This window comes from Paenibacillus allorhizoplanae (assembly GCF_927798215.1).
GTDB lineage: Bacteria > Bacillota > Bacilli > Paenibacillales > NBRC-103111 > Paenibacillus_E > Paenibacillus_E allorhizoplanae.
The window spans coordinates 57,672-115,342 of sequence record NZ_CAKMMW010000006.1 but is presented as its reverse complement, the minus strand read 5'-3'; the positions used below and the strand labels follow the sequence as shown (position 1 = coordinate 115,342).

At 43.8% G+C, this 57,671-nt stretch carries 57 protein-coding genes (2 of these 57 cut by a window edge); 7 read left to right on the top strand and 50 right to left on the bottom strand.

The window, feature by feature from the left end; all coding sequences use genetic code 11:
• From L6I86_RS12690 to L6I86_RS12575, 24 genes are all read right to left on the bottom strand, one after another.
• On the bottom strand, positions 1 to 73 hold the 5' portion of the coding sequence (locus tag L6I86_RS12690; protein ID WP_056612633.1) for a cell division protein SepF. 350 nt of this gene lie to the left of the window's left edge; the window shows 73 of its 423 coding nt (coding positions 1-73); its start codon is at positions 71 to 73; its stop codon lies off the left edge, out of view.
• A 54-nt stretch (positions 74 to 127) separates the two neighbouring features.
• Positions 128 to 814 carry a YggS family pyridoxal phosphate-dependent enzyme gene (locus L6I86_RS12685; protein WP_236287563.1) on the bottom strand — a complete coding sequence of 229 codons (687 nt, stop codon included), beginning with the start codon at positions 812 to 814 and terminating at the stop codon, positions 128 to 130.
• Between the two features lie 37 nt (positions 815 to 851).
• On the bottom strand, positions 852 to 1,637 hold the full coding sequence (gene pgeF, locus L6I86_RS12680) for a peptidoglycan editing factor PgeF (protein ID WP_236287561.1): 786 nt from the start codon (positions 1,635 to 1,637) through the stop codon (positions 852 to 854).
• 187 nt (positions 1,638 to 1,824) lie between these two features.
• Positions 1,825 to 2,124, bottom strand: a complete 300-nt coding sequence (locus L6I86_RS12675; protein WP_056612638.1) for a YlmC/YmxH family sporulation protein — start codon at positions 2,122 to 2,124, stop codon at positions 1,825 to 1,827.
• A gap of 142 nt (positions 2,125 to 2,266) precedes the next feature.
• Positions 2,267 to 3,049 carry an RNA polymerase sporulation sigma factor SigG gene (gene sigG / locus L6I86_RS12670; protein WP_056612640.1) on the bottom strand — a complete coding sequence of 261 codons (783 nt, stop codon included), beginning with the start codon at positions 3,047 to 3,049 and terminating at the stop codon, positions 2,267 to 2,269.
• 160 nt (positions 3,050 to 3,209) lie between these two features.
• A complete protein-coding gene (gene sigE, locus L6I86_RS12665; protein ID WP_056612642.1) occupies positions 3,210 to 3,932 on the bottom strand; it encodes an RNA polymerase sporulation sigma factor SigE in 723 nt (240 codons plus the stop codon).
• A 148-nt stretch (positions 3,933 to 4,080) separates the two neighbouring features.
• Positions 4,081 to 5,007, bottom strand: coding sequence for a sigma-E processing peptidase SpoIIGA (gene spoIIGA / locus L6I86_RS12660; RefSeq protein ID WP_236287559.1), 927 nt, complete (start codon positions 5,005 to 5,007; stop codon positions 4,081 to 4,083).
• Between the two features lie 233 nt (positions 5,008 to 5,240).
• Positions 5,241 to 6,365, bottom strand: a complete 1,125-nt coding sequence (ftsZ, locus tag L6I86_RS12655; protein ID WP_056612645.1) for a cell division protein FtsZ — start codon at positions 6,363 to 6,365, stop codon at positions 5,241 to 5,243.
• Between the two features lie 30 nt (positions 6,366 to 6,395).
• Entirely contained in the window at positions 6,396 to 7,640 is a 1,245-nt protein-coding gene (ftsA, locus tag L6I86_RS12650; protein ID WP_056612647.1) for a cell division protein FtsA, read from the bottom strand.
• A gap of 299 nt (positions 7,641 to 7,939) precedes the next feature.
• Positions 7,940 to 8,776, bottom strand: coding sequence for a cell division protein FtsQ/DivIB (locus L6I86_RS12645; protein WP_236287557.1), 837 nt, complete (start codon positions 8,774 to 8,776; stop codon positions 7,940 to 7,942).
• 97 nt (positions 8,777 to 8,873) lie between these two features.
• Entirely contained in the window at positions 8,874 to 10,142 is a 1,269-nt protein-coding gene (gene murA, locus L6I86_RS12640; RefSeq protein ID WP_236287555.1) for a UDP-N-acetylglucosamine 1-carboxyvinyltransferase, read from the bottom strand.
• A gap of 15 nt (positions 10,143 to 10,157) precedes the next feature.
• Entirely contained in the window at positions 10,158 to 11,063 is a 906-nt protein-coding gene (murB, locus tag L6I86_RS12635) for a UDP-N-acetylmuramate dehydrogenase (RefSeq protein WP_056612654.1), read from the bottom strand.
• Positions 11,064 to 11,275: 212 nt separating this feature from the next.
• Positions 11,276 to 12,346, bottom strand: a complete 1,071-nt coding sequence (locus L6I86_RS12630) for an undecaprenyldiphospho-muramoylpentapeptide beta-N-acetylglucosaminyltransferase (protein ID WP_236287553.1) — start codon at positions 12,344 to 12,346, stop codon at positions 11,276 to 11,278.
• A gap of 7 nt (positions 12,347 to 12,353) precedes the next feature.
• Positions 12,354 to 13,451 (bottom strand): stage V sporulation protein E, encoded by a 1,098-nt coding sequence (spoVE, locus tag L6I86_RS12625; protein WP_236287551.1) that lies wholly within the window; start codon positions 13,449 to 13,451, stop codon positions 12,354 to 12,356.
• Positions 13,452 to 13,506: 55 nt separating this feature from the next.
• Complete coding sequence (gene murD, locus L6I86_RS12620) at positions 13,507 to 14,901, bottom strand: UDP-N-acetylmuramoyl-L-alanine--D-glutamate ligase (protein WP_236287549.1); 1,395 nt, start codon at positions 14,899 to 14,901, stop codon at positions 13,507 to 13,509.
• Positions 14,902 to 14,904: 3 nt separating this feature from the next.
• Positions 14,905 to 15,840: a phospho-N-acetylmuramoyl-pentapeptide-transferase gene (mraY, locus tag L6I86_RS12615; RefSeq protein ID WP_236287802.1), complete on the bottom strand. Its 936-nt coding sequence runs from the start codon at positions 15,838 to 15,840 to the stop codon at positions 14,905 to 14,907.
• An 83-nt stretch (positions 15,841 to 15,923) separates the two neighbouring features.
• Positions 15,924 to 17,306, bottom strand: a complete 1,383-nt coding sequence (locus L6I86_RS12610; RefSeq protein WP_236287547.1) for a UDP-N-acetylmuramoyl-tripeptide--D-alanyl-D-alanine ligase — start codon at positions 17,304 to 17,306, stop codon at positions 15,924 to 15,926.
• Positions 17,303 to 18,793, bottom strand: coding sequence for a UDP-N-acetylmuramoyl-L-alanyl-D-glutamate--2,6-diaminopimelate ligase (locus L6I86_RS12605; protein WP_236287545.1), 1,491 nt, complete (start codon positions 18,791 to 18,793; stop codon positions 17,303 to 17,305). Before L6I86_RS12605 ends, L6I86_RS12610 begins: the two co-directional genes overlap by 4 nt.
• A gap of 111 nt (positions 18,794 to 18,904) precedes the next feature.
• Positions 18,905 to 20,833 carry a stage V sporulation protein D gene (locus tag L6I86_RS12600; protein WP_236287543.1) on the bottom strand — a complete coding sequence of 643 codons (1,929 nt, stop codon included), beginning with the start codon at positions 20,831 to 20,833 and terminating at the stop codon, positions 18,905 to 18,907.
• Positions 20,834 to 20,919: 86 nt separating this feature from the next.
• Positions 20,920 to 23,151 (bottom strand): penicillin-binding transpeptidase domain-containing protein, encoded by a 2,232-nt coding sequence (locus L6I86_RS12595; RefSeq protein ID WP_236287541.1) that lies wholly within the window; start codon positions 23,149 to 23,151, stop codon positions 20,920 to 20,922.
• 84 nt (positions 23,152 to 23,235) lie between these two features.
• Positions 23,236 to 23,688 carry a cell division protein FtsL gene (gene ftsL2, locus L6I86_RS12590; protein ID WP_236287540.1) on the bottom strand — a complete coding sequence of 151 codons (453 nt, stop codon included), beginning with the start codon at positions 23,686 to 23,688 and terminating at the stop codon, positions 23,236 to 23,238.
• An 18-nt stretch (positions 23,689 to 23,706) separates the two neighbouring features.
• Positions 23,707 to 24,657 carry a 16S rRNA (cytosine(1402)-N(4))-methyltransferase RsmH gene (rsmH, locus tag L6I86_RS12585; protein WP_236287538.1) on the bottom strand — a complete coding sequence of 317 codons (951 nt, stop codon included), beginning with the start codon at positions 24,655 to 24,657 and terminating at the stop codon, positions 23,707 to 23,709.
• Positions 24,658 to 24,741: 84 nt separating this feature from the next.
• Positions 24,742 to 25,179 (bottom strand): division/cell wall cluster transcriptional repressor MraZ, encoded by a 438-nt coding sequence (gene mraZ / locus L6I86_RS12580; RefSeq protein WP_056612672.1) that lies wholly within the window; start codon positions 25,177 to 25,179, stop codon positions 24,742 to 24,744.
• Positions 25,180 to 25,305: 126 nt separating this feature from the next.
• The gene (locus L6I86_RS12575; RefSeq protein ID WP_236287536.1) at positions 25,306 to 26,382 is read right to left on the bottom strand and encodes a DUF4349 domain-containing protein; all 1,077 of its coding nucleotides are present in this window, start codon (positions 26,380 to 26,382) and stop codon (positions 25,306 to 25,308) included.
• A 160-nt stretch (positions 26,383 to 26,542) separates the two neighbouring features.
• Here L6I86_RS12575 and L6I86_RS12570 point away from each other — a divergent pair, with 160 nt between their 5' ends.
• A complete protein-coding gene (locus L6I86_RS12570) occupies positions 26,543 to 26,749 on the top strand; it encodes a hypothetical protein (RefSeq protein WP_236287534.1) in 207 nt (68 codons plus the stop codon).
• Between the two features lie 363 nt (positions 26,750 to 27,112).
• Here L6I86_RS12570 and L6I86_RS12565 read toward each other — a convergent pair whose 3' ends face one another.
• The 10 genes from L6I86_RS12565 to L6I86_RS12520 form a co-directional block, all read right to left on the bottom strand.
• Positions 27,113 to 28,375, bottom strand: a complete 1,263-nt coding sequence (locus tag L6I86_RS12565; protein ID WP_236287532.1) for an adenosylhomocysteinase — start codon at positions 28,373 to 28,375, stop codon at positions 27,113 to 27,115.
• An 11-nt stretch (positions 28,376 to 28,386) separates the two neighbouring features.
• A complete protein-coding gene (gene bshC, locus L6I86_RS12560; RefSeq protein ID WP_236287531.1) occupies positions 28,387 to 30,021 on the bottom strand; it encodes a bacillithiol biosynthesis cysteine-adding enzyme BshC in 1,635 nt (544 codons plus the stop codon).
• 157 nt (positions 30,022 to 30,178) lie between these two features.
• Positions 30,179 to 31,153 (bottom strand): ABC transporter ATP-binding protein, encoded by a 975-nt coding sequence (locus L6I86_RS12555; protein WP_056609662.1) that lies wholly within the window; start codon positions 31,151 to 31,153, stop codon positions 30,179 to 30,181.
• Entirely contained in the window at positions 31,146 to 32,180 is a 1,035-nt protein-coding gene (locus L6I86_RS12550) for an ABC transporter ATP-binding protein (protein ID WP_236287528.1), read from the bottom strand. The genes L6I86_RS12555 and L6I86_RS12550 overlap by 8 nt, the downstream gene beginning before the upstream one ends.
• 16 nt (positions 32,181 to 32,196) lie before the next feature.
• Positions 32,197 to 33,129, bottom strand: coding sequence for an ABC transporter permease (locus L6I86_RS12545; protein ID WP_056609666.1), 933 nt, complete (start codon positions 33,127 to 33,129; stop codon positions 32,197 to 32,199).
• A 3-nt stretch (positions 33,130 to 33,132) separates the two neighbouring features.
• Entirely contained in the window at positions 33,133 to 34,065 is a 933-nt protein-coding gene (locus L6I86_RS12540) for an ABC transporter permease (protein ID WP_236287527.1), read from the bottom strand.
• 98 nt (positions 34,066 to 34,163) lie between these two features.
• Positions 34,164 to 35,846 (bottom strand): peptide ABC transporter substrate-binding protein, encoded by a 1,683-nt coding sequence (locus L6I86_RS12535; protein ID WP_236287525.1) that lies wholly within the window; start codon positions 35,844 to 35,846, stop codon positions 34,164 to 34,166.
• A gap of 389 nt (positions 35,847 to 36,235) precedes the next feature.
• On the bottom strand, positions 36,236 to 36,595 hold the full coding sequence (locus L6I86_RS12530) for a DUF3397 domain-containing protein (protein ID WP_056610116.1): 360 nt from the start codon (positions 36,593 to 36,595) through the stop codon (positions 36,236 to 36,238).
• 55 nt (positions 36,596 to 36,650) lie between these two features.
• Entirely contained in the window at positions 36,651 to 37,604 is a 954-nt protein-coding gene (locus L6I86_RS12525; protein WP_236287523.1) for a ketopantoate reductase family protein, read from the bottom strand.
• Positions 37,605 to 37,706: 102 nt separating this feature from the next.
• Positions 37,707 to 38,360, bottom strand: coding sequence for an RsfA family transcriptional regulator (locus L6I86_RS12520; RefSeq protein WP_236287521.1), 654 nt, complete (start codon positions 38,358 to 38,360; stop codon positions 37,707 to 37,709).
• A gap of 389 nt (positions 38,361 to 38,749) precedes the next feature.
• Between L6I86_RS12520 and L6I86_RS12515 the strand changes: the two genes are divergently transcribed.
• The gene (locus L6I86_RS12515; RefSeq protein ID WP_029196536.1) at positions 38,750 to 38,980 is read left to right on the top strand and encodes a DUF2626 domain-containing protein; all 231 of its coding nucleotides are present in this window, start codon (positions 38,750 to 38,752) and stop codon (positions 38,978 to 38,980) included.
• A gap of 32 nt (positions 38,981 to 39,012) precedes the next feature.
• On the opposite strand, the gene L6I86_RS12510 is transcribed toward L6I86_RS12515, so the two are convergent.
• Positions 39,013 to 40,143 carry a class I SAM-dependent methyltransferase gene (locus L6I86_RS12510; protein WP_236287519.1) on the bottom strand — a complete coding sequence of 377 codons (1,131 nt, stop codon included), beginning with the start codon at positions 40,141 to 40,143 and terminating at the stop codon, positions 39,013 to 39,015.
• Between the two features lie 90 nt (positions 40,144 to 40,233).
• On the opposite strand from L6I86_RS12510, the gene L6I86_RS12505 reads away from it, so the two are divergent.
• From L6I86_RS12505 to L6I86_RS12495, 3 genes are all read left to right on the top strand, one after another.
• Positions 40,234 to 41,202, top strand: coding sequence for a hypothetical protein (locus L6I86_RS12505; protein ID WP_236287518.1), 969 nt, complete (start codon positions 40,234 to 40,236; stop codon positions 41,200 to 41,202).
• Positions 41,203 to 41,302: 100 nt separating this feature from the next.
• Positions 41,303 to 42,400, top strand: a complete 1,098-nt coding sequence (locus L6I86_RS12500) for a hypothetical protein (RefSeq protein ID WP_236287517.1) — start codon at positions 41,303 to 41,305, stop codon at positions 42,398 to 42,400.
• Between the two features lie 41 nt (positions 42,401 to 42,441).
• On the top strand, positions 42,442 to 42,930 hold the full coding sequence (locus L6I86_RS12495; protein ID WP_236287515.1) for a hypothetical protein: 489 nt from the start codon (positions 42,442 to 42,444) through the stop codon (positions 42,928 to 42,930).
• 45 nt (positions 42,931 to 42,975) lie between these two features.
• On the opposite strand, the gene L6I86_RS12490 is transcribed toward L6I86_RS12495, so the two are convergent.
• A complete protein-coding gene (locus tag L6I86_RS12490) occupies positions 42,976 to 44,307 on the bottom strand; it encodes a PhoH family protein (RefSeq protein WP_056609685.1) in 1,332 nt (443 codons plus the stop codon).
• 113 nt (positions 44,308 to 44,420) lie between these two features.
• On the opposite strand from L6I86_RS12490, the gene L6I86_RS12485 reads away from it, so the two are divergent.
• Complete coding sequence (locus L6I86_RS12485) at positions 44,421 to 44,969, top strand: YhcN/YlaJ family sporulation lipoprotein (RefSeq protein WP_236287513.1); 549 nt, start codon at positions 44,421 to 44,423, stop codon at positions 44,967 to 44,969.
• Between the two features lie 40 nt (positions 44,970 to 45,009).
• On the opposite strand, the gene L6I86_RS12480 is transcribed toward L6I86_RS12485, so the two are convergent.
• The 6 genes from L6I86_RS12480 to L6I86_RS12455 all read right to left on the bottom strand — a co-directional run bounded on the left by L6I86_RS12480 (position 45,010) and on the right by L6I86_RS12455 (position 49,030).
• Positions 45,010 to 45,153 (bottom strand): hypothetical protein, encoded by a 144-nt coding sequence (locus L6I86_RS12480; protein WP_171635279.1) that lies wholly within the window; start codon positions 45,151 to 45,153, stop codon positions 45,010 to 45,012.
• Positions 45,154 to 45,338: 185 nt separating this feature from the next.
• A complete protein-coding gene (locus L6I86_RS12475; protein WP_236287511.1) occupies positions 45,339 to 45,620 on the bottom strand; it encodes a hypothetical protein in 282 nt (93 codons plus the stop codon).
• Between the two features lies 1 nt (position 45,621).
• Positions 45,622 to 46,059, bottom strand: coding sequence for a hypothetical protein (locus tag L6I86_RS12470; protein ID WP_236287510.1), 438 nt, complete (start codon positions 46,057 to 46,059; stop codon positions 45,622 to 45,624).
• A gap of 26 nt (positions 46,060 to 46,085) precedes the next feature.
• Positions 46,086 to 46,361, bottom strand: coding sequence for a YlaH-like family protein (locus L6I86_RS12465; RefSeq protein ID WP_056610118.1), 276 nt, complete (start codon positions 46,359 to 46,361; stop codon positions 46,086 to 46,088).
• 264 nt (positions 46,362 to 46,625) lie between these two features.
• Positions 46,626 to 48,467 carry a translational GTPase TypA gene (gene typA, locus L6I86_RS12460; RefSeq protein ID WP_056609692.1) on the bottom strand — a complete coding sequence of 614 codons (1,842 nt, stop codon included), beginning with the start codon at positions 48,465 to 48,467 and terminating at the stop codon, positions 46,626 to 46,628.
• 164 nt (positions 48,468 to 48,631) lie between these two features.
• On the bottom strand, positions 48,632 to 49,030 hold the full coding sequence (locus tag L6I86_RS12455) for a hypothetical protein (RefSeq protein WP_236287508.1): 399 nt from the start codon (positions 49,028 to 49,030) through the stop codon (positions 48,632 to 48,634).
• Positions 49,031 to 49,331: 301 nt separating this feature from the next.
• Between L6I86_RS12455 and L6I86_RS12450 the strand changes: the two genes are divergently transcribed.
• The gene (locus tag L6I86_RS12450; protein WP_236287506.1) at positions 49,332 to 50,537 is read left to right on the top strand and encodes an MFS transporter; all 1,206 of its coding nucleotides are present in this window, start codon (positions 49,332 to 49,334) and stop codon (positions 50,535 to 50,537) included.
• A 23-nt stretch (positions 50,538 to 50,560) separates the two neighbouring features.
• On the opposite strand, the gene L6I86_RS12445 is transcribed toward L6I86_RS12450, so the two are convergent.
• From L6I86_RS12445 to L6I86_RS12410, 8 genes are all read right to left on the bottom strand, one after another.
• Positions 50,561 to 51,241, bottom strand: coding sequence for a TerC family protein (locus L6I86_RS12445; protein WP_056609698.1), 681 nt, complete (start codon positions 51,239 to 51,241; stop codon positions 50,561 to 50,563).
• A 72-nt stretch (positions 51,242 to 51,313) separates the two neighbouring features.
• Entirely contained in the window at positions 51,314 to 52,522 is a 1,209-nt protein-coding gene (gene thiI / locus L6I86_RS12440) for a tRNA uracil 4-sulfurtransferase ThiI (protein ID WP_236287505.1), read from the bottom strand.
• Positions 52,519 to 53,697, bottom strand: a complete 1,179-nt coding sequence (locus tag L6I86_RS12435; protein WP_236287800.1) for a cysteine desulfurase family protein — start codon at positions 53,695 to 53,697, stop codon at positions 52,519 to 52,521. The genes thiI and L6I86_RS12435 overlap by 4 nt, the downstream gene beginning before the upstream one ends.
• Positions 53,698 to 53,861: 164 nt before the next feature.
• Entirely contained in the window at positions 53,862 to 54,572 is a 711-nt protein-coding gene (locus L6I86_RS12430; protein ID WP_236287503.1) for a lytic transglycosylase domain-containing protein, read from the bottom strand.
• Between the two features lie 118 nt (positions 54,573 to 54,690).
• Positions 54,691 to 55,983 (bottom strand): hemolysin family protein, encoded by a 1,293-nt coding sequence (locus L6I86_RS12425; RefSeq protein ID WP_236287798.1) that lies wholly within the window; start codon positions 55,981 to 55,983, stop codon positions 54,691 to 54,693.
• A 339-nt stretch (positions 55,984 to 56,322) separates the two neighbouring features.
• The gene (locus L6I86_RS12420) at positions 56,323 to 56,730 is read right to left on the bottom strand and encodes a hypothetical protein (protein WP_056609704.1); all 408 of its coding nucleotides are present in this window, start codon (positions 56,728 to 56,730) and stop codon (positions 56,323 to 56,325) included.
• A gap of 22 nt (positions 56,731 to 56,752) precedes the next feature.
• Positions 56,753 to 56,971: a DUF1540 domain-containing protein gene (locus tag L6I86_RS12415; protein ID WP_056609706.1), complete on the bottom strand. Its 219-nt coding sequence runs from the start codon at positions 56,969 to 56,971 to the stop codon at positions 56,753 to 56,755.
• Between the two features lie 47 nt (positions 56,972 to 57,018).
• Positions 57,019 to 57,671, bottom strand: the 3' portion of a protein-coding gene (locus tag L6I86_RS12410) for a glycoside hydrolase family 15 protein (RefSeq protein WP_236287501.1). 442 nt of this gene lie beyond the right edge of the window; 653 of the gene's 1,095 nt are visible here — the last part of the coding sequence; its start codon lies beyond the right edge, outside the window; it ends in the stop codon at positions 57,019 to 57,021.

Genomic DNA, 57,671 nt, shown 5'->3' with positions numbered 1-57,671 from the left:
TCCGTTCACGCTCTACAATTTCTTCCTCTTCCTGAAGTCCCAGAAAGTTCATAAATCGGTTATATACACCCATAGCGCTTCCCTCCTATCGAAATCATACCAATCGGAATCAAATTCCTAATGCCCTTTAGCCCTCTTTGCCTACTAATACAGTACCCAAACGAACCCAAGTTGCACCTTCTTGAATGGCCACGTCGAAGTCACCTGACATCCCCATAGAGAGCTCTTTCACTTCATAAGGGAACAACCTACGTTCATTCAATTGATCCCGAAGTTCACGTAATCCTCGAAAAACAGGTCTCGTTTCTTCAGATTCTAACTCATAAGGAGCCATCGTCATCAATCCGCATACGCGAATATGAGCAAGCTTGCTTACTTCCTCAGCAAATTGGAAGAATTCATGAGGCGATACGCCATATTTCGTTGCTTCACCTGAAATGTTCACTTGCAAGAAACAATTGACTTCTATTCCCAAACCAGCTGCTTGCTTGTCCAATTCTTTCGCAAGCGACATCCGATCTAGTGAGTGAATATAAGTAAATTTGCCGATGACATCCTTCACCTTATTCGTCTGCAAATGCCCTAAAAAATGCCATGTACCACGCTCATGCAGAGCTTCCCACTTCGGTTTTACATCTTGCCAACGATTTTCTCCAATATGTTGTAGACCGATGTTCAATACTTGTTCTGTCGTTTCTAAAGATACATATTTGGTTACTGCGATGATCTTAATGTCATTTTCTTGACGACCTGACTCCCGACATACAGTTGCTATCCGAGCTTCAACCTCTAGTTTGCGTTCCAATACGCTCATTCTCTCTACACCTCAATTCAAACACGTTGCCCGTTCCTTAAGGGCGAAGACCGATCCAAGCGATCATTCGTCCTGTGGAACCCCCTTCCTTTCGATGCGAAAAGAAGAGATCAGTTCGACAACTCGTACATAACTGAGTTACTTCGATATGGGACGACAAAATTCCTGCTTGCTCGATCAATTTTTGATTTAATAATTGCAAATTCAACATGTACTTCCCATTGCCTTTATCGGTGATAATTGCTTCTTGTTCCTCAGGCAATATCTGTGTTTCCTCAAAAACCAACCTAACGCGAGATGCTACCGTCTGATCAACCTCATAACAACAGGCGCCAATTGAGGGTCCTATTGCTGCTCGAATATCAGATGGCTGACTACCAAAAGTATGTGTCATTAAGGATATTGTAGCCATGGAAATGTTTAACACAGTACCTTTCCAACCTGCATGAGCAAGACCTACTACACGCTGAACGGGATCATAGAAAAATAGCGGTACACAATCCGCAAATTGCGCACAGAGTACGATGCCTTTGTCCTTTGATATAAAACCATCCTTCGCTTGAAGAGCTGTTTCTCTGCTATCACGCCCCATGCCCTGCTCGTTCAGACTGACGATAGCAATGTCTTTCCCATGTACCTGCTCCGCATATGTATACGATGTAAATGGCTGCCCAATTGCGTCTGCAACGCGCTCTCGATTACGCACAACATCGTGCTGGTTATCATTCACGTGTAAGCCGAGATTTAATGTTGAAAAGGGGGCCTGACTCACTCCACCTAAACGAGAGCTGAAGCCAGCAGTAATCTCAGGGAATAATGACATCCAAGGAGCTATAGGTAAAAGGACCGGATGATCCTCTTTTGAATGTAAGGATGGTAGTATGACAAATGGTTCCAATGTTAATCCCTCCAGCCCTTTTTGTTTATCTCTACTTTAGCACAAAATAAAAAGACACACGATGTCTGATCAGCTGCTATAGTGCTGATACAGCGTCCCCGTGTGTCCAACGTCAATTTTTAAATTGACGATTAAACTCATATACCACTTCTGTGTCGTCCGTTTGTCGATATGGCCGTACGTCTTCTAGCTTCACGAGCACAACGTCAGCACCAATTTTTACGATATGCTTCCAAGGAATGATAACATCGGTTCCTGTTCCAAACAATCCAAAAAAACGACTCTGATTCGGAACAACAATGGATTCGATTCGTCCTTGGCGCAGGTCAAGCTCCAAATCACTGATTTGACCAAGCTTTTTGCCGTCCACAATATTAATTACGTCCTTCGTCTGGAAATCAGATATTTTCATGAGGCCTATCACCACATATCTCATTAGAATTTGTACTGATTTTTTATTAGTATATGTGTCTTATGGGCAAAATGTCCTGTCAAACAAAAAAAGACCTTCACGGCTTGTCTACCAAGGCCGTTCCAGTCTTTGTTAATTGCACTTAGGATTTTACATGTTTCTGCATCTGACAAATAGCCGATTTCTCTAACCTTGAAACTTGTGCTTGAGATATGCCAATCTCATCTGCCACTTCCATCTGGGTCTTCCCTTCAAAGAAGCGCATAGATAGGATCATCTTCTCTCTAGCATTCAACTTATGCATCGCTTCGCGCAATGCGATACCCTCGATCCATGACATGTCTTTATTGCGCTCATCGCTTATTTGATCCATCACATAGATCGGATCGCCTCCATCATGATAAATGGGCTCAAATAAGGATACTGGATCTTGAATAGCATCAAGCGCGAACACGACATCTTCTTTGGGTACATTCAAGGCTTCAGAAATTTCATAAATAGATGGCTCGCGTGAGTTTTGATTCGTTAGACTGTCTCTAACTTGCAATGCTTTGTAAGCAATATCTCTCAAGGAACGAGAAACGCGAATCGGGTTATTATCTCGTAAGTAGCGGCGTATCTCACCTATAATCATCGGTACAGCATAGGTCGAGAATTTGACATTTTGACTTAAATCAAAGTTATCAATGGCTTTCATCAAACCAATACAGCCAACTTGGAAGAGATCGTCCACATACTCTCCACGATTGTTGAACCGTTGAATCACACTCAGTACCAACCTTAAATTGCCATTGACCAATTTCTCTCTTGCAGTTCGTTCTTGTTTTGTTTGCAGGTCAGTGAACAACTCACGCATCTCTGCATTGGTTAGCACAGGCAGTTTAGCGGTGTCAACTCCACATATCTCAACTTTATTTCGGGTCACCGTGATTACCTCCCAAGGAGAAACATTACTGTTAATTATCCCCGTGAGCGGTCGATTTATTCCTGCCATATCCCTTGCTCAGCGACTTGACAAAAGGGTACTGACTCGCTCCCTCCCGTGACACCTGAACAATTTCGACATTTACTGCCAAAAAAAAATTTCAGACCATCTTGTTAAACTCTTTGCGAAGCCGCTTAATAATCCGTTTTTCCAATCTGGAGATATATGATTGCGAAATGCCTAACAGATCTGCAACGTCTTTCTGTGTCTTTTCTTCCCCATCCTGTAACCCGAACCGCAGCTCCATGATAATACGCTCACGTTCACTAAGCTTATCAAGCGCCTTATGCAAAAGCTTCCGATCAACTTGTTCTTCGATATTGCGGTAAATGGTATCATTCTCTGTGCCTAGTACATCGGACAATAGAAGCTCATTACCATCCCAATCAATATTCAACGGTTCATCGAACGATACTTCTGTTCGAATTTTACTATTTCTGCGCAAATACATCAGAATTTCATTCTCGATACAGCGTGATGCGTAGGTTGCCAGTTTAATTTTCTTCTCGGGGTCGAATGTATTTACGGCTTTGATAAGACCAATCGCTCCAATCGAAACTAAATCCTCAATGTTAATGCCCGTGTTTTCAAATTTTCTCGCTATATAGACAACCAATCTCAGGTTGCGTTCAATCAACATAGCTCGAATAGCTGCATCCCCGGATGGTAATTTTTCCAATAAGTATTCTTCTTCTTCACGAGTTAGCGGTGGTGGCAATGCTTCACTACCACCTATGTAATAGATTTCCTCACCTTTAAGTCCTAGCAGCATCAAAATACGATAATACGTTAGTTGAACAAGCAGTTTCCACTTCAAGAACATGTTAGTTTCCTCCTAAGAGTTTTGCCATAGCAAAACTTTCATCGTAAGCTAAGCTGCGTTTTCCAATGGAAAACTGACTTTGTAAGAATGAACTGTGAACTGCCGTTAAACCTCTCATGAAACTGGACTAGCCACTCTTCTCGAATCATTAACCAGCCTGAATCAATGCAGGATGGATAATGGCTTGGTAGGAACCATCGCTGCACAGCTTTCCTCCGTCGAGCCCTATAAGCACCTTCGTTGCCTCCAATTGCGATTCATTATGAATAATCACCACCTTATCGGGTTTAATCGCTAGCATGAATTGCGTATTCCGGTTGACCCCACGGTAAGGTACGAGTCGCAAACGGTCCTGCCAAATAAACTCTTCCTCTACCCCTAAGCCGCTGATGATTTGATCCACATCGGATGAGCGTATCCTTTGCAGCCATAGCTCGGGTAGAACATCTCCCCATTCCGATACTTCCATTACCATAACTGGGGTTCGGGTCAATGGATCATATAGTTGGTTACCCGTATCGATCAAACCTTTGCAGGTAGCACTAAAATCCCCAACGTGAATCGTGACCTCTGCCAAATAGGTCGTCATAACCTCACGCTGCTTACTACTTTGAAACACGGTTCTAAACCACCAGAGAAGTGGAAGCAGCAATAGGACCACAAACAAGATACTGCCGATTTGAAATTGGAATACTGCGACACCAGATTGCGTAAATACGATACCCTTCATAACATCCGAGGAAGAGGCAAGCACATAATGGATGCCGAACATCCCACCAGCAACAGCAAAATTGATGAGTAAAAAAGTTCCCATATTCCGTAATAAATTTTGTAAGGAACCGTAACCAAAAGCGGTCATAATCATACCTGTACAAAACATACATTTCACAGAAAATGTAAAAAGCAAGGTTGGAACTGGTAAAAACATCATAACGACATACGATGCCCCTAATGCTGCAGAAAGTGCAATTCTCCACCATTTGAACGCTATTTTCCGCGTTTTTGCAGTGACTAATAGTAAGGCTGCATCCACCAGAAAGTTCAACAGGAAAATGAGATCCGCATAGACGACCATGCCATGCCTCACCTCCAAGAAGGGCACTATCTAGCAATTTCGTGACGAAACTTTAAGGTTCTAAATCAGTATATTGGATTCCAAGTTCAAAGTCTGTCTAAACATGCTAGTAGGAAGCTACTTTTTTTGTCAGTTAGCGCGGTCTCGTCCACAGGAGAAAAGCTTACAGAACAACAAAAAACCGAAGCTTCTACATCAAGTAGGGCTTCGGTCTCTAGACAATTATTATGTAATTATTTGTCAGTATTGCGTCCGCGATTTCGTAAGAAAGTCGGAATATCTAATTGATCATTAGAAGGCTGTGCGCCAAATGGTTTAAGATTATTTAAGCGGTTGTCAGGTGCAGCCGTCTCTGGTTGTCCTGGTGAAACCGGACGTTTGATAGACTGATGAATCGGAGCCGCTTTATGCTCGAAACCAGTTGCAATAACCGTAACTAAGATCTCATCTTTTAACTTCTCATCGATAACAGCACCGAAAATCATATTTACCTCAATGTCAGAAGCAGATGCCACGATATCAGCAGCTTCATTTACTTCGTACAAGCTAAGGTTCATACCGCCAGTGATATTCATCAAAACACCACGTGCGCCTTCGATGGATGTTTCCAACAAAGGACTAGAGATCGCTTTTTTCGCCGCTTCTGCCGCACGATTCTCACCGGTAGCTACTCCGATCCCCATAAGGGCGGAACCGCGTTCAGTCATAATCGTTTTGACATCTGCAAAGTCCAAATTGATAAGTCCAGGTACTGCGATCAAATCAGAGATCCCTTGAACACCTTGGCGAAGAACATTATCCGCTTCGCGGAATGCTTCAAGCATCGGAGTCTTCTTGTCAACAATCTCAAGTAGACGATCGTTCGGGATAATAATAAGCGTATCTACTTTCTCCTTCAGAGCAGCAATCCCTTGCTCTGCTTGTAAGGAACGCTTACGTCCCTCGAAAGTAAACGGTCGCGTCACTACACCAACCGTAAGTGCACCAACTTCTTTTGCGATTTCCGCAATGACTGGAGCAGCTCCTGTACCTGTACCGCCGCCCATACCTGCCGTTACGAACACCATATCTGCGCCGCGAAGCGTATTCAGAATCGTCTCCCTTGACTCTTCTGCTGCTTTCTTCCCGACTTCAGGATTTGCACCTGCACCAAGACCGCGGGTCAATTTATCGCCAATTTGCAATTTATGAACGGACTTGGCCAAATGAAGCGCCTGTGCATCCGTATTTACGGTAATAAATTCTACACCTTTAACACCGTTTTCAATCATGCGATTAACTGCATTGCTACCGCCGCCACCAACACCAATGACTTTAATTTGAGCCAATTGGTCTAAATCCATATCAAATTCAAACATATGAGCCATATCCCCCTAACTTAACGTTCACTAAATAAATTCACTGAAGAAATTTTTAACTCGATCAACCCATCCTGGCTTTTGACTATCGGAGGATTTTTTGGTAGTCTTAACAGCCAGTTTTTTGGTGATGCCTGAATTACGATTCTTCATGTATTTGGAGACGAATTGAATAATACCAACACCACTTGTGTAGGAAGGATCACGTACCCCAATGAAATCAGGCACTGCAATACGTACAGATGTAGCCAGTTCAGATTGTGCAATCGCCAGAATACCTGGGATACAAACTGTTCCACCAGTTAGTACATAACCACCTGCAAGATTTCCAAATCCCAAACGATGAACTTCGGCACGAATTAATTGAAAAATCTCTTCGACACGAGGCTCAATGATATTTGCAAGATCAACCTGAGAGAACTCTTTTTCAACATTGCTGCCCATTCTCGTCACTTTAAACACTTGATCAGGCGCGGAATCTTCTACGGATGCACAGCCATATTTCAATTTGATCTTCTCAGCAATTTCCAGCTGCGTATGTAAGCCAATAGAAATATCATTGCTGATAAATTCTCCGCCAATCTGAATCGTTGACGTTGCAACTAAATTACCTTCGTCGAAGACAGCAATAGTCGTTGCGCCAGCTCCGATATCAACTAATACGGTCCCTACAGCCTTCTCATCTTTGGAAAGTGCCAAATTACCGGATGCGAGCGACATTAAAATAAGTCCTGCAACCTTCAATTCGGATTTTTCCACAACACGCATTAAATTATGTATGCCCGTTTTCGCTCCAGTAATAATCGTCGCTTCTACTTCCAAACGAACACCGATCATACCGCGTGGATCATTAATACCTTCTTGCCCATCAACCAAATATTGCTTAGGTACAACTCCAACTATTTCACGTTCGGGAGGTAATGCGATGACCCTTGCCGCTTGAATGACGCGATCAATATCTTCTTCTCCGATTTCTCGGTCCTCATTTGAAACAGCAACTACGCCGTGACTTGATTGAAGAGAAATATGATTTCCTGAAATTCCAACGTAAACCTCGGAAATTTGTATACCGACCATTCGTTCAGCATGATCAATGGCACTTCGAATTGAATGCACAGTTTGATCAATGTCAACGATTGCGCCTTTACGAATACCCTCTGACTCGGCAGATCCCACTCCTATTATATTAATGGTTCCGTTAACAACTTCCCCAATAATAGCTCGAACTTTGGATGTACCGATGTCTAAACTAACAATGATATCATTGTTGCTCAAGCCCCTGGCACCTCCTGTAACTTAGGTAAAATTGCAAAATCTTCACAAATACTTTTATACGTATTCCACACAACCGCCATATTCCCTCTTTTTTCTACATTTTTTTTGCATTTGAAGACCAACTTCAACTTCTCTTTTCAATGTTGTAAAATGCAAACAATTTCGTCTAGTAAATACAAGAAAAAATAGAGTATGCAGATAGAGCCTATTTAACCATAAAACTAATTTTAACATTTTTTTCAGAGATTGAGTAGTCTCTGCTACGAATTTTTGTTAGTTTCTCCGCACTATGACGGTTGTTATGGCTTTGGTGTTGTTTTCGACGTAGGTTTCGGGGTGGTCTTAGGTTCCGTTTTGGAATCTGTTTTGTTATCTGTCTTGGAATCCCCGCCTGTTGCAAATGGTGTGTGATATTCGACTTCGAGCATTGTGATGACGCCATTCGAAATGTGATCCTCTGCTAAACCGGCAATATAACCAGGCAGGTTATCTATTCTATCAGGCAGATAGGAAATGGTTGTATGGATTTCGAATTGTGAGCGTGTATAAATCTTAATTTTGTCAGGGTACGATTCCGAAGGATCCGGCTTAATCTCTGACACGTCTGACAAAGCACTCTGTGGGATTTCCCCTAGTATTTTACAAAGCGCAGCTTTATTCGGATCGGTATCGGTCCAACCCGTTAAGATTGGCATGTCGAGCGGGATAACGCTACCAACTGGTAGTTCAATAACGTTGCCATCTGCGAGCACAGCTTGCTTTTTACCGTTAGGATCAATTTGGAATGCTACTTTAGGGAATTCTTCGACTTGAATGTGAATAACTCCTGGGAACATCTTCTTCACGACAGCACTCTTGATCATTGGCATCTCCGAGATCCGCCGTCCAATCGTCTTAGAGCTCACTGCAAAAAAACGATCACCTACTGAAACTTGACTAGCTTGTCCAATTGAATCCGTGGCTAATAGCACATTTCCCTCAACATCAATCCGACTGATTCGACTTAGTGAAGATTGGAAGAACAAAATAACTAGAACAATTAGGAAAAAAATGATTAAAAAAGAGAGCAGCTTCCGATTCGTACGTGTACGCGGCTTAGGTACAGGCAGCGTTGGTACTTTGTTATCTTCGGACAAGAGGGGCACCACCTAATTATATTTATTACAATGAAAGTGAATATCGTGAATCCCCTCCTGCTTGCAGGAAGGGATACGCGATAGCCACAGAAGCCAATTACTCACTGGGAACCGGAGCTTGTCGACGCACAGAAGCCCCAAGTCTGACTAGCATATGTTCGATCCTATCATAACCTCTATCGATGTGATGAATTTGCTCAACGATCGTTGTGCCATGCGCAGCTAGACCGGCGATTACAAGAGCAGCACCAGCCCGCAAATCAGTTGCTTCAACAGTGGCTCCATACAACCTTGGCACACCACGGATAAAGGCTGAACTCATATCTACGCGAATATCTGCCCCCATCCGAGACAATTCATCCACGTGCTTAAATCTACCTTCAAATATCGTTTCTTTCATCACACTTAGTCCATCTGCTAGAGATAAAAGTACCATGACTTGAGATTGTAAATCCGTTGGGAAAGAAGGATGAGGCGACGTCACGATACGTTCAACTGCTTTGGGTCTTGCCTTGCAGCTTACATGTATTATATCACCGTCTGCGATGATTTGAACACCTGCACGCTTAAGCACATGGATAACCGAGGTTAAATGAGCAGGGTTTACTCTTTCCAAAGTAATATTACCTCTAGTAGCCGCTGCAGCAACTAGAAAGGTACCTGCAACAATACGATCTGGAATAATCCGATATGTGCAAGGTGACAACGTAGTAACGCCACGAATCGTGATTGTATCCGTTCCTGCTCCAATAATATCTGCGCCCATCGCATTCAAGAAATTTTGCAAATCCTGTATCTCTGGCTCTCTTGCAGCATTATAAATCGTTGTCGTACCTTCCGCTCTCACAGCGGCCATCATGATATTCTCGGTCGCCCCGACGCTTGGAAAGTCCAAGAAGATCTCATTACCTTGTAATGTTTCGGCCGTACAGACAATTTTATTGGAAAATTCTTCAATCTCGGCTCCAAGAGCCTGCAAACCTTTGAGGTGCAAATCAATTTTACGTTCACCGATCGCACAGCCACCAGGTTGATATACGGTGACACTGCCGAATCTAGCGAGTAGCGGACCCATGAGAAAGATGGAAGAACGCATCTGACCCATCAATTCTTCGGGGATGTGGGAGGAATGAACTGTGGATGTTGTAATGGTTACTGTATCTCCTTGCTGCTCGGCTCGACAACCAAGTGAACGAAGAATATGAAGCATGGTGTCGATATCGAGCAGATTAGGAACATTCTGTAAAGTATGCGTACCACTTGCAAGTAAGCATGCAGCTAATATGGGTAATGCGGCGTTTTTAGCGCCGTGTATCTGGATGGCTCCCGTAAGGGGTCTTCCACCTTCGATAACGAGCTTCTCCAAAATTCCACCTCCGATTTACCTCTCACCCATTACCAAAACCTCAGGTACTAGCTTAATACCGTACGATTGCTCTACGATCTGCTGTACTTCGTTGATAAGGGTAAGAACGTCCTCGGCTGTAGCTTCTCCTGTGTTAACAATGAAATTGGCGTGAAGCATAGAGATCTCTGCTCCACCGACACGTTTGCCTTTCAGGCCTGCTTCTTCGATGAGCTTCGCTGCGAAGCCCCCTTCGGGGTTGCGGAATACACTTCCTGCGCAAGCTAATTGCAAAGGTTGGGTACGCAGTCGCCGATCTCGGTAAGCGGCCATAGCCCCTGCGATTTCATTGCGGTCTCCAACCTGTAATTCAAAGACAGCCTCTGTTACAATGCCAGGCAATGTGTGCAAAATAGAATGTCGATAAGCATATTGTAAATCTTCTGCCTGCATGACGACCAATTCCCCTGTATCCAGGATGACTTCAGCCTGCTTGAGTATGCGTGACACATCGGACCCGTGAGCCCCTGCATTCATGTAGACGGCGCCTCCCACAGTACCGGGGATTCCTGAAGCAAACTCCAGTCCGGTCAAACCTTCTCTGGCTGCGAGTACGGACAATTTAATGAACGAATAGGAACCTCCTGCATAAACCATCGCGCCTTCAAAACGAAGGGTTTCAAGCGCCTGGCCCAGCTTAATCACGACGCCTCGAATCCCTTTGTCTCCCACAAGCAAGTTGGAGCCCCTACCAATTACAGTCCAAGGTACTCCACGCTCATGAAGAAACTTGATGGATGCAGCTACCTGCTCTTTAGAGTGCGGAATAATCAAGCAATCAGCCGGACCGCCGATTTTCCAAGTGGTGTATGGAGCTAGTCGTTCATTCGTTCTTATCTCGCCAATATTTGATGCCTTTAAGTCGGCTATTAACTTCTGCATGGGAAAACCTCCTTCACAGAACGTAGGGCGAAATGTAGAAATGTAAGATGTAAGACATACAAGTTCTGACATTTCATTCATAAGGAGCTGAGCGAAGTCGGCCGTTCTTCGTTCCTTGTTCACTTATGAAGCCTTAGGTGTCTGTCACGGTTATAGTGTAGTTTATGTAAAATCGGTTAGAGTGTGACAATCGCCTATACGCTTTAACAAATTCACAACGAATTGCTGTGCGATTCAATCAATTTCACGATAGCAGCTACGGCATCACTTTCATTACGTGATTGCATTGCTGCTTTATACGTCTCACGGTTCTTGTAAAGCGCTTCGACATGATCACCAAGTCCCTCAGTGGTTAAATCTTCTTCCTGTATCACATCGGCATAACCTGCCTTCTGAAAAGATGCTGCATTCAGAATTTGATCCCCTCGACTAGCTTGACGCGATAGCGGGATTAACAGCATGGGTTTCTCTAAACCTAGAAACTCAAAGATAGACGTTGCACCTGCACGAGAGATGACCAGGTCGGTCATCGCCAGCACATCAGGAAGCTCTTCGTTCAAGTATTCAAATTGCTTATATCCACGGGTATGAAGATGCTCAACAGACACATTTCCTTTGCCGCACAGATGCACAATTTGAAATTGTTGGAGTAAGCGAACTAAGTTAGATCGAACAGCTTGATTCAGCACCTGCGAACCTAAGCTTCCACCCATAACTAATATAACAGGCTTCTGAGAATGGAAATCACATAGCTGAAGCGCGCGCGTTGCTTTACCACTGCTAATATGTTCACGGATCGGCAAGCCCGTAAGAACAGACTTTCCGCCCTTAATATGCGAAAGGGATTCAGGAAATGTCACACATACCTTCGTTGCAAATGGGATCGAAATTTTATTCGCCAGTCCTGGCGTCATATCGGATTCATGGATAATAACAGGAATATTGTTCATACGGCTCCCAAGAACGACAGGAACGGAAACGAACCCGCCTTTCGAAAAGACAATGGCGGGTTTTAAACGTTTAAGCAACCGATACGATTCATAAACACCTTTCATCACTTTGAATGGATCTTTTATATTTTTGAGATCAAAATATCGGCGCAATTTCCCTGATGAAATCGGATAAAAGGGAACCCCTTCCCGATCAATGATCTCTTTTTCAATACCTGTAGCCGAGCCTATGTATTTGACATCCCAACCTTGCTGCTTCAGCTTATGCATCAGCGCTAAATTAGGGGTCACATGGCCTGCGGAGCCTCCTCCGGTAAATACAATAGTCTTCATTCCCCTGTCACCTCGAATAGCGGGATATATTAAGCAGGATGCCGACAGATGTCAGCATGAGTGTCAGTGAAGACCCCCCTGCACTTATGAATGGCAGCGTGATACCCGTTACCGGAAACATCCCAATAACGACGCCGATGTTAATAATCACTTGAACGGCGATCATGCCGATAATGCCTACTGCAATTAAGCTGGCAAATGTATCTGGTGCCGTAATGGCCGCACGCATTCCCCGCCATACTAAAATGGTGAAGAGCAGCAGAACCAACGTACCTCCAATAAATCCAAGTTCTTCAGCGATAATAGAAAAAATAAAATCAGTTTGCGGCTCTGGTAAGTAACTATACTTTTGCCGGCTCATTCCGAGTCCAAGTCCTACTAGTCCGCCTGGTCCAATCGCATATAAAGATTGTATAGATTGATAACCAGCACCAAGTGGATCTTGCCATGGGTCGAGAAAGGCTGTTATCCGCTTAAGGCGATATGGAGCGGCAATAACGAGGCCAATAAAACCCGCAACTCCTATCATACCTAGATAGGAAAGATGAAGCAATCTCGCGCCAGCCGTGTAAATGATTAAGAGCGAGGCACCAACTAATACAACTCCAGTTCCTAAGTCCGGCTGCAGCATGATCAAACCGAATGCCAATCCCATAATACCTAGCGGCGGCATCAGCCCTTTGGTAAGCAGTGTAATCTTAGACTGATTTTCGGATAGCATCTTGGAAAGAAAGAGAATCATCCCTATTTTCATAAATTCAGAAGGTTGAATCCCGAAAGCTCCGATTCCAAGCCAACTTCTGGCACCGCCACGAATAACGCCGATACCAGGAATTAAAACAATGACCAGCATACCAAAGCAAACAAACAAGGCTAACTTTGCAAATCTTTTCCAAACCAAATAATCCACATTCATCGTGAAGAACATCGCTACAATTCCTAGAACGGCGAAGATAAGTTGTCTTTTTAAATAATAAAAAGAATCACCAAACTCACGAAACGCAAGTACACTACTAGCGCTGTAGACCATAATAACGCCGATTGTCAAAAGCAGCAAGGTCGGAATAATAATCCAAATGTCAGGAGCGGAGCGTGCTTTACCCATTACAGACACCTCTTTGTCAGTTGTGGGCTCCCTTTAAAATGTGGATAAGCCCTACTTAAAGGTTATGCACGGACTCCTTAAACATGCGTCCCCTGTCCTCATAGGATGGAAACATATCCCAACTTGCACAAGCTGGTGATAGAAGCACAATGTCTCCTTGCTCACTCATTTGCCAGGCAAGCTGCACGGCTTGTGAAACCGCGTCCGCTGCATCCTTAGCAGTATCGACGGTTTGCACCTTACTAATCCCTGCCAATTCGGCAATATGCTTGATTTTTTCTTTTGTTTGCCCGATTGTAACAATTCCTTTGATACGCTCACGGAAAGTTGGCAATAGCTCCATGTAATCCGAACCACGATCCAAACCGCCAGCAATTAAGACGACAGATTGATCGAAAGCCTCTATTGAATTCACAGTAGCAGCTGAATTCGTTGCTTTAGAGTTATTGTAAAAGGTTACGCCATCCAGTACTCTCACAAGCTCCAGACGGTGTTCTACGCCATGGAAGTTTCTCAACACATCAGCAATCACAGGCAGAGCTACGCCGGCTGTAATGGCCGCTGCAGCAGCTGCCAAAGCATTTCCAATGTTAAAGCTACCCGGCATGCCCATTTCAGAAGCCGACATAATGGATTGGACAGAGTTCTGACCGTTTGCATACACAAGACAGTCCGTCTCCGCATCCAAATAGACGCCATAAGCAAGCTTTTCTTTCAATGAGAAATGAAACTGTTTCGCCTTCAAACTTGGCATCAAACGTCGACACACTTCGTCATCCCAATTCAAAATAGCGGTGTCAGCCTCTGTTTGATTTTCAAAAATTTTGGCTTTAGAGGCGATATAATCGTCCATGGAGCCATGATAATCCAGATGTGTCTCATATACATTTAAAAATAAACCAATGTTTGGACGGAATGCTGTTGTGCCTTTTAATTGAAACGAGCTTAATTCAACAACCATCCAATTCTCAGCCGTCACCTCAGGTGTAGCTTCCGTTAAAGCACGGCCAATGTTGCCTGCGACCACCGGCTTCAAGCCCGCTGCATCCAACATCAAGCCGATCAGTGTAGTCGTCGTTGTTTTCCCGTTGGAGCCCGTGATCCCAATAATCGGCGCTTCACAGAATTGATAAGCTACCTCAACCTCTGTCACAACTTCAATACCCAGCTCCTCTGCTTTACGAATTGGATCTACCGAATACGGAATGCCTGGATTTTTGACTACTAGTGAAACCCCCTCATGCACGAGGGACTCCGGATGAAACCCGCATACAACAGAAATACCCAGAGCCTCCAACTCGTCGGCTTCAGGGCACGCGCTTCGTTCCTTTTTGTCGTTGACAGTGACGAGAGCTCCTTTTTGATGAAAAAGCTTAGCTGCAGCGACACCGCTGCGAGCCAAGCCAAGTACGATCACTTCAAGTCCACGATAATCCCGCGGATGCTTCATGTTCTACAACACCTCATTCATATATAATCCGAGTACAGCAAGCACTAAACCTACGACCCAGAAAGTAATTACAACTCGCCACTCCGACCATCCAACCAACTCAAAATGATGATGAATCGGACTCATTTTGAATACGCGTTTCTTCCTAGTTTTAAATGAAACAACTTGAATGACAACAGATAAAATTTCAATTAAGAAAACTCCGCCAATAATAGCTAGAAGAAGTTCTGCTTTCGTTAAAATGGCAACAGCCACAAGTCCACCACCGATTCCCAAAGAGCCGGTGTCACCCATGAATACTTTGGCAGGATGCGCATTGAATACTAGGAAACCGAGTACGGCACCAACCATTGCTGCTGAGAAGATAGCTGCTTCAGGCTGAGTATTATTCATGGCAATAATCGTGTATGCCCCAAATGCAATTGCACTTGTCCCCGCTAACAAGCCGTCCAAGCCATCTGTAAAGTTAACGGCATTCGAAGCGCCCAGCATCAAAATAGCCATTAACGGGAAATACAACCAACCCGCATTCATATGAAAAGAAACGAATGGCACATAAATATCTGTGCTGTGTCCTTGCATAACGAGTAAATAACAGACAATGGCTGAAATCAATAATTGACCAAAAAGCTTTTGCTTTGCTGTAAGTCCCAATGAACGCTTAAATATAATTTTGATATAGTCATCAAGGAAGCCAACAAGTCCATAACCTAATGAAGCTAATAATAAAATGAGTAAATCTGTATTTTTATCAGCAAAACGAAGTGTAGCCAAAGAGAGCGCGAGTAAAATAATGACGCCGCCCATCGTTGGTGTACCTTGTTTTTTGAGATGTCCCTGCGGGCCATCCTCACGAATTTGCTGACCAAATTTCATTCGTCTTAAAATAGGTATACATAATGGCCCCATGATTAGCGCAAGCACAAATGCCACACCCATTGTTAATAATACTGCGTTTTCCACGTTGGTTCCCCCTGCTCATTTCCGTCACTCTATTTCATACATGCAATCGATTTCGTTAATTAGGCTAATAAGCTATGGACAACCTGCTCGAGCCGCATCCCGCGCGAGCCCTTCACGAGCACGAGATCCTCGGGGCTTGCGAGTGCTGCAAGCTCCTCCGCGAGCTGCGCCTTGTCGTCGTAGGCGCGTATCTGCGCCTGCGGGAACTGCTTCGCCGCTTCCTCAGCGATGAAGCGGCCGAGACGCCCAAACGTGAAGACGTAGTCTACACGTTCCGGAGACAACATCGCGCCAATGCCGCGATGGAACTGCTCTTCGTGCTCGCCAAGCTCCAGCATGTCGCCGAGCACGAGGAACTTCCGACCGAAGCCGCTCAGCTGCTCGGTCAGGGCAATCGCCGCCCGCATCGAGGCGGGGCTGGCGTTGTACGCATCGTTAAGCACGGTCAGCCCAGAGGCTGCCGTGAGCTTCTCGATGCGCATGCTTGTCATCTGCAGCGCGCGCAGCCCCGCTGCAACAGCACTTGGCGTGACGCCGAAGGCCTCGCCGACGGCAATGGCCGCGAGCGTGTTCACGACGTTATGCGTGCCAAGCAAGGGAATGAACAATTCCTCGTACCCCGGGGAATTGATGGTGAAGTAAGCTCCATCCGCATCCATGCGGATATCGGATGGGTAGCGATCGTTATCGTGGCCTTGGCCGAAACGAATGCGCCGCAAGCCCTCTGGCAGATCCAGCTCGCCCAGTGCTTGTTCAATTAACGGCTCATCCCCGTTATAAATGATCAAGCTGTCAATTGGCATACCGGTAACAATCTCCGCTTTCGCACGCGCGATTTCATCTCTAGAACCTAGCTGAAGCAAGTGTGACTCACCAATCATGGTGATAATAGCGGCTTCGGGCTCTGCGATTTCAGACAATAAAGCAATTTCGCCGCGTCCGCTCATGCCCATTTCAACGACTGCAAATTGCGTCGTTTCCTCAAGAAGCAGGAGTGTAAGTGGTAAACCAATATGGTTATTCAGGTTTCCCTTTGTTTTATGAACTTCATAAGTGCTGCCTAGAACAGCTGCAACCAAATCTTTGGTTGTCGTCTTCCCATTACTTCCTGTTATGCCGATGATTCGTACAGAGAGCTCTTTGCGGTAAGCTTTGGCCAAGTCTTGAAGCGCTGCAAGTGTATCTTCGACATGAATGCAAGGGATTCCGCTTGGCGCCGGACCATGGTCAACTTGCCAGAGAATAGCCGCAGCCCCTTTCTGATAAGCATCTTCCGCATATTGGTGACCATCAAAATTTTCTCCGATAAGCGGGATAAACAGACTACCAGCCTGAATCGAACGAGTATCCGTAGAAACTCCTTTAATCAAAATGTCGCCATGAACACCGGACACCTCGCTGCGGAGCATCGTTGCTATTTGATCTAATGTACGCTGAATCACTGTGTTCTCCCCTTTATCGCAGCCTTAGCCACCAAACGATCGTCGAAATCATGCTTGACACCCATGATATCCTGATACGTTTCGTGGCCTTTTCCCGCTATCAATATTACATCTTTAGGGCCTGCCTCTTCAATAGCCTTTTGTATCGCTTTTTTACGATCAGCCAGTAAGATGTACTGATTTTCTGGGTAATTAACTTCTTTGAGCCCCGGTTCAATATCTGCCAAAATCGCATCTGGATCTTCCGTGCGTGGATTATCAGATGTCACATAAAGAAGGTCGCTATAGTGCGCAGCCACTTTCCCCATGATGGGACGCTTCGTTTTGTCACGATCCCCACCACAGCCAAACACGGTGATGATTTTCCCTTCGGCAAACTCACTTACCGTGGATAGGGCATTCTCTAAACCATCCGGCGTATGCGCATAGTCGACCAACACCAGAAAATCCTGGCCCTCGTTGACAACTTCCATTCTACCTTCTACTACTGCGATACGTTCTAAACTAGTACGGATGGCCTCCAAGGGAATCCCTTCCGCTAAGGCAGCAGCGATCGCCCCAAGCACATTGTACACATTGAATTTTCCTACCAATTGCATGCGAATGAAAGCTTCTCCTGCAAAGGAATGCAGCTGAAACTCAGTCCCCTGTGAAGTCATCCGAATATCGGAAGCCCGCACATCACAATCGTTTTCAATGCCGTACGTAATCACTTGTGCAGCTGTCAAGCGATGAAACATCTGTGAAGCCTCGTCATCCACATTAAGAATGGCATATTGGCGAGCATTCGGATCCGCTGAGAAACCATTACCAAGTCGAGAGAATAGCAATCCTTTCGCTGCCGCATAGCCATCCATCGTTTTGTGATAATCCAAATGATCCTGTGTCAAATTCGTAAATATACCTGAACGGAATTGAATCCCCTTCACTCTTCCCATATCAAGACCATGAGAAGAGACCTCCATGATACAATAATCAGTCCCCGTATCCGCCATTTTCCTTAGAATACGTTGTAGTTCCAAAGCTTCCTGTGTATTCGTTGCTTTATTTTCTATGTATTCATCACCAATTTTGATATGGATATTGCCCATTAACCCTGTTACAAAGCCTTGATCCGCGATAATTTTCTCCAAAATATACGTTGAAGTTGTTTTACCGTTCGTCCCTGTAATTCCGATAATTTTGAGCTCTTTGCTGGGATATCCGAAGAAATGGGCGGAAAGAGCCGCCATCGCATATCTGGCATCTTTTACAACGAGTTGAGGGACTGGTACGTCCAGCACTCTCTCCGTAACAAGCGCAGAAGCCCCAAGCGCAATCGCTTTGGGGGCATAGTCGTGGCCATCAGCTGTCAACCCAGGGATGCAAAGAAACAAATCTCCCTGTTTTATTTTACGAGAGTCTGCCTCAATTCCCGTGATCTCCGTGTCTTTATCGCCATGTATGTGGGTAATGAGCAGTGCGGAAGCAAGCTCCTGCAGTTTCATAAGCAACCCTCTCTTCTTAGATTCATCTATCTATTATGGACAATTTTATGCAAGTAGAAAAGCTAAACATGTCTTCTTTGTAAATCTTTTTTGGAGTGATAGGCCAGATCTCTATTTCTCTGGATCCACATTGGATAAGAAGATACGAATCGTAGAACCCTGATCCACACGTGAGCCTGCTTTAGGGGCTTGAGAGATGACATACTTCCCATTCCCTGATTTGGCTAACTTAAAATTCATGTTCAGGTCTTCTAATATATCATCAACTGACGCTCCAACCAAGTCCGGCACTTCAACAATTGGAATTTCACCATAGCGATATTCTTTATCAAGTTGATTTTTGTCTGGTTCAACCTTCATGTAACGCAGGGCATCTGCCATAATATCTCTGACTAAAGGAGCTGCAATCAAGCCTCCGAATTGAATGCCTTTCGGATCATCCACTGCCGCATAGACAACAATCTTCGGATTATCCGCTGGCGCAAAGCCAATGAATGACACGATATGCTCATCAGGTGAATAACGTCCATTGATAACCTTCTGGGCTGTTCCTGTTTTTCCGCCAACACGGTAGCCGTCAATAAATGCATTGCGACCTGTACCCTTCGCGACGACGCTCTCGAGCGCTTCACGAACTTGTCTTGATGTATCCTCTGAGATAACATTCCGAACTAACTCTGGCTCTACAACATCGACAACTTCACCTGTATCAGGATTGGAAAAGGATTTTGCAACATAAGGCTTAAATAGTTTGCCGCCATTGATCGCCGCTGAAACCGCAGTAATTTGCTGGATCGGTGTCACAGAAACCCCTTGACCGAAAGCGGTTGTTGCCAATTCCACAGGACCTACTTGCGATGGTTTGAACATAATCCCATTCTCTTCACCACCAAGATCAATTCCTGTCTTTTTACCAAAACCAAATTTGGAAATATAGTCAAATAATTTCTCTTTGCCTAATCGCTGCCCCATTACAACGAACCCCGGGTTACATGAATTTTGAACAACCTGCAGCATCGTTTCACTGCCATGTCCTCCACGTTTCCAACAGCGTAACCTAGCGCCCCCAACTTCAATGGAACCTGGATCGTAGAACTGTTCATTCTTAAGATCTACTTTCTTCTCTTCTAGTGCTGCGGCAAGGGTAATAATCTTAAAGGTAGAACCAGGCTCATACGTTTTCCAAATCGGTAAATTCCGATTATACGTTTCAGCCGGCGACTCCATATATTTGCCTGGGTCATACGTCGGACGGCTGCCCATTGACAGGATCTCACCGGTATTCGGATCCATCATGATGGCAATGACATTCTGCGCTTGATACTGCACCATCGCTTGATCTAACGAACGTTCCATCACCGATTGCAGGTGGCTGTCGATGGTCAACTTCACGTTTAGCCCATCTTTAGGGGCTGTGTAGGTATCCGTTGTGCCAGCTAATTTCCGGCCAGCTGCATCTGTCATATAGGCAATATTGCCCGCGATGCCTGTCAGTTGCGAGTTATATTTCGACTCAATCCCCGTTAACCCTTTATCTATCCCAGCGAAGCCTAGGATATGCGCTGCAAGCGAACCATAAGGATAGTAACGTTTATTGTCTTCCGCTACGATGATGCCAGGCAGTTGCAAATTACGTACTTCCTGCGCCTTTTCTATCGTAATTTTACGACCCGAAGGCTTTATATAGTTTTGCATTTCTTTCTTGGTAATTTGTTTGTATATGTCCTCTTCATTTCCATCTAACACTTCTGCCAACTTAGCGGCTGTGGCATGAGCATCTTTAATTTGTATAGGAATCGCCACAAGTGTAGGAGTACTCATACTATACGTAAGAGTCAAGCCATTACGGTCTTGAATTTCGCCTCTTTTGGGTGCAAAACCAATTTCTCTTCGCCAACTGTTCTCGGCCAGCTTCGCGAGGTCTTGTCCGATCCAAAGTTGAACATAGGCTAGACGGATAATAAGTGCTGTAAAGATGACAGTTCCAATGATTAACGCCGTAAACAATCTGCGACGAACGGTAACGTTAGAAGCCCGCATGAACGTTCAGTCTCCCTTCCCACTATTGTCATGTTCATTCCTAACATGACTATTCGGGACAAACAGGGGTTAGAACAAGCTGTTCACTAACGTTGTTTATTTGCTGTCGTTGTCGTTCGTTGTGTCTCCGTTTTGGCGGTAGGCGTTGGCGACGGCGTCGGTGAACCTGTAGGCGTTGCAACAGGGTTCGACCCACTTGCCGTATCCGCTTTATCACTTAACGGTTTAAGTTGCAGCGTTACGCCACGACCTTCACCTACAGCGGATTGCTCAGATACATACCCTTCCCCTGAAGTTTGACAATCAATTTTGAAGAATGAACATGTCTCAACGGCGTCTCTCAGGGATCTGCCAACTAGATTCGGAAGCGGCATTTCCTCAACGGGTTGCATGGCAACGTAAATATGCTGTGTTGATAAAATTTGAGTCCCAGCTTTCGGGAACTGATCAACTACTTTCTCACCTTTACCAAATACTTCAAGTGATAGACCTATATCTTTGGCAGTCTCTTTAGCACTTGTGGATGTAACATCTAACAAATTCGGTACATTCAGACGATTCGCTTCTTTGGTGATCGTTTTCGGCTTTTTACTTGAGGCAACGCCCATGTACTGCAAAGACTCACCCACGATTTCTTTGAAAGCAGGCGCTAGGACTTGACCGCCCAAATGATAGTTTCCGCCTAGATCAGGCTGATCTGCGATAAGTGTAATCAGGATCCGTGGATCTTCTACTGGCGCATAGCCAATAAACGAGATTACCCATGTATCGGAAGAGTAGGTTTTTTCACCAGGAAGTACGATATTCGCTGTCCCTGTTTTTGCAGCTATTCGATAATCCTCCATATAAGCAAGCTTACCAGTCCCTACTTCTTGGTCGGAAACGACTTGCTCTAAATAACCACTCACTTGCGTTGCCGTTTGCGGACTCACAACTTGTCTGATTACTTGGGGTTCATACGCCGTGATTACTTTGCCTGTTTTAGGATCAAGAATGTCCTTCACAATGTGCGGCCACATCAATTTACCACCATTAGCAATGGCCGCATAAGCAGCGGTTTGTTGGATGGCTGTCACAACGACTTTCCCTTGCCCGTAGGTTGCTGTTGCGTACTCAGACGGATATTTCATGTCAATTAGTCCTGATACTTCTCCAGGCATATCGATGTTCGTTTTTTGATCGAAACCAAACTTATTAATATAATCGCGTAGTTTATTTTGCGTTAACTTCTCAATTCCGAGCTTTACAAAAGCAACGTTACTAGACCTCTTCAAACCTTCTAGGAAGGTGATTTTCCCCCACCCGACGAGATTATGGTCATGGAGAATACGGTCTGATACTTTAATCGAACCCGATTGATAGGTTTCTGTCGGATTAAACAATCCCTCTTCCACCGCTCCTGCTAGGGTAACTAACTTAAATGTAGATCCAGGTTCATATCGGGAAGCGACGGCGCCATTTCTAAAATCTTTCTGCGGATCATAATTCCAATACGTATTCGGGTTAAAGTTTGGCGTATTCGCCATTCCAAGAATTTCCATCGTCTTCGGATCAACCGCGATCGCAGTCAAGCTCTTCGGATGCCATTTGTCGTTTACTTTGGCTAACGCGCTCTCTAAATAAAACTGTATGTTTTTGTCGATCGTGAGTCTTACATTGTTTCCGTCTTCCGCAGGTTTAAAGTTGACTTTGGCATCGGGAAGTTCTACACCTTTACCATCCTTTTCATAACTTAACATCCCTGGAATACCCTTAAGCGTGTCGTTTAATTTCAACTCTAGGCCAAGTGATGCTTCACCTTCTTTGTTCGTATACCCTAGAATATGGGACGCCAACGTTTCACCCGGATAGTATCTCTTCTCATCTTCAAGAATTGAAATTCCTACGCTCGCTCTGGTGCTCAATTTGAGTTTCGTTTGTAAATTGGTTATGAGCGCCCGAACTTGATCCGCTTTCTCTTTATCAATCTTCCAGCCTTCGTTGCGCACTTCTACATTGGCAGCGAAGTCTGTACCATCGAGATTCTTTTTCGTTGCTCTTTCGCGAATCTTATTTACTAGCTCGGCACGCTTCGCCTCAGATTCCTTCAAAATATCCGCTAACCCCTGAGTCACATCCTCAGCAATGTGCAAAGCATCTATCACCTTCGGATTTAGCGCAATGGTATAAGCTGTTGCTTCTACGGCAAGCACCTTATCATTACGATCCAAGATTGATCCGCGTACGGGAGCCAGCACTTTATCCGTTTCCCATCTCTTCTCTGCCTTCTCTAGCAACCAGGATGCTTCTACCACTTGAATCCAATAGACTTTAACCATGAGGACAACAAAAAGAAGGGTAAAAAACCCTCCAAGTAGCAAAGAACGTAACTTAATTTTTTTTGTCATAGGAGTACCTGCCTGTTACGGTTTAGAAGCAGCTTTTGTACTTTTGCCACTCGTTGTAGCTGTCGTTGTACTAGATTTCGCTTTCGTAGATTGAGCTACGATTTCACCTTGCTTCACATCTTGTAAATTAAACCCGAGGCGTACGGCTTCCTCTTTTAAACGATCTGGACTTTGCAGTTTCTCAACTTCTTGCTTAAGCGCACTGTTCTGTGCTTGAATTTCACGGATTTCACCTTGCATTTTCAAAATATTCGCATTCATCTGATAAATCGCAGCAAACCTCCAAATGATCACGCCGGCAACAATAACACAGAGTACAACTGTGAATAAGTAGAGCATTTTCTCTTGCGCTGGCAATGAGGAATTGCGATAAACAACCTTGGTTGTTTCTTTTATCTTAACACGTTGTTGTTGATTCGGTTTACGTTTCGGATCAAGTGCCAAATTGCCTTGAATATATGATGACATCGCTTATTCCTCCCTTGGTCAAAGCTTTTCTGCTATTCTTAATTTTGCCGATCTGGCTCTTTGATTGACTTCTAATTCATGTTCACTAGGTAGAATTGGTTTACGTGTAACGAGCTTCAAATCCCCAGCCTTCTCACAAACACACATTGGAAAAGCTGGCGGGCACGTACATTTCTCCACATTTTTCACGAAAAATTGTTTGCAGATACGATCCTCCAAGGAGTGAAACGTAATGACTGCAATGCGCCCTTGAGGTGCCAAACAGTTAAGTGATTGTTGAAGCGCTTCTTCAAACGCGCCTAGTTCGTCGTTTACTGCGATTCGTAATGCTTGGAAACTGCGTTTCGCTGGATGTCCACCTGTCCGTCTTGCGGCAGCTGGGATCCCCTCTTTGATCAATTCCACGAGTTCCCCCGTTGTTTCAATCGCTTTCTTCTCTCTTGCCTCCACAATGACTCCAGCAATTCGTCTCGAGAACTTTTCTTCCCCATATTCGAACAACACTTTAGCGATTTTGTCAGCTGGCCATTCATTCACGATCGTTTTGGCCGTGAGGAGCGTATCTCGATCCATTCTCATATCAAGCTCAGCATCATGGTTGTAGCTGAATCCACGATCACCATCATCCAACTGTGGAGAAGATACACCTAGATCGAACAAAATGCCGTCAACCTGGGGTCTGCCATCTTTCATAGCTTTGGGTACTCCGCGCAATACATGCTCGATTTCTCGAAAATTGCTCTTGATAATGGCTACGCGATCTAGATAGGGTGCAAGCACTATTTGCGCATTGGCTAGAGCAACATCATCTTGATCAAGGGCAATGAGTAACCCTTCTGGTCCTAGTTTGGAAGCGATAAGCGAGCTATGTCCCGCGCCTCCCATCGTACAATCCACGTAAACGCCATCTGGTTTTATATGTAAACCTTCTACAGATTCTTCTTTAAGTACAGTCACATGATGAAACACTTGTTGTCCTCCTAAAAGTTTTGCCTTGGCAAAACTGACTTCGTAAGCATAATCTTCGTTTTGCTTCAGCGAAACTCAAAATTTCTATAAATCAAAATTAAAATCGACCAGCTTCTCCGCTATTTCATTGAATGACTGTTCAGACTCATTGGCATAGCTTTCCCAAACTTGCTTACTCCAAATCTCCACACGATTAGAAACTCCGATAACGACACAATCTTTTTCTAACTTGGCATGGTCGACGAGATTGCTTGGAATGTTAGCTCTCCCTTGCTTATCAAGCTCACACTCTGTTGCACCAGAGAAGAAAAACCGGGTAAAAGCACGTGCATCTGATTTCATTAATGGCAATGCTTTCAGCTTCTGTTCGAGAATTAACCATTCGGATTGCGGGTATACAAATAAGCACTGATCTAAACCACGTGTGATGACAAAAGCTTCGCCAAGGGCTTCACGGAATTTAGCCGGAATAATCATTCGGCCTTTCTCGTCAATGCTATGTTGATATTCACCCATAAACATAGCATCAAGTCCCCCTTTCCCTCCACTTTGTACCACTTTTCACCACATTTGAATCAATATTCGCTAAAAATAAAAGAAATCCTGCTTAGTTAGCAGGATTAATTAAATTTATTTCGTTTTTTAGGTCTATTCTGTGCCTTTTGTTCCTTGTTCCGTATCTTGGGGTGTATTTTCAGATACTTGTTGCTCCTTCAGTTGCAATCGCAATGCTTTCAACTGTACGTTCCTCTTGCGTCTGTATACCCAGATTGGGAATGCAATAAGAAGTAATATCACCAAAACGGGCACCGCGGCAGCTAGGAAAACAAGGACACCTTGCATCACAGCGACCAGAACATTCAGGCTAGAGCCCCATGCTTTTTCAACACGTTCTGCTAGAGTTAGTTCATTCGGGTCAGAAAGCAACGGTTTTTTACCTGTTTGTTGATACATGCGCAGCTCGATGGTGGAGTACGAAACATTTTGATCCAAATAACGCATTCTGCCTTTGATTTGCTCAATCGCCTCTTGTACCTTGGCAAGCTCATTAGAAAATGCTAGTAAATCATCCGTCTTCGTCGCTTTCTCCATAAAGCTTAGTAGTCTGGTTTCAACTAGCTGTTTGGCCGTCAGACGAGAGCTAAGATCTACGTACTCTTCCGTCACGTCCTGCCCTTGTACATTCCTTTGGAGCGCTGGGCTTATCTTTTCTAGGCCGTCCAGCATGGATACAAAACCATTCGCTGCGACTTTAATCGTATACGTCCCACCCTTTTCACCTGTATTCGCACTCTCGGAAAACTGCAAAATGTAAGCTCCGCTTAATGCAACGAGATCCCGCAGCCGGGTTTGAGCATTACTATAGTCTTCAACTGGCATTACGAGATTAGCCCTATAAATAAGTTTGCGGTTAAAAACAGCTTCTTGGTCGTTCCCGCTAGCAGGCATCACAACATTTGGCGCAGCTGCTTTCCCATCCGTTGTAGGAGCTATCGGTGCTGATTCCATCGCCTTAGCCGCTGGAGCGGCATTACTTGCATTCAAATCTGCTTTGCTGGCAAACTGATCCGCAGTCGCACCTGACGTTTGCACGCTGTTCATTTCGCCTTTGGCGTCTTGTGCGCTCTTGGAGGAGGAACTGGAACTGCATCCTGCCAGCACTCCCAACACCAATAAACACATAACAATCATAATGGCTAAGCTTGCTCTTATCTTTATCCTCATTGCAACACGCCCCCAATTTCCATTTATAGGTTATACAACCTTCAAACGGAATACTGAACAAGAAAGTTGCATGGAAACAACGCGAAATATAATAAAAGAGATAAAGTATTTTGGACTGGAGGAGGAGTTGAGTTATCGGAGTGACACTTGAATTAGTGAAGTGGCTACTGTAATGTTCGAGTATTGGCAGGGATTGCTTGATGGGATTGATAGGTTTGCAGGGGGTGCTGGGGCAATGAGATGCACCCCTCAAGAATTAGATGTAAAACATACAGCTATTTCAGAAGAAAACCTCCGATTTTTCTATTTAGATGTATTTTATGTAGTTAATTCTCCCTCAATTGCTCAAATCGACGAAAATCGCTGAAATTACCTACAGAAAATCCAGTTAATCCCGTTAAACAGCTCATTCCTACTAAATTAAGTGTACAAATTCCAGCTACTTGCATCAGGACTCCGATCAACAACCCAACTATTTTACAATTCCTCCCAACCACGTAAAAGGTTCAAATGATACTAGTTCGCAGGCATGCGGGTTCGTAAGTCAGTTCGATATGAGCTTCATTCGTGGATTCATTGGTTCTTTTGTTCGGGAGTTCGGGGGTTTGTCGGTATATGAATTAATAGTTGGTAGGTTGCAAAACTCAAACAAAAATGCCCTCCAATCCACATCAGTGGACCAAAGGGCATCGTCATCATTTCATATCAAATCATTAACATCATTAATATTCTAGTGCTCATCCCAGCTATCTAGGTAAGCTTTTTGCTCATCTGAGAGCGCATCTACACTCGTACCTAGTGATTCAAGCTTGAAACGTGCAACTTGCTCATCCAACACATAAGGAACATTAACAACTGTATTTCCCAAGGATTGGTAAGAATCATTCACATATTTCAAGGACATCGCTTGAAGCGCAAATGTCATATCCATGATCTCAGCCGGATGACCATCTCCAGCAGCTAGGTTAACTAAGCGGCCTTCAGCCAAGATATACACTTTGCGTCCATCCGTCAGTTGATACTCTTCAATGTTACGTCGAACTGTACGTTTGGAGGAAGACAACGCCTCTAGCTCCGGTTTGTTTACTTCAACATCAAAGTGGCCCGCGTTCGAAAGAATCGCGCCATCTTTCATCACTTTGTAGTGTTCGCCACGGATAACATCGCGGTTACCTGTAACCGTAACGAAGAAATCTCCCAATTTCGCAGCTTCGATCATCGGCATCACTGCGAAACCATCCATATACGCCTCAACGCCCTTGATTGCATCGATTTCAGTTACAATTACGTTTGCGCCTAAACCTTTGGCACGCATAGCCACACCTTTACCACACCAGCCATAGCCAACTACAACGACGGTTTTACCTGCAACCACCAAGTTTGTTGTACGGTTGATGCCATCCCAAACGGATTGACCTGTACCATAACGGTTATCAAACAAGTATTTACAGTAGGCATCATTAACAGCAACCATTGGGAAACCAAGTTTCCCGTCTTTCTCCATCGCTTTCAAACGAAGAATCCCTGTTGTTGTTTCTTCTGCACCACCGCGCACATTTACAGCCAAATCTTTACGCTCGGAGTGAAGAAGTGAAACTAAGTCACCACCGTCATCAATAATGAGATCTGGTTTGGATTCCAATGACTTAATAAGAAGCTCTTTGTATTCTTCTGGACTTGGGTTGTATTTGGCAAATACCGTGATTCCATCTTCAACAAGCGCCGCACATACATCATCTTGCGTGGAAAGCGGGTTACTACCTGTGATCGTAACTTCAGCTCCTCCAGCTTTAACAACCTTTGCTAAGTAAGCTGTTTTAGCTTCCAAATGCAAGGAGATCGTTACTTTCAAACCTTTGAAAGGCTGTTCTTTCTCAAATTGTTCACGAATTCGATTCAAAACAGGCATGTGCGCCTGAACCCAATCAATTTTCAAATGACCATCTGGCGCTAACGCCATGTCAGTTACAATACTGTTTGTTGCAGTTGTCATCTTCGTTCCTCCTACAGATAATAGATACGATGCATGCCGTCTACAGGTATTGGCGTCTCAAGTAAATGATGCAGCCAAACATTCCCATAACGATTCAGATAAGCACACCCATTATACACTCTTTCTTGGGGCTTTGCTAACGGAAAAATAGTAAGTCGAACACGGTCCAACTGCCGGATTGCTGCATCGAATTGCGTATGTGACGCTTCGCTTGCCTTATGATGCAAATAATCAATTTGTTCCACAATTTTAGCCAGATTCGTATCTCCAAGCTTTTTGACACCAGGATTAATACTACTGAGAGACTCCACAAGGGGAGCGTAGGCGCTAAGGAAGGACTCCTTAACAGCTTCAAACCGTTCGTTGAGCTGAAGTGTATCTTGCGCATCCAACCAGGCTTGTTTCTTCTCATCAAAGCGTTCCAGAACGTCTGTCAAAGTCAGCTCGTATTTGTCCATCTGTTTCTTTATCGTACCCTCAATCAAGGTAAACTCCAAGCGCGGCACCACAATCGGCATACGCATATGAAAATGCTCGAACGCTTGCTTCGTCAGCGCCCAGTAAGCAATTTCCCCAGGGCCAAGCACTGTCGCCAGAACCGGAAATAGATATTCCTGCATAAGCGGCCGAGACATGACATTATTGCTCAACTGTTCAGGTGCCGACATCGCTTTATCACGAAGTTCAGCCTTCGTGTAACTAACCGTATTTTTCTTATCCGTAAAGTGCTCTCCCTCACGATGAAGCAGCAATCTCGCACCTTCGGCAAAAACGAAGAGGTTCGCAGCATCCTCATGAATTTCCGCTTGAATCCCATAACCCGATTGACTGACTTCAGCTTGACTGCGCAGTAAGGAAGCGGTAAATGACTCATTTTGCACTACCATTCGCTCAAACATAGATGACTCTAATGCTCGAACCGAAGGCTCATCCGCATCGATCAATACAAGGCCATACTCGCCAAACAACATCGCCATCCAACGAGCAAATGCATCTGAAAGCGTCGCGCCATCTCCTGCAGCTGAACGCATTTTATCTATCAAGGACGCTTTGAATTCTGTATCCATTAACGATTGATCCAACTTATTCAATGCCTCTTCCCACGCTTCAGAGGACAGTGGCAGGCGACTCACGGACGTCCTTACACCAGTTGGATGCTCCACCTTCAGCTTCTCAATCTGCTGCGTATTCGAAAGAACATGGACGTGATTGACTTCATCGAAGTCGTGATCCTCACCAGCGATCCAGAAAATCGGAACGACTGCGCGTTGCAGCTTAGTACGCCATTCCCGCGCCAATTGAATAATCGTGATGGCCTTATAAAGGATCATCAACTGCCCGCCAAACAATCCCGCTTGTTGACCGCCAACAATCGCTAGCGTTTGCTGATCGCCTAAAGCTGCGATATGCGCGAGAGCCGCATCTGTATTCCCTACACGTCGATTGTAGGCTTCTAGCACCCCTACAAGCCGTTCACGCCCGACATGGGGAGCATCCTTAGCTCCGTCCAGCCAATTCACACGAGCTTGCCAATCTTCCGCGTTTCCAAAATGATAAGGGAACAATGACTTCGCGTTACCTTTACCTGTTATATAATCTTCCGCTAATGTCTGATTTTTCTTCCATTGAAAAGTTTCCATTTGCATATGCGACTAGTGTCTCCTCTTCATAACAAATAAAACAACTATCCTTTGATTGTACACGGTAGCCCTGAAATCGTCAAAACTGTATTTTTTCTAATTACAATTATGTAAAGGTTAAGACAATGAGGAAAAGCCGCCCCTTACGGGACGGCTAGATTTATTAGTATAGATGACAAGCAACAAAGTGATTCGGTTCCACTTCTTTACTAGGCGGCATGGAATCTGCACACTTCGCCATCGCTTGTGGACAGCGTGTACGGAATGGGCAACCACTAGGCGGGTTAAGCGGACTCGGTACATCGCCTTGAAGGATAATACGCTCGCGTGTACGCTCAACTTCTGGATCCGGAATTGGAATCGCGGAAAGCAGCGATTGTGTATATGGATGTAACGGCTTCGCATATAAGGCATCAGAAGTTGTTACTTCTACTAGATTCCCTAAATACATAACCCCGATACGGTCGGAGATGTGCTTAACCATCGCCAAATCATGCGCGATAAACAAATACGTTAAGCCCATTTCTTTTTGTAATCTTTTGAAAAGATTAACGACTTGTGCCTGAACGGAAACGTCCAAAGCAGAAATCGGCTCATCCGCGATAATGAATTTCGGCTCAATCGCAAGTGCACGAGCAATTCCGATACGTTGACGTTGACCACCGGAGAATTCATGCGGGAATCGGCTAGCATGCTCATCATTCAAACCAACTGCACGAAGTAATTCCATAACACGTTCTTTACGCTTTGCACCTTTGTATAAGCCATGGATATCAATACCTTCAGCAATGATATTCCCGACAGTCATACGCGGGTTCAGGGATGCGTAAGGATCTTGGAATACCATTTGCATATTCCGGTTGAATTCCTTCAACTTCTTCCCAGTCAGCTTATGAACATCTTCGCCATCGAAAATGACTTCGCCTTCCGTCGCATCATAAAGCTTAATGATGGTTCTTCCTGCTGTTGATTTACCACAACCGGATTCCCCAACAAGACCAAACGTTTCACCACGTTTAATTTCTATAGAAAAGTTGTCTACGGCTTTCAAGATCTTGCCGTTTCCAAGATTGAAATGTTTCTTCATATTGCGAATTTGCAAAATTGGTTGCTCAGACTTAGCCAATGTTTTAGACATGTCGATTACCTCCCACTCCTACAGGACGTTCAACCTTCGGCGCATCCGGGTGAAGTAACCAGCAAGCCGCTGAATGTGTTTCAGACAGCACGGAATGTGCCGGATCTTCTTCCAGACAGTGATTCATCGCATATGGACATCTAGCTGCGAAGGCACACCCTTTCGGTGGAGCGAACAAATCTGGCGGTGTACCTGGAATCGGTACAAGCTCTTCATTCGCGTTCGTATCCAACCGCGGCACTGAACGAAGCAAGCCCCATGTATATGGATGCTGCGGCTCATAGAATATTTCATCTACGGTACCTTGTTCAATAATTTTTCCTGCATACATAACCACAACGCGCCCTGCCATATCAGCAACAACACCAAGATCATGCGTAATCAAGATAATGGATGAGTCCGTTTCAACAGAGATCTTCTTCATCAAATCAATAATTTGCGCCTGAATGGTTACGTCTAGCGCTGTTGTTGGCTCATCTGCAATCAGAAGCTTAGGCGAACAAGCAAGAGCAATCGCGATCATAACGCGTTGACGCATACCACCGGAAAGTTCGTGTGGATATTGATGAATACGACCCTCAGGCGAGTTGATCCCAACAAGCTTTAGAATTTCGATAGCTCTATCTCTTGCAGCACTTTTACTTAAACCTTCGTGTTTGATCAAACCTTCCGTGATCTGATCACCGATTTTCATCGTCGGATTCAATGAAGTCATTGGATCCTGGAAAATCATACCCATTTCTGAGCCACGAATTTTCTCCATTTGCTTGTTGGAAAGTTTGGTAATGTCCACTTTCCCATCAAACATGATAGAGCCGCTTTTTATATAACTAGGCGGAGTAGGAATTAAACGCATGAGCGTTTGTGCCGTTACGGATTTACCGCAGCCGGATTCACCTACAATCGCCAACACTTCACCTTTTTTCAAAGAAAAAGATACGCCGCGAACAGCTTGAACTTCACCCGCATAAGTCTGGAATGAAACTCTCAAATCTTTCACTTCTAGCAAATTGTCTTTGGTGCTCATCATTATTCACCCCTTCTTACTTGCGCATTTTTGGATCTAGCGCATCACGAAGCCCATCGCCGAGTAGATTGAAGCTTAACAAGATTAAGCTGAACACAATTGTCGGGAAAATAAGGCGATGCGGATATAACCGAATATAGTTAGCACCGTCTGACAGCAAATTACCTAGCGATGCCAGCGGCGGCTTTACACCAAGACCGATAAAGCTCAAGAATGCTTCAGTAAAGATCGCAGATGGCACAACGAATGTGATCTGTACAATGATTATACCAAGCGCATTTGGGATTAGACTACGCATAATTATTCTCATGGGAGAAGCACCCAGTGTACGGGAAGCCAATACGAACTCTTGTTCTTTGAGTGTAAGCATCTGCCCACGAACAAGCCGCGCCATAGGTACCCACCCTGTAATACTATAGGCGATAATAATGGAAGAAACCCCTGAGCCAATAACCATGATCAATAGAATGGCAATCAACAAGAAAGGAATTGCGTAGACAATCTCAATGGAACGTTGCATCACTTCATCAACTTTCCCACCGTAATACGCGGAAATCCCACCGTAAATAACACCAACTACTAAGTCAATCAATGCCGCCGTAATACCAATAAATAGAGAGATTCGAGTACCCCACCATACACGCGTCCACACATCTCGACCGAAATCATCTGTTCCAAAGAAGTGCGAACTGCTTGGCACCGCATTTTTAAGCTTTAAATTTTGCGTCTGATAATCGTAGCTTGAAACAAATGGAACGATAATCGAAAGTACGATTAAAGTTACCAATATAATTAAGCCAGCCATAGCCAGTCTATTTTTCTTAAGTCGTCTCCATGCGTCCTGCCAATAATTAAGTGAAGGTCGTACAATTACTTCACCAGTTAGAGATTTATTTGAAACGGGAGCAAACTTGTAGTTAGTCTCTGTTGATTCATTTGGAGTTTGCATGAATTATTTCCCGCCTTTCCCAAGACGAATTCTAGGGTCTACTAAGCCATACACAACGTCTGTAATAAAGATAACGACAATCAATATTGCTGAGTAAAAGATAGTTAATCCAGAAATCATCGTATAATCATTCGAATATACAGATGACACAAAATGTTTACCCAAACCTGGTACACTAAAAATTTGTTCAACAACTAACGTACCTGTGATGACGTTTACAAATATTGGACCGATAATCGTGATAACCGGTAATATCGCATTACGAATTGTATGCTTAACTACAACTGTTATAGTTGACAAACCTTTTGATTTCGCTGTTTTAATATAATCTTGATTCAAAACGTCTAACATGGACGTACGCATTAACCGCGCCAAAATCGCAATTGTACCGAAGGACAAAGCAATAGCTGGCAATACCTTGTATTCTGGACCTTTCCATAAACCAGCAGGCAAAATCCCCCACTTTACACCTACATAATAAGAAAGCATAGGCCCAAGCACGAAGGACGGAATGGATACACCTAGGATCGCAATGAACATAGCTGTATAATCGCCAGCTTTGTTATGTTTCAAGGCTGCAATAATCCCTAAAGTTAAACCAACAACAATTGCGATTACAATTGAAATTAATCCAAGTTCTAAGGATGAAGGAAAAGCTTGTTTGATAATATCAGTTACTTTGTGAGCAGGGAATTGAAAGGAAGCTCCTAGATCGCCATGGATGATATTGTTCATGAATGTCAGGTACTGTTCCCATAGCGGCTTATCTAGACCGTATTGCTTCATCAACATATCTCTTGTAGCTTTCGGAATCTTCTCAGCGCCTTCTCCTAGTGGATTACCTGGCAAGTTTTTCATCAGTACGAAAGTAAATGTTGCAATTAGCCATAATGTAATAAGCGCATATAGGAAACGGCGAAGAATGAACTTAATCATATTGCTCCTCCTTTATTAAAATATAAGACAAGAAAGTTAGAAGAGGCCGCTCCCACGAGGTGCGAACGGCCCCTTCTGCTCTAAACTACTTTTAAAGATTACTTAACTGAAGCCCATTTCAATTCCCATTCTTGTCCAAACGAAGGAAGAATCAAACCGTTAATTGACGCTTTTTTCAGGTACGCACGAGTACGGAAGTACAATGGAGCTACACCTTGATCATCCATAAGGATTTTCTCAGCTTCAACCAAAGCTTTAGCACGTTTCGTAGTATCTGTTTCTGTTTGAGCGGACTTCACAAGTTTATCGTACTCTGGGTTGCTGTAGTCACCTTCATCAAACTCGCCGCCAGTTACCCACATATCCAAGAACGTCATTGGATCGTTGTAATCTGCGCCCCATAGGGAAAGAACGATGTCGAAATCTTTTTTGGAGGAAAGCTCAATACGCAATGCGTGAGGAACTGGGTTCGCTTCAGCTACGTAACCAAGGTTTTGCTTCCATTGTGCAAGGATGAACTCAAGTGATTTTTTCGCAGTTTCTGTATCATCCGCGTTCACTTTCATTTTTGGAAGTGCTGTTAGACCAAGCTCTTTCAAACCTTCAGCAAGCAAAGTTTTTGCTTTAGCAGCATCGAACTTCGGTTGTGTTTCACCAGCTGTTTTACGGAATTCACCGCCAGCACCGTCAGAAGTACCACCTGGTACTAGACCAGTGGAAGCAACGGAACCGTTAGCAAGAACTGTATCTACATAAGCTTGACGATCGATTGCCATACCAAGCGCTTGACGAATTTTTTTGTTCGCAAGAGCTGGTTGTTTCTTCACTTGGTACATCAAGTAGGAGTTCGTCAACTCTGGTTTAGGCAGGTTGTCCGGTTTACCTTTGTACAAAGTAAGTTGATCACGATTGATTTCAGTCAAATCAGCCGCATCTGTTTCATATAGGTTAAGGCCTGTATTTGTGTCTTTAACGATATTGACTGTTGCTTTTGTTAACTTCACATTTGCAGCATCCCAATATTTTTCATTTTTAACAAGCTCAAGTGTTTGGCCATGATCCCATTTACTCAAAATAAATGGACCTGCACCGATTACTTTGTCAGCTTCTGCGCCATATTTGTCGCCAGCTTTCGTTACGAAATCTTCGCGTTGTGGCAAGAAAGTTCCGAATGCAAGCATTTGTGTAAAGAATGCAACCGGTTTTTCAAGTGTGATTTCTAGTTTTTTGTCGCCTAGAACTTTAACTCCTAGAGCGTCTTGCGCTTTTTTCACTTCTTCAGGAGTTTTAGCTTTAGTAACAGCTTCTCCACCTTTAATCCATGCTACTACAAAGCTATATTGCCCTTTTGTAGCTGGATCCAATGTACGTTTGAAGGAATAAGCAAAATCTTGTGCTTTAACCGGTGTACCATCTGACCAGTTCGCATTGTCACGAATGTCGATTGTGTAAGTTAGACCATCTGCAGAAATTTTAGGGAAATCTTTTGCAAGACCTGGAGTTGCTTTACCGTCTTTATCTGTACGGTATAGACCTTCGTTAAATGCGCTAATAAATGTAAAAGCAGCATTCGCTGTAGCTTTGGAGCTATCCATAACAGGAGGCTCTGCCGAGAAATTGATTTTAATTTCTTGAGGTTTGTTGGAAGCTGGTGCTGTTGTACCTTTTGTACCATCAGTTGGTGATACCGCTGGTGTTTCCTCACTTTTACCACAACCAACTGCTACGCTACCCATAAGCGTTAATGCTACTGCTGTAGTAACCCACTTTGTCGCTTTCATATAAACTCCTCCTTTAAAATATGTATGTCTAGACATCTATGGTTAGGTGATTTGTCAGCTTTTCTAACATTAGCATTACACCTTTAACCCGGAGAACAATGAAACCGCTTCTTTAATGTTATATTATATCCCTCGAACCTCTGGTAAAAAAATTTACTAGAGTCTACGCAAGGAATTATAACATAAACGATGAGTTTGTCCATAATTAATTTACCTCTGTCTAAATAACTGGTAAAAAAATTTACTCTCACGGTTTTTAATTATACAACCAACGGTTAATAAAATCTAGACGATTTTGTTTGTTATTTTCTACAAATCTCAAATAAATATTACAAAGATCCGCTTAATTAATGCCCATAAAATCCAAAATCAGGTAACCACAAAGAGATTCATGTTGAAAAAAGGTAGTTTTTACCTATATGAACAAAAAATAACAGAATATATAATGCCGATAAGCCTACAAAGCTAAGACGCCATACCAGCCTGCCTACTTTGATTAAATTAGTTTCCCCTTTCAAATGATTTTGATAACCCCCAATAATACCAAATGCAATTAATAAGATTAGGACAATTAACCAAAAACCAAATTGGGTATGAAAAAGTTTGTTCCACATCAAGGATACGGATCCTAGCAGAAACAAAGTTGTGATATCCATAGTAAACCTCGTGGTCATCTTCTTATCCTTCAGAAATAGAAAGATGAGAAACCATACTAAAACAAACGTGATAAATGGCGCTACAGCCAACATGGCATATAAGGTAGATAATAGACTAACGAAACTATTCAACAAAAAGTTTCACCTCTTAATTTTCTATCGCTTTAATCATTCTATATACCATGCTATTTGCAGGTAGATCGAGGCCCAATTCATTGCCCATCTTTACTAAACTGCCATTTAAATAGTCAATTTCCGTATGACGCGAAGCCTCAATATCTTGCAACATAGAGGAATGATTCGTCTTTGTCGCTTCGCAAACAGCCTGAACGGTATCCCATAAGTCAATCGGAAGCTCAATTCCTTTGGCAGCAGCCAATCGAAGCACTTCTTGATAAAGTTCTTGCATAAGTGAAAGGGCCCATGCTGAACGTAGCAATTCACCATTTTGAACACGTAGAATGGCTGTGAGTGGGTTGATGACCGCATTGATGACTAATTTAGTCCAGATTCTAACTTCCATATTTTTCGACAATTCCGCACGAAATCCTGCTAACTCCAGCAACTGCACAATGAAAATTTGTTGATGATTTGTGACAGCAAGATTCTTCGGTTCTAACTCCCCCAAATAGGTGATTCCATGCCCTGTTTGTTTAACGGATGTAGGCCCAATTCGCTTAGCCCCTTCTGTTGTAATGGCAAATAATAGCTTATCCCACCCGATGGCTTGGCTTAATTTCACTTCATGACCAACACCATTCTGAAAGCATATCAAGTAGGTGTGACGCGTCATTTTGCTTTGAATATAAGTGATAAGTTCTGGTGAGATTGCCGTCTGTTTCACCATAAGGAAGATATAATCGACTTCCCGCGCAACTGGGGCCATACTTCCACTAATCTCCTCAGAATAGCTTTGAAATACAATCGACTTCGCAAGCTTCGTCTCTAGTGACTCTGTCCCAACGAGTTGGATGCCGTGCTCCGCCAATTCTCTAGCTTGTCCTTCAGATCTTGTTACTAATGTTAATTGCGAACAATTCGGGGCAAGCTGAGCAGCAAAAAGAAGACCAAGAGAGCCAGCACCGATGATCATGATATGCATGCAATAACCACCTTTATTCATGTATCCACTATTATACAGCAAAAAAGCCACAGACCAAGGCTCCCCTTGATTTGCAGCTTTTCATTTTAAGTCATCTAAAGATTACTCGACTCTTTCCAAATTACCATTTGCATCCATTTTGAAGCGCGGCTTCTCTTCTTCCTCTTCCTCTACAAGGAAGGCCATTTTTCTGGCACGGTCCATGATTTGAATAAGCGCTTTATAATCATCATTTACAACGCGATAATCGGTTTCAACTTCATTCACTTGTTTATTCAGCTTATTATTTTCTCTGCCAAGTCTATCGAGTTCGTCCTCTTTCTCCTGCAGTTCTTTTTCCAACGTTTTAATATGACGATTCATATCCTGATAGGTACTGCGCCATTGCCGTAAGAAACGAATGACTGCATCAATAGATAGCGTTTCTTCAGTAAACACTTCATTCTTGCCAGTAGATACATCTGGACTATCCAGTAAACCAATGGAAGAAGATCCGGAAATGGAAACAGGGGCATGCTTTTTCAGCTGTGTCCGTTTCTGACGCTGTGCTTTCGCAATTTGAATGGCTGCTTCATATTTCTTCCGTACAAAGCTGTTCCAGCGAAATCCGCACGCGGCCGCGGTTCGTCCAATGCGCTCCCCAACTTCTTCAAACGCAGATAATTGTGTACTTCCTTCTCGGATATGACGCAATGTCAACTCCGCTAAAATTAAGTCGTCTTCATCGCTCCAAGCATCTTGTCTAATTGCCGACATAAGGCCAAACCTCCTAACAAATTATAGGGATCTTTGGTCGGAGAGCAAAGTCTCTCCTTTTCGGGAGCTTCGATTCCTGATCAAATTCTCTCCTACCTGCGGATACATCATAAAGAAGAATCAATTAGTCAGACAGGTATCAATTGATTCGTTGCCATTATTACTATTTCTATGCCCGTACTAGAGTTCATAGAATCTATTTGATACTAAATGGTATTGCCAAATTTTTTGACCCTCATACATGGGATTCGTATAAAAAGACATACTACGTCTATATGATGAAATGTTTTCAATTTCGTCACCGTTTGACGGTTTACACCACTTGGATCAAACGGTATAATGTGTTGTAGTTATTGTGCAACGTGGTACGAGAGGGGGATGTAACGAGAATGGATCGCATGTTTCGGGTTCTAGGTTTTTGGACACTTGTTATCGCACTAATGAGCTTAGCTGGCGATATGATACCTATGTCTCTGATTTTCTTTTTTCAAACTGCCGTATTCGTCATTCTAGGCTATATGCGCTTGTCAGAACGTACTTACATATTGCTGTTCTGGGGATACATGATTATCTCCTTCAGCGGATTTACGTATTGGTCATTTTTCAAAATGTCCGTCTAACGCAGATAACGAGCAAAAAGGTGAATCGGCAATTATGCCGGTTCACCTTTTTTAATGGCAATAAACACTTTAAACAATTCACTCATTCCATCACTTAACAGTAATTGTCGAATCGAACGATTTCTTTTGGACACTTCACTAAATGGATTCGGATCAAAATGATTTTGCAATTTATCCAAAATGCCCTGCTCAACCAAGAACTGACGTTGTGTTTGAAACACATACGGCTCAAACCCTGCGGAAACCGCAGCCTTTTGACATAAGCTAAAATTAACATGTGCCGTGATGTCCTGTTCACCTGGGTCGATAAAAGGATTATCGTGCGCTTCGTGCTTACGATAGCACATTAATGTTCCCTGATGCCGATGTGAGGCGTACAGTTCCTCCTCCACATCACCATAATCAATTGCCATAACGCACCCGCTTAGCATCCGTCCCGAAAGTCGAACATACCAATCTACTGCCTCTAGATTCAATTCACTAATCTGACCGTCTTGCCATTGAACTTCTAATGCAGTTAGATAGTCTAATATGCGTCCAGACCCAAGAGGTAACCAGATCTCTTGCAAATGAGGCGCTTGCTCCTGCCAGATCACAAACGATTCATGGAAGGCCACATCTTTGTATTGCAGACGATGAATCGGGAAGGCATCCAGCAACTCATTGGCCAATACATACACATGATCGCTCGGAGGCTCACTTAACCAAGCTGTATCATCCACAAAACGAATTCGATCCACATGTTCAACAAGCCTTTCTTGTTGCAATTGGCGGTGATAGGCACTCGATTCAATTAGCGTATACGTTAAACGTTCATATAGATCGGGTGCAGCAAGCCTCATTTCATCAAGCAACTGGCGTGCCATTCGCCCATTGCCTCCCCCCCATTCAACAATTTCAAAATGAGGAGGCAGATTGGATTGCGTTCGTAGATGGTTATAAATGAAAGAAGCAACCATTTCACCCATTACAGTTCCTATGGAAGAGCTGGTATAGAAATCTCCTTGTTTACCTATTTTTATTTGATCTTTTCGGTAATAACCGACTGTATCGTGGTATAAGCATATCTCCATATAGTCGCGAAAGGATATTCTTTGATCTAGTGTCGAGCAAATATGTTCCTTCAGTGCAGCGGCAACGCTAGCAGGCTCTAGTTGATTCACGATTGTAAAACCCCCAGTTCTTTACTTACAGACAAATGAGTAGGAAACCCTTATAATGATAAAGGATTATGGAAGGAGAGACAGCCCAGCATGACAAAAAAGTGGATTACCCTAACAGCGATAACGGCAATTGGCCTAGTCTCGTTGACCGCTTGCACAGACAATACGCAAGTTAAAGAAGCATTTCAACAATCTGTAAACAAACAATCGGAATTGAAATCTTATACGTTCGATGGAAGCACGACTCTCGCGATCAGTGATGGTTTAATGAAATCAGCAAATCCTCTTACCAACGGGTTGTTATCTTTGATCAGAGAGAGCACGATTACGTGGAAGGGTATTAGCCAGGTAGACCCGCTCCAATATCAGTCAGACTTACGTATAACGCCTAAGGGATCTACTTCCCCCGTCGATATACCAATTCTCATTAAAGATAGCAAATTGTATTTTAATATGCCAGCCTTAAATAAGACAGCTGATGAGTTTTATGCCATAGATTTACAAAAAATGAGCAGCACACCGGCTAGTCCATTAACGGCAGACACGTTGAAAAATACACCTCAAGTTTCCACCGCGCTTACGAAATTGATTTTCGAAGGATTGGATGCGAAGTGGTTTAAGCAAGCCAAAGATCCTATTAAACTAACTGACGGGTTCACAGCTAAATCGATTCAAGTTGATCTGACTACCAAAAATGTAAAAGAAATAAATACGCAATTCCAAGCCAAATTACCAGAGTTCATTGGCACCTTACAAACAAATGGTTTACTAACAGCTGATAAAGCTGAAGCACTCAAGAAAAATGGGATGGCTTCTATAGCGCTGAAAGCACCAAGCAGCATGAAGATCGCGATAGATGATCAAGGCTTTATTCGTGATCAGACGCTCGATATCACGTTCTCTGTAACGCTAGATGGCAAAGTCCTCGATAATCACATTATCCTCCATCAAACCACTGATGCGATTAATCAAGGCACACCTCTGACAAAGGAAATTCCTGCTAAAGTGAAGAGTTTTGATGATATTCTAAAACTCTTAACACCAGCTTCCAAAAAATAGGAACAAGGTTAAATACTTACCTTTCCCCAAAGGTAAGTATTTTTTTGTGCTTCATTTAATAGAAATATGATAATCTATTCATAGGGGGAGAATACCATCAATGAATTCAAAAAAACTCACAGCCTTGCTGTTGTCCATTGTTTTGCTCATGCAAATCACATTGCCTTCTGGAGGCGCTCTGGCCGAAGAAACGACATCAACACAAGATGAAGCTAAGGAACTGCTCCAGAAAGGGCTAACTATTTTCGAAATCGATAAAGAGGTTGCTCGTCTTAACGAGCAGGATGCCAAAATTGGTGAGCAAATTAAACAGAATGAACAAGATATCGTAAAGCAAAGCGGTAATGTGGATGCAACTCGCAAGCATGCAGGCAAAGTGCTTCGAGCGTATTATACAGGAGATCGAGACTCGATCTGGATGCTTCTCTTCGCGGCAAACTCCTTTACCGACGTCTTGCGGATGTTCGAATACTTACAGATGATCATCACGAATGACCATCGCTCACTAGCGCAATTCACGGATTCCTTTCAGAAGCTCACTAAGTTACAAACGGAATTAGCGAATTCTCGGACTGAGCTTCAGAATACCAAAACTAAATTCCTTGAGCAGCGAGAGCGGCTTGTCAAGCTTCAAGAAGAGTTGGACAAACAGCTGGCTGTCAGTGCACAAGCTCAGGTTATTGCAACCCAAATCAAGAGTTTAAATGATCAATGGAAGCAAGAAGGCTTGCCTTTGGCCAGAGATTATCTGGACAATTTATCTTTGGCTTTCCGCGAACTGCCACAATTTCTAATGTCAGATAGTAAATATATTAGCATCACATCTACAACACCAGTTGTCAATCTGACGGACACAGATTTCAATACGTATCTTCACTCGAAAAGCGAGCTTCTGAAGACGTTGAATTTTGAATTCAAAGACGGAGCCATGGTCGCGACCGGCAAAAAAGGTGAGTTGCAGATTTCCATACAAGGGAACTTCGTCCTTCTCACGAACGCAGAGAACTTGAATGAAGTCCGCTTTGTTGTTGATAATCTTGAATTTAATAGCTTCAAGTTGCCAGATACGACCATTGCAGACTTTACGAAGGAATTTTCATTAGGTTTTGTACCGAAAAAAGTCGTAAGCTACCTCGATGTGATCAGTGTTGAAACCAAAAAAGGCGTGGCAGTTGTTAAACTCAAATTATCTCTGTAAACTAGTAGGGATAATGCATGGAAAAGTGAGGAACAACAAAAATGGAATCTAAAATTGGTCTAATGATGGATCTACCCGACGGAAAAATACCTGGCTTCTATGCCCAAATCGTCAAAGCGCTTGCCGGCAAAGTCGAGTTATTCGATCGCGATAAAGAAATGCTGATTGTAAGTAACGAAGAGCAACAACGTGCCGCGCTTGATGTCATGGCCCATTTTAATATCGAGACTTCTATAATGGAGCTCCGTTTGCTAGCTGAAGAAGCAGGATTAACGGATTTGTTCAGTGACTACGGGTTCACTAGTCGTGCAGAACATAACTATTTATACGATAAAATCGTGATCCCTTTCCGCTTCACTGCGAATAGTCCCGCTGCCGAGGTTGATCAAGCAGTCCTTCAGGTTGAAGAGCATCTCATCGCCCAGTACAAAGAAGGTGACCACGACGTGTACGTCGTTGATCGGCAACTCGAAGAGCTCATGCACGGAATTGCCAAAGCTTATCGCTGCAGCATCGAAATTCTTCGTTAAATGCAGCAAAAAAGCCCACATCGGCTGATGTGGGCTTTTCTCTATTTAGAGCAAATCTGCAGCCAATTGAGCCAGATGCGAGCGTTCGCCGCGTTCTAATGTGATATGTCCGCTTATGCCTTCCTGTTTAAAGCGCTCTACCACATACGTAAGCCCATTGCTTGATGCATCTAGGTATGGATGGTCAATTTGATCCGGATCACCGAGGAGAACGATTTTACTGCCCTCTCCAACACGCGATACGATCGTTTTCACTTCGTGTTTCGAGAGGTTCTGTGCTTCATCGATAATAATGAATTGCCCAGGTATGGAACGTCCGCGAATATACGTTAACGCCTCCACTTGAATACTACCTAGACCGGCAAGTATCTTTTCAATATCACCTGGTTTTTTGGTATCGAATAAGTATTCCAAATTATCATAGATCGGCTGCATCCAAGGGCGCAGCTTTTCATCTTTTTCACCAGGCAGGTAACCGATATCCTTGCCCATCGGAACGACCGGACGAGCAATTAACAATTTTTTATATTTACGATCATCCTCAATTTTCATTAGCCCCGCAGCTAACGTAAGCAGCGTTTTACCTGTACCCGCTTTCCCAGTTAGGGTGACGAGCGGGATATCGTCATTGAGCAGAAGCTCAAGAGCCATTCGCTGCTGCGCATTGCGCGCGGCAATTCCCCAGATGGGATCATTACTCATGTAAAGCGGCTCAAGTTTTTTGGCATCTGGTGTAACTTTGAGCAGTGCGGACTTGGAAGAGCCCAGCTCATCGCGCAGGATTACGAATTCGTGCGGGTGCAGCATATAGCTCAAATTAAGTGATGTCACGGTCAAGAAGCGATACGAATAGAACTCATCAATGATCGAAGGATGAACAAAGAGCGTGATATAACCAGTATACATATCGGTTTGAGCCACAATCCGATCTGTTAAGTAATCCTGTGCCGGAATACCCAGTACATCCGCCTTAATTCGAACCAACGTATCTTTACTGACAATAACGACAGGTCTAGCTACATCATTTTCTTGTTCTTCCAAATGGTAATTAAGGGCAACTGCTAGAATGCGATTGTCGTTCGTTAACTCAGCAAACGTATCTTGCAGTTTCGCAAAGCTGCGATGGTTAAGCTCCACTTTAATGCTGCCGCCATGTCCAAGTGTAATGCCGTCGGATAAATTGCCTTTGGCTCTTAATCCGTCTAGTAGTCTCGAGACATGTCTAGCATTGCGACCGATTTCATCCGCATTTCGTTTCTTAGAATCGATTTCTTCCAACACCACGGCGGGTATGACCACTTCATTATCTTCAAATGCGAATAAAGCATTGGGATCCTGAAGCAGTACATTGGTATCTAACACGTAAATTTTTTTCATTGGTGTGTCCCCTCCCAGATTTGGCGTTAGATCATTGGTTATATTCATACATACAACCTAACCGTACAGGACAAACTAAACGCGAGATTCAAGGAAAGAAGGGAACGATTCTGGTGAGACTAATATACGTATGCGGACTGATACTGATCCTCGCGGTAGGCTGCAGTCAAGCGCCGAAAAGTGGTGCCCCCTCTCAAGATACGAATCAAAAACAAGTAAAAGTTCAACAAATTGCTCCGCAAAAGCTAGAAATTAAAGATTCTAAGGCAGTTGCAGCGCATTTGGAAAACCTAGCAATGGGTATCCCGCAGGTTGAAAGCGCACATTGCGTCGTCTTCGGCAATACAGCTGTCGTAGGCATTAACATTAAGAAGGAACTTGATCGAGCCAAAGTCGGAACTATTAAATATTCGGTGGCTGAGGCACTCAAGAAGGATCCTTATGGTGTCAATGCAATCGTGACAGCTGATATGGATTTAGATCAACGCTTACGCAACATCCGGGATAACATTCAAGCAGGAAGACCTATACAAGGCTTTGCAGAACAAATGGCTGATATCGTTGGTCGTGTGATGCCACAACTGCCACGAGATATCCGCAATGATCCAGACATCGATAACGCAGGTCCCAATGGGAATAGCCCCCAGGTTCCAGCCCGATAAATCGCTGAAGATGACAAAAAGCCTGCCTGCATACGCAGATCTAGGCTTTTTTTATCGCATCAAAAACTTGGCCGAGTGAAAAAAGGGCATCTCGGCTCTCACAAGCTTTCGCATATTCAGCTTTATTCATCATGTGGGCGCTATCTATCCATTGCATCGGTGCAGCTGTTAGAAGTTCAGCCATATCGTTTGCGCCTCCTACTAGGTGGTTGAAAACGCTCCTTACACTTACAGTATAGCATAGCGAGTGCCAAGCGTTCCACCATTATGTATCTATTTTCAAATCAACAGGCACTCCTTATTGCCCAGATATATTAAAGTGTACGTTGATTTGTTAAAGTTATGTCCTTAATTCACAGCGTTAAACCGCTATTGATTATTGTAGATGGGATTCGAGTTGATATCATCCAACAGCTTTTCCGCACTCTCGCGGTCGAAACAATGTTTATGATATTCCCCTTCATGGGCATAGCCAATCCATATTTTCATTGGATCTTCAATAGGCAGCACTTCAAGATTACTAACCCCGTGATCTTCGACTAAAATAAGTGCAAAAAAATCCAATGTATCTTTCGCAGCTTCATCCTCAGGACGAGCCTGGGACACAATATGCATTTGCAGCCAATTGAAAAAAGCATCCCCTAGCTTCATCTCAGCGTCCATCCTCTCTTAGTAACACAATATCATAACCGGCGTCTAACCAATCCAACCATTGTTTGATCCACACGGTATGCATACCATTGCTAGCTTCCCTATGTTCATCCATTGCCATTAGCAGTGCCTTCGACTCCCGCCTAGTCAACAAACGGTCCAGAAAGGCTTCTGCGCAGTGCGAAAGATGAAATGGCTCACCATCAAATACAAGGTTACCTTCATTCGTTAAATCTAATTCTACGAGGTCTGATCCACATATCTCTTCATCATCACTCAGCAGGAGGCTCGCTTTAAACATCTGCAGCAAGCGAGGATGTTGTTGGCCAGCAAGCTGGCGGAACGATTCGAATTCTGCGTCAGGCATGCAACTCATGCGCCCTGCTCCCAACACGAGCGGCGAATAACTGAGAATAGGTGTTAACCAATATCGCGTCATTAGGCATGAGCTCCTTACTCGTTAAATTAAGTCGGCCTTTTGCCGGTTCTTTTTTCAATGAAATAACGAATTCTCACCATGAACATTAGAGAGATCGCTACGGCCAAACAAAGTACAATAGGCAAGCCTACGATTTGGAAGACGAGGAGCATCACGGAACCGATTGCTAGCAGCACATAGATTAGAGCCGTTTTGAGTACAGGCAGTTTGCGTGTACGAAACACTTTATTGTACACATAGGACATGAAAACAAAGATTAATAGATACGTGATCAAGAGGTGATTGGCAAACCATTCATTCAGGGCAGTCAACGAACATACACTCCTTTTCATTAATAGGTTAAGTCGTCTAAGGTAAGTCATTCCTCATTATCCCTCAAAACGCCAATGATATAAACTTCTATCGAAGTAATTCGAGGATGAGCGACCGCGTTTTATATGTAGTTTTTATCGCCAATAAAAATTTGTTCTTCCAAGTACCGGAAAATTAATACATTCTTATGCGGTAAAATAAAGGGAAATGCGGCTAGAAAGCTCACATTTCCCTTTATTCGAATACTTTGTGAATTAAACGTTAGCTTCCGCTGTTTTGCGGTGCTTCTCAGCACGCTCGCGCTCGCTTTTGTTCAAAATCTTTTTACGGATACGAACCGATTTCGGTGTAATTTCACAATACTCATCATCATTCAAGTACTCAAGAGCTTGCTCCAAAGAGTACGAGCGAGGTGTTTTCATTTTTACTGTTTCTTCTTTATTTGCCGAACGAATGTTGTTTACTGCTTTTTCTTTACAAATGTTAACGATGATATCATTATCACGTGTATGCTCACCAACAACCATACCTTCGTAAACTTCTGTTTGCGGATGAACGAACAAGATACCGCGATCTTCGACAGAAAGAATTCCGTATAGTGTAGACACGCCGGATTCACTAGAAACGAGTACGCCTTCGTGACGTCCGCCAACGCCTGCTCCTTGGTATGGACCATAGCTGTCAAAAGCATGGTTCATAATTCCGTAGCCGCGAGTAAGCGTTAGGAAGTTCGTTCTGTAACCGATCAAACCGCGCGCTGGGATCTTGAACTCTAGACGAACGTTACCGCTGCCGTTGTTAATCATGTTGACCATTTCAGCTTTGCGAGAACCTAAGCTCTCCATAACGGAACCCATACTATCTTCTGGAACGTCGATGATCAAATGCTCAATCGGCTCCATTTTTTGTCCGTCGATTTGACGAATGATAACTTCTGGTTTGGAAACTTGCAATTCAAAGCCTTCACGACGCATGTTTTCAATCAGAATCCCTAGGTGAAGCTCACCGCGGCCTGATACAACGAATGCATCCGGGCTGTCTGTATCTTCAACGCGCAAGGAAACGTCTGTTTCAAGCTCTTTGTATAGACGCTCACGGATTTTACGGGACGTAACCCATTTACCTTCACGACCCGCGAATGGCGAGTTATTAACGATAAATGTCATTTGAAGTGTTGGCTCATCGATTTTCAATACTGGCAATGCTTCTGGGTTCGCAGGATCTGCTACCGTTTCACCAATGTTAATATCTTTGATCCCTGCAATGGCAATGATGTCCCCTGCAGCCGCTTCTTCAATTTCAATACGCTTCAAACCACTGAACCCGAAAAGCTTCTCGATTCTAGCTTGTTTTTGTCCGCCTTCACGAGTCATAACCGTAACTGTCTGACCTTGACGAATTTTACCACGGTTCACACGGCCTACACCGATACGACCCAAGTACTCATTGTAATCCATCAATGTAACTAGGAATTGTAGAGGTTGCTCAACATCTTCCGTTGGAGCTGGAATGTGCTGAACGACTGTTTCATAAATAGCTTCCATGTTATCATCTTGTTTCTCTGGATCAAGACTTGAAGTCCCTTGCAGTGCGGATGCATATACAACGTGGAAATCTAGTTGCTCGTCAGTAGCACCAAGCTCGATGAACAAGTCAAGAACTTCGTCAACAACTTCTTGTGGACGAGCGTTCGGACGGTCAATTTTGTTTACGACAACAACTGGAGATAGGTTGCTCTCAAGTGCTTTACGTAGAACGAATTTCGTTTGTGGCATTGTACCTTCGAAAGCATCTACAACCAACAATACGCCGTCTACCATTTTCATGATACGTTCAACTTCTCCACCGAAGTCAGCATGTCCTGGTGTATCTACAATGTTAATCAAGTAATCTTTATAGTTAATCGCCGTATTTTTGGCAAGGATGGTAATACCGCGCTCTCTCTCTAGATCATTGGAGTCCATCGCTCTTTCTTGGATAGCTTCGTTATCGCGGAATGTTCCGGATTGTTGAAGCAATTTATCTACGAGTGTTGTTTTACCGTGGTCAACGTGTGCGATAATGGCAATGTTGCGAATCTTGTCTCTTGCATGCATGAATGTCAAACCCTCTCTACCCTATAATTTTCGTCTCTGTTCATAAAACAAGCGTCGGACATAAGCGCCGACGCTTGACATTTACCCTTAGTATACGCAGTTTCTCGACATTATGCAAGACAAAAGGCACACTTAACAAAACTTTTAACTGGAAAGAAGCAAGTTCACCACAATCTTCGCTTTCGGAAAATCATGGAAAGTCCAACAACAACAAGGATCAAAGCGATTACATAAATCCCTAGTTTGACTAATAAAGTCAAAGCAAAAAGCGCTGCCGAAATGATTCCTAACACCATAGCTGCGATCCAAATACCACGATCACTCCCCCGATCAAACAAGTGGAGTTCATATAAACCAATTGCAGGACCTAATATGAAACCTGGCCAAATATAGGCCATAGAGCCCCAACCAAATAAGTTGCAAAAGAAAAACATAAGGGCATATACGGTTAAAATGCCGCCAGGAACGAGAACGCCCGCTGGTAATCGACGGTTGAAATACAACAAATGAAAGAGCAGTCCAGGCACGAGTAATACAAGCGGCCAAAAAAAGGATATCAACAACTGGAAGACTCCCAATTTGCCTAGCAACAACAAGACAGCCAAGCCAATAAATACAATACCAATGGAGTAGCTATTTCTAGCGATACGAATCCCTCCTCAAATGGGCATAGGTTGAATAAGGTAATCGGCTCATTAATCGACACCCTTCAACAAATATTTTAGCTCACATGGCATGAAATTGCTAGGTGTTTATAATGGACACAACTTTGCGTTTGATTCCAATTGACTGGGTATACTAAAGCTCGCAAAGAACCCATTTGCCCTGGCGAATGGTTTTCTGATGTTCAACTGGGGAGGTATCATGGAACGAACTCTTAGAAGTAACAAATCACAACGGAAACCACTTTGGACCAAAGCCTTTCTAATCACATCACTCGCAAATTTATTGCTTTTTTTTAGTTTTCAAATGCTGATCCCTACGATACCTACCCATCTTTCACAATTAGGTGGAGACAATATCCAGGTTGGACTTGTCATTGGGATCTTCACCATTTCCTCGCTCCTGACAAGGCCATTCGCAGGCAGAGCATTAGATCTTTTAGGAAGAAAACATGTTCTTCTAGTTGGTTTAGCGATTTGCGCATTTACGATTGCAGGTTATTCGTATATCGCAGCAGTTACACTAATTCTAGCAGCACGCTTTGTTCATGGCATCGGCTGGGGGTTGTCAACAACATCGCTCGGAACCGTAATAGCGGACATCATCCCTCCTGAACGCCGTGGTGAGGGGATGGGTTATTACGGGTTATCCAACACTTTGGCCATGGCTCTCGGACCGTTAACGGGCCTCTGGGTCATGCAGTCCATTGGGTTTTCTTATGTACTTTTAATCTCAACCATTCTTGCGCTATTATCTTTGTTTAGCTCGCTTTTCATTACATATCCGAAGCCCCTTCTATCCGTGATCCCACGTCAGCGACCTCGTTTTGTCGATCGTCTATGGGAACAGAGCGCGCTCCTCCCCTCTGCCCTGCTACTCTGCAGCGCAATCTGTTATGGAGGAATCGTGACCTTCATTACCTTGTTCGGCTTAGAAGCAGGTATCCCCAATGTGGGTTTATTCTTCTTATGCAATGCCAGTATGGTTCTACTCGTTCGCCCCCTAACAGGGGTTCTCTTTGATCGTAAAGGACCAGAGTGGGTACTGCTTCCTGGAGCAGCATTCACGATTACTGGTCTAATATTGCTTTCGTATGCACACTCCAATACTAGCCTTGCTATTGCGGCCTTATGCTATGGCGTTGGGTTTGGCTCCATACAACCTGCTCTGCAGGCGTGGACAATCCAGCGTTCTTCCCCTGACCGTCGAGGTGCCGCTAATGGAACCTTCTTCTCAGCCAACGATCTAGGCATTGGATTAGGCGCCATGGCGCTAGGGGCCCTCGCTAACTGGAGTGGCAGTTATGCCATGATGTATCGGTATTCCACAGCATTAATTATCCTTTTCCTCTTGATCTATGGCTGGTCCTTCTGGGCTTTCACTTGGCAAAAAAAAACAGCACACTGACCCATGGTCAGCGTGCTTAGTACTCATTCATTCCGTGTCTTGAATTGAAGTGTTCGTACCCCTTTGGCGATTCCACCCGCAGCAATAACGACTATGGTCGCCATAATGGGGATCCAAACATGTAAAAACTCATAATCATGCAGCAGCCAATCAATCATTTTTTCATCTTTCACAAACATTTCCCCTGCTGTATAACCAAGAATCCCCGCTCCGATAAATACCAGAATCGGGTATTTCTGCAATAAATTCATCACTAGTGTACTACCCCAAATAATGATCGGAATACTGAGTCCAATACCTAAAATAATGACTGTGTTATTGCCATTTCCTTTGGCAGCAATCGCTAATACATTGTCCAAACTCATGACGAAATCTGCAACAATAATGGTCCAAATCGCTTTGCCAAGTGTTGAAGCTTCCTTGACATTCGAATGCCCCTCTTCGTCAGTAAGCAGCTTTATCGCAATCCACAAGAGCAAGATAGAACCGCCGGCTTGAATAAAAGGAATGGATAGCAGACTTACCGCAACAAGTGTCAATATTAAGCGCAATGCAATAGCGCCGAACGCCCCCCACCAAATCGCAAGCTTGCGCTGCTCGAGCGGGAGATTCTTGCTGGCTAATGCGATGACAACAGCATTATCGCCGCTCAGAACGATATTGATTAACATAATTTGTAGAAATAATAATAACGCATCAATCATTGCTTCACGACCTCCTGGCGAACATGGAGAGCAAGTGATGGGAAAGGTTGCGATCACAGCAGCATCGAGGGGTTAGAATAAATGGGCGTTAGTTTCCTGTTTCAATTGTCCATGTACGATTTCAATAGTTTCTGTTTCTAAAACTGCTTTGTCAATTAACTCATTTAGAAAACCCATGCTAGCTTCCAACTTCTCCACCAAGGTTATATTAGGATTTGTACTAGGCGATGGCGGAAGAAATAAGGAGCAGCAATCTTCATAGGGTAAAATCGAAATAGAAAAAGTCCCAATCGATTCAGCAAGACCAATAATCTCTTGCTTGTCCATCATCATCAACGGTTGTAGGAGCGGTAAAGTGACCACACGACCAATGGCATTTAAACTTGGCAGGGTTTGACTGGCAACTTGCCCCAAGCTCTCACCAGTAACTATGGCTCCGAGCCCTTCACGCGCAGCAATCCGTTCAGCAATTCGGTACATAGCCCTCCTAATAAGCGTGACTAGCAGATTATCCTGATACACACGATGGATGGAGGTCTGAACCTCCGTGAAAGACACCATGTGAAGCTTTAGGGAATCCGTGTAGCCTGCCAACTGATTCGCAAGCTGAATGACCTTATCCTTCGCCCGCTCGCTGGTATAGGGGTAACTATGGAAATGAATAGCCTCCATCGTCAATCCTTTGCGCATGGCTAACCACCCTGCAACAGGACTATCAATACCTCCAGACAGCATGAGCAGCGCTTTGCCACTAGTACCTGACGGGAATCCCCCGGCCCCTTCAATGACTTCAACGTATAAAAGCACCTTATCCTCTCGGATTTCTACTCGCAATTCAACCTCAGGCTTTCGAACATCTACCTGTAACCCCGGAATCGCTTGAAGCACATAGCCGCCAACTAAGTAATTCATCTGCTGAGAGTCATGTGGAAATGATTTATTGACCCTGCGAACTGTCACTTTAAAGGTCGCCGGTTGCTTAGGTAATGCCTGCATCATCCGCAGCGCTGTCTCCTGAATCGACGCTAGTTCTAATGGCGCATGATAAGCTGGACTGAAGGATGCAAGTCCAAAAACACGCTGTAAAGAAGCAGAAGCCTGTTCATAAGCGGCACCCCCTAGCTCCACATATACGCGTCCAAACTCAGGAATATACCTAACATCAGGAAAAGAACTTAAAACTTTACGTATTTGAATCATAACGCTCTGTTCAAATCGTCTGCGATTTTTACCTTTTAACATCATTTCGCCAAAACGTAATATTAAACAATCCGGTTTCAATTTCGCTTCCCCCTATGAATGACGGATGGATTTCTCATGGGAGCAAGCTCCTTGACCACCTCTTGTAATGAGCGCAGCAATAGCGCTATATCTTGCTCTTGATGTTCATCAGAAAAACTTATTCTTAAACCGCTAGCAGCCACATCTCGCGGATAACCTAATGCCAGCATGACGTCACTAGGCTTCGACTCCCCTGAAGCACAAGCGGATCTCGTAGAGATATAGATCCCCTTCTGCTCAAGGGCATGCACGACGACCTCTGCTTTCATGCCTGCAAAAGCAAAATGAACAATATGAGGAGCCATCTCCTGCTCTAGCTCAGAGCCAGAAATCGAAAGCTCAGGTATTTCACCGATGCCGGCCAACAATTGTTGCCTAAGCGTCTGCTTGTGAGCAATCTTCGCTGCAAGATTGTCCATACTGATTCGGAGTGCTTTAGCCATGCCCACGATCAAAGGGACGTTCTCCGTACCTGAACGAACACCAAATTCTTGTCCCCCTCCTACAAGCAGAGGTTTGAGCTGTACGCCTGCTCTCCGATACAAGAACCCCGCACCCTTAGGCCCTTGAAATTTATGCGCAGAAGCACTGCAGAGATCGATTCCCCATGCTTTCGGCTCTAGAGGAAGCTTAGCAATCCCTTGTACGGCGTCCATATGAAATATGATTTTCGGAAATCCCGCGAGGTATTGACCGATTTCTCGAATCGGTTGAATCGTACCAATCTCATTATTTACATACATGATGCTAACAAGTATCGTATCCTCACAAATCGCCGCTTGAAGATCCGCTAATTGCACGCTGCCAGACTTTGAGACGGGCAAATAGGTAACACGAAAGCCCTCCTGCTCAAGTCCCGCAAATACTTCCTTAACGGATGGATGTTCAATTTGCGTAGTAATCAGATGCTTGCCTCGTTGCTGGTAGTTGTAGGCTACGCCTTTGATCGCTAAGTTATTACTCTCAGTCCCGCCAGAAGTACAAATGATTTCGTTTGGCGTTACCTTAAGCGATGAAGCTATGATTCCCTTCGCACTCTGAAGAAGCTTTTCGGCTTCTACACCAAGCCGATGAATGGAGGATGGATTTCCATAATGAGATTTCATTACTTCAGCGATCGTTTCTATGACTTCCTCATAAAGCGGCGACGTTGCCGCGTAATCCATATATAGCATGGTTTCCAGATTCCCCTTCATACCCCTAAACTAATTGTTTCATGTTTCATGGGATGCTTTTCCTATTAAAACGTATATCCGATGAGAACTCAAGTAAGTAGGCTACAATGCGAAAAGCCGATCTCCGCATAATACATGCGAAAACCAGCCCATTGGAACCGTATTTATTGAGCAAAATTAGTACGATGATCGAGTACTTTCGACACATACGCTTGAGTCTCTTTTGGCAAGAACTGAAGCTTAGCGGCCAAATCTTGATCTGTCTTTATCCCTAAGCGATCGACACGACCAGGCCCAGCATTGTAAGCAGCAAGCGCAACGCCTTCGTTCCCATTATATTTCTTTAGTAATCCACTAAGGAAATGTGTACCTGCATCTATGTTCTGCTTAGGATCAAATGGATTCGAGACCCCATAACCGCTGCTCGTCCCGTCCATAAGCTGCATTAATCCTTTGGCACCTGCGGAGGAAACCGCCTGATGGTTGAAAGCAGATTCTTGCTGAATGACCGCTTTAACCAGAGAGGTATCTACGCCATATTTTAAACTAGCTTGTCCAATGAGCCCTTCAAACTGTGAGATTGATGTTGACTGAGAGAGGGACTGCAAAGGTGTATATGATTTATTCAAAGCGCCTAACGCGCTTGGCAGGTTGCTTAGCGATTGATTAAGATCAGATGCATCTAACGGATCAGTCCCCGTACCCACACCTTGACCCATCAATGTGTTCAAAAGCTCACTAAAATCACTGGTTTCGTCTGAGCTTGAAGATGAGGGGTTATCAGCGAAAAGACTTAATTTACTCATCGTCTGAAGCTGAAGCAGCTCCTTCAACACTCTAGGGTCAATTCCTTGCGTATTCGTGATGCTGTTCATTCTCAGACCTCACTTTTTCATTTTCGATGTATTCATTGTACACGTTTTGAGCCCTGACGACTATACTTTTATTCGCATATAAAAAAAGGACAGTCTAATGACTGTCCCCTCTTGCCTTTCAAGAAATATTCTGTTGCAGCATTTCATTCTCATTCAATGATCTTCTTACTGTGACGCGTGATATGCGCAAATGATCGGTTTCTTCAACGATAAACATAAACTCGTCGTTATAACTTACCTGTTGATTACGACTAGGAGGAATTTCCGTTTGAGAATAAATCCAACCACCAATCGTATCATAGTCATCCGACTCGATTTCAAGTCCGAAGTAATCATTAACTTCATCAATCAACAACAGTCCATCTATTGAGAATGTATTCTCATCTTTCATTTCAATCGTTGGGCGCTCCTCGTCAAACTCATCTTGGATTTCACCAACAATCTCTTCCATAATGTCTTCCAGCGTCACTAAACCTGATGTACCGCCGTATTCATCAATGAGCAAAGCCATTTGGCTCTTGCGTTTCTGCATCATTTTCAGCAAATCACTGATATGAATGGAATCCGGTACTGTGGTAATCGGTCTAATGATTTTCTTAATGCCTTTTAGGTTGGCATCTGGCTTCAGCAAATCCTTAATGTGAACGAAACCGATGATGTTATCCTTATCTGGATCACACACAGGGTAACGTGTTCGCATTTCTTTGATCGCGATAGCTAAGTTCTCCGCATAAGAAAGTCCTGCATATAAGCATTCCATCTCAGTACGGGGAATCATAATCTCGCGTGCTGTCGTCTCAGCAAATCCGAATATATTATCAACAAGCGTGAGCTCTGTGTTATCTATTAGTCCGTTTTTGTGGCTTTCCTGCATCAGGACTCGAATTTCGTCCTCCGTATGCGCAGATTCATGTTCCGTTGTAGGCTCAATCCCAGCACGGCGCAGCATCCAATTCGAAATGCCATTCAATGTCCAAATGAACGGGTACATTATTTTATAGAATAATACCATGGGTCCTGCAGAGAGCAACGTAATTTGTTCGGCTTTACGAATCGCATACGTTTTAGGAAACTGTTCACCTAATGTGATATGAAGAGTAGTCATTAAAGAAAAAGCGATAATAAATGTAATCGTGTGAAAAACGGAGTCTGGCAGTCCCAGCGGAGCAAATAAAGGCTCTAAAATTTTGGCAAACGTCGGTTCACCTACGTAACCAAGTCCTAATGAGGTGAGTGTAATTCCTAATTGACACGCACCTAGGTAAGCATCAAGATTATTCATAATTCCTTGTGCAAACTTCGCATTACGCCGGCCTTCACCGACAAGCGACTCAATCCGACTTCCACGCACTTTCACCATTGCAAATTCTGCTGCGACAAAAAAACCGTTTAACAACACTAGTCCAAACATTAACAGAAAACTGATTAACGTTTCGGGCAAAGGATCTTCCAATACCTTACCTATCCCCTAACAAGTGCAAAAGCTGCACCCAGGAGAGTAGGTACACCTCCCTTAATTTTCGATTTTAATTTTATTAAATATCACTACTCATTATATAATAATACTGTAATCATTCAAAGGTGCGAATATGACACTTGAAGCCAAATAGTACGAGCAAATGGGCGTAAACACATTAAAATGAGCCCTTCTTGCGCTTTTACACAGGAATAGTGGCATTCTTAAGCTCTTTTTAACCTTTTTTTCATAAAAAAATAAAAAGCAAGCCGATTTCTCAGCTTGCTTTGCTCGCTAGGAATAATATGGAATCAATAAAAAATAGGCGGCAACGGCAATAAAACCAAGAGCAACGGACCAAGACCCCAAGCTCTTATTCCCCATTACAAAAGCAATAACACCGAGAATAATACCTGAAATCCCAAGCAGTACTGGCCATACAAATAAAGAGGCCAGAGCAACAAAGAGTGCCACATACCCCACTGCTTTATTGCGCGTTACAGCTTCTACGAGCTCAGCGACTTCCTCATCAGAAACTGTCGAGGTCGAACTGGATTTATAATCTCGGCTTATTCTGGCCTGAGGTACAGCAATCTCAGCTGCGTATTCTTCTTGGGCATGGAGTCCGCTTTCGAGATGAAGCTGACTCTTCTGGAATCGCTCCTTGGTGGCATTGTCTAAAGAACTGTCCTCTTTATTCATGCTACCTCCGCGTCACACATACCTAATGTTTAGTCGCAGGCTTAAACGTGTGACAACACGTATTAGCTGCTTTAGTTGCAGTATCATGATGAGTAGTATCAAACGATTCCTCTGAAGCAAATTCTTCATTGTAGCTAGCATGAGCATGTTGATCAATTTCAATCATAATCGTGTCCGCATGACAGTTGTTTCCTTGTGTCCAATATTCACAATTCGCTACTGCGCATTTGACTGCTGGCATCATTATCACCCCCTTAACAATTTGCCCGCCTCAGGAGTGAACTATGCTTAGTTAAGTCTGTCAGATAAGACCAAGAACATGGCGTGTGACCACAACAGTGGAACCGCAGGCTCACCATGCTTCTCAATCCATTCCTTATACACAGCCGCTTCGCGAAGATGATCATCTACTTGTTCTGGTAAACGTCCGAGCTCATCAGCCTTACTTGCTATCCATGCCAAACAGCGCTGAGCTTCATCTTTATTTCCAAGTTCAAGCTGGATCCAACCATACCAAGCGGTCAGTAGCAGCCACTCACCGCCACCATAATATCTATCCTCGATGTAGCGCTGAATCCCGTTATGTTTGAGATCAGCTTCAATCGCTTGCACCGTTCGAAGCATAATCGGGTCAGTGGGCTCACATACCCCAAATGGTAAGGCGAGCCACATTAGGCTTGCATCCACACCAAATAGTGCAGGCTGCCAAACTTCGTTCACACAATGAATAGACTTCACGAAACGTCCGTCATGAACAGCATGAGTATGTATGAAATTTTGTATGAGATCAGCTTTCTCGATCAAGTCCTGACGCCCTTCTAGCTTACCCAACGCTTTCAGTCCTCCATATAAGCAAGCCAATGTTGCGGGATGGACATAATCAGGATATTCCTCCCAGCAATCAAAATTCGGATAGTGCCAGAATGTCATTATATAATCAA

Excerpts from the sequence above, each read along its gene's own strand:
- L6I86_RS12605 (WP_236287545.1), bottom strand. The coding sequence starts at position 18,793 with ATGAAACTGCAGGAGCTTGCTTCCGCACTGCTCATTACCCACATACAT.
- L6I86_RS12630 (WP_236287553.1), bottom strand. The coding sequence starts at position 12,346 with ATGAAGACTATTGTATTTACCGGAGGAGGCTCCGCAGGCCATGTGACC.
- bshC (WP_236287531.1), bottom strand. The coding sequence starts at position 30,021 with ATGCAAATGGAAACTTTTCAATGGAAGAAAAATCAGACATTAGCGGAA.
- L6I86_RS12435 (WP_236287800.1), bottom strand. The coding sequence starts at position 53,697 with ATGCTATATATGGATTACGCGGCAACGTCGCCGCTTTATGAGGAAGTC.
- sigE (WP_056612642.1), bottom strand. The coding sequence starts at position 3,932 with ATGTTCTTGAAGTGGAAACTGCTTGTTCAACTAACGTATTATCGTATT.
- L6I86_RS12475 (WP_236287511.1), bottom strand. The coding sequence starts at position 45,620 with ATGAAGCTAGGGGATGCTTTTTTCAATTGGCTGCAAATGCATATTGTG.
- L6I86_RS12550 (WP_236287528.1), bottom strand. The coding sequence starts at position 32,180 with ATGAGCACCAAAGACAATTTGCTAGAAGTGAAAGATTTGAGAGTTTCA.
- L6I86_RS12480 (WP_171635279.1), bottom strand. The coding sequence starts at position 45,153 with ATGGCTGAACTTCTAACAGCTGCACCGATGCAATGGATAGATAGCGCC.
- mraY (WP_236287802.1), bottom strand. The coding sequence starts at position 15,840 with ATGGGTGTGGCATTTGTGCTTGCGCTAATCATGGGGCCATTATGTATA.
- L6I86_RS12675 (WP_056612638.1), bottom strand. The coding sequence starts at position 2,124 with ATGAAAATATCTGATTTCCAGACGAAGGACGTAATTAATATTGTGGAC.
- L6I86_RS12450 (WP_236287506.1), top strand. The coding sequence starts at position 49,332 with ATGGAACGAACTCTTAGAAGTAACAAATCACAACGGAAACCACTTTGG.
- murB (WP_056612654.1), bottom strand. The coding sequence starts at position 11,063 with ATGCAGAAGTTAATAGCCGACTTAAAGGCATCAAATATTGGCGAGATA.
- L6I86_RS12505 (WP_236287518.1), top strand. The coding sequence starts at position 40,234 with ATGACAAAAAAGTGGATTACCCTAACAGCGATAACGGCAATTGGCCTA.
- L6I86_RS12685 (WP_236287563.1), bottom strand. The coding sequence starts at position 814 with ATGAGCGTATTGGAACGCAAACTAGAGGTTGAAGCTCGGATAGCAACT.
- spoVE (WP_236287551.1), bottom strand. The coding sequence starts at position 13,451 with ATGGGTAAAGCACGCTCCGCTCCTGACATTTGGATTATTATTCCGACC.
- L6I86_RS12540 (WP_236287527.1), bottom strand. The coding sequence starts at position 34,065 with ATGATTAAGTTCATTCTTCGCCGTTTCCTATATGCGCTTATTACATTA.
- murD (WP_236287549.1), bottom strand. The coding sequence starts at position 14,901 with ATGAAGCATCCGCGGGATTATCGTGGACTTGAAGTGATCGTACTTGGC.
- L6I86_RS12415 (WP_056609706.1), bottom strand. The coding sequence starts at position 56,971 with ATGCCAGCAGTCAAATGCGCAGTAGCGAATTGTGAATATTGGACACAA.
- ftsL2 (WP_236287540.1), bottom strand. The coding sequence starts at position 23,688 with ATGTCATCATATATTCAAGGCAATTTGGCACTTGATCCGAAACGTAAA.
- L6I86_RS12470 (WP_236287510.1), bottom strand. The coding sequence starts at position 46,059 with ATGACGCGATATTGGTTAACACCTATTCTCAGTTATTCGCCGCTCGTG.
- L6I86_RS12525 (WP_236287523.1), bottom strand. The coding sequence starts at position 37,604 with ATGCATATCATGATCATCGGTGCTGGCTCTCTTGGTCTTCTTTTTGCT.
- mraZ (WP_056612672.1), bottom strand. The coding sequence starts at position 25,179 with ATGTTTATGGGTGAATATCAACATAGCATTGACGAGAAAGGCCGAATG.
- L6I86_RS12545 (WP_056609666.1), bottom strand. The coding sequence starts at position 33,129 with ATGCAAACTCCAAATGAATCAACAGAGACTAACTACAAGTTTGCTCCC.
- L6I86_RS12495 (WP_236287515.1), top strand. The coding sequence starts at position 42,442 with ATGGAATCTAAAATTGGTCTAATGATGGATCTACCCGACGGAAAAATA.
- L6I86_RS12500 (WP_236287517.1), top strand. The coding sequence starts at position 41,303 with ATGAATTCAAAAAAACTCACAGCCTTGCTGTTGTCCATTGTTTTGCTC.
- L6I86_RS12430 (WP_236287503.1), bottom strand. The coding sequence starts at position 54,572 with ATGAACAGCATCACGAATACGCAAGGAATTGACCCTAGAGTGTTGAAG.
- ftsZ (WP_056612645.1), bottom strand. The coding sequence starts at position 6,365 with ATGTTTGAATTTGATATGGATTTAGACCAATTGGCTCAAATTAAAGTC.
- L6I86_RS12425 (WP_236287798.1), bottom strand. The coding sequence starts at position 55,983 with ATGTTTGGACTAGTGTTGTTAAACGGTTTTTTTGTCGCAGCAGAATTT.
- L6I86_RS12520 (WP_236287521.1), bottom strand. The coding sequence starts at position 38,360 with ATGTCGGCAATTAGACAAGATGCTTGGAGCGATGAAGACGACTTAATT.
- L6I86_RS12515 (WP_029196536.1), top strand. The coding sequence starts at position 38,750 with ATGGATCGCATGTTTCGGGTTCTAGGTTTTTGGACACTTGTTATCGCA.
- L6I86_RS12575 (WP_236287536.1), bottom strand. The coding sequence starts at position 26,382 with ATGAGGATAAAGATAAGAGCAAGCTTAGCCATTATGATTGTTATGTGT.
- L6I86_RS12420 (WP_056609704.1), bottom strand. The coding sequence starts at position 56,730 with ATGAATAAAGAGGACAGTTCTTTAGACAATGCCACCAAGGAGCGATTC.
- L6I86_RS12530 (WP_056610116.1), bottom strand. The coding sequence starts at position 36,595 with ATGTTGGCTGTAGCGCCATTTATCACGTTTGTTTTAGTATGGTTTCTC.
- L6I86_RS12595 (WP_236287541.1), bottom strand. The coding sequence starts at position 23,151 with ATGGTTAAAGTCTATTGGATTCAAGTGGTAGAAGCATCCTGGTTGCTA.
- L6I86_RS12490 (WP_056609685.1), bottom strand. The coding sequence starts at position 44,307 with ATGAAAAAAATTTACGTGTTAGATACCAATGTACTGCTTCAGGATCCC.
- L6I86_RS12535 (WP_236287525.1), bottom strand. The coding sequence starts at position 35,846 with ATGAAAGCGACAAAGTGGGTTACTACAGCAGTAGCATTAACGCTTATG.
- L6I86_RS12600 (WP_236287543.1), bottom strand. The coding sequence starts at position 20,833 with ATGCGGGCTTCTAACGTTACCGTTCGTCGCAGATTGTTTACGGCGTTA.
- spoIIGA (WP_236287559.1), bottom strand. The coding sequence starts at position 5,007 with ATGGTCGTCTATGCGGATCTCATTTTCCTGTTGAACTTTCTGGTGGAT.
- typA (WP_056609692.1), bottom strand. The coding sequence starts at position 48,467 with ATGCATGCAAGAGACAAGATTCGCAACATTGCCATTATCGCACACGTT.
- L6I86_RS12565 (WP_236287532.1), bottom strand. The coding sequence starts at position 28,375 with ATGACAACTGCAACAAACAGTATTGTAACTGACATGGCGTTAGCGCCA.
- pgeF (WP_236287561.1), bottom strand. The coding sequence starts at position 1,637 with ATGTCATTATTCCCTGAGATTACTGCTGGCTTCAGCTCTCGTTTAGGT.
- L6I86_RS12445 (WP_056609698.1), bottom strand. The coding sequence starts at position 51,241 with ATGATTGATGCGTTATTATTATTTCTACAAATTATGTTAATCAATATC.
- L6I86_RS12555 (WP_056609662.1), bottom strand. The coding sequence starts at position 31,153 with ATGTCTAAAACATTGGCTAAGTCTGAGCAACCAATTTTGCAAATTCGC.